The 57,131-nt window shown below is 73.5% G+C and carries 48 protein-coding genes and 2 tRNA genes (1 of these 50 running past the window's edge); 34 read left to right on the top strand and 16 right to left on the bottom strand.

Going from position 1 to position 57,131, the window contains the following annotated elements; all coding sequences use genetic code 11:
- The 5 genes from ACEPPI_RS16190 to moeZ form a co-directional block, all read left to right on the top strand.
- Positions 1-669, top strand: partial view of a DUF3492 domain-containing protein gene (locus tag ACEPPI_RS16190; RefSeq protein ID WP_373915919.1) — the final stretch only. 930 nt of this gene lie to the left of the window's left edge; 669 of the gene's 1,599 nt are visible here — the last part of the coding sequence; the start codon falls outside the window, past its left edge; its stop codon occupies positions 667-669.
- Complete coding sequence (locus ACEPPI_RS16185; RefSeq protein ID WP_373915925.1) at positions 666-1,646, top strand: hypothetical protein; 981 nt, start codon at positions 666-668, stop codon at positions 1,644-1,646. The genes ACEPPI_RS16190 and ACEPPI_RS16185 overlap by 4 nt, the downstream gene beginning before the upstream one ends.
- Before the next feature lie 88 nt (positions 1,647-1,734).
- Entirely contained in the window at positions 1,735-2,754 is a 1,020-nt protein-coding gene (locus ACEPPI_RS16180) for an NAD-dependent epimerase/dehydratase (protein ID WP_373915918.1), read from the top strand.
- A complete protein-coding gene (locus ACEPPI_RS16175; protein WP_373915917.1) occupies positions 2,742-3,497 on the top strand; it encodes a spherulation-specific family 4 protein in 756 nt (251 codons plus the stop codon). Before ACEPPI_RS16180 ends, ACEPPI_RS16175 begins: the two co-directional genes overlap by 13 nt.
- Positions 3,498-3,575: 78 nt before the next feature.
- Positions 3,576-4,754, top strand: a complete 1,179-nt coding sequence (gene moeZ / locus ACEPPI_RS16170) for an adenylyltransferase/sulfurtransferase MoeZ (RefSeq protein ID WP_280916413.1) — start codon at positions 3,576-3,578, stop codon at positions 4,752-4,754.
- 52 nt (positions 4,755-4,806) lie between these two features.
- On the opposite strand, the gene ACEPPI_RS16165 is transcribed toward moeZ, so the two are convergent.
- From ACEPPI_RS16165 to ACEPPI_RS16155, 3 genes are all read right to left on the bottom strand, one after another.
- Positions 4,807-6,396, bottom strand: coding sequence for an alpha/beta hydrolase (locus ACEPPI_RS16165; RefSeq protein WP_373915916.1), 1,590 nt, complete (start codon positions 6,394-6,396; stop codon positions 4,807-4,809).
- 84 nt (positions 6,397-6,480) lie between these two features.
- Positions 6,481-7,878 carry a protoporphyrinogen oxidase gene (hemG, locus tag ACEPPI_RS16160; protein WP_373915915.1) on the bottom strand — a complete coding sequence of 466 codons (1,398 nt, stop codon included), beginning with the start codon at positions 7,876-7,878 and terminating at the stop codon, positions 6,481-6,483.
- Positions 7,879-8,004: 126 nt separating this feature from the next.
- The gene (locus ACEPPI_RS16155) at positions 8,005-10,899 is read right to left on the bottom strand and encodes a flippase-like domain-containing protein (RefSeq protein WP_373915914.1); all 2,895 of its coding nucleotides are present in this window, start codon (positions 10,897-10,899) and stop codon (positions 8,005-8,007) included.
- A gap of 110 nt (positions 10,900-11,009) precedes the next feature.
- Here ACEPPI_RS16155 and ACEPPI_RS16150 point away from each other — a divergent pair, with 110 nt between their 5' ends.
- The 5 genes from ACEPPI_RS16150 to nudC all read left to right on the top strand — a co-directional run bounded on the left by ACEPPI_RS16150 (position 11,010) and on the right by nudC (position 21,988).
- Entirely contained in the window at positions 11,010-11,366 is a 357-nt protein-coding gene (locus tag ACEPPI_RS16150) for an MGMT family protein (protein ID WP_373915913.1), read from the top strand.
- A gap of 300 nt (positions 11,367-11,666) precedes the next feature.
- Positions 11,667-15,356, top strand: a complete 3,690-nt coding sequence (locus tag ACEPPI_RS16145) for a UvrD-helicase domain-containing protein (RefSeq protein WP_373915924.1) — start codon at positions 11,667-11,669, stop codon at positions 15,354-15,356.
- Positions 15,357-15,399: 43 nt separating this feature from the next.
- Positions 15,400-19,524, top strand: coding sequence for a UvrD-helicase domain-containing protein (locus tag ACEPPI_RS16140; RefSeq protein WP_373915912.1), 4,125 nt, complete (start codon positions 15,400-15,402; stop codon positions 19,522-19,524).
- A gap of 10 nt (positions 19,525-19,534) precedes the next feature.
- Positions 19,535-20,944 carry a dipeptidase gene (locus ACEPPI_RS16135; protein ID WP_373915911.1) on the top strand — a complete coding sequence of 470 codons (1,410 nt, stop codon included), beginning with the start codon at positions 19,535-19,537 and terminating at the stop codon, positions 20,942-20,944.
- Between the two features lie 90 nt (positions 20,945-21,034).
- Positions 21,035-21,988, top strand: a complete 954-nt coding sequence (nudC, locus tag ACEPPI_RS16130) for an NAD(+) diphosphatase (RefSeq protein ID WP_373915910.1) — start codon at positions 21,035-21,037, stop codon at positions 21,986-21,988.
- 64 nt (positions 21,989-22,052) lie between these two features.
- Here the strand turns inward: nudC and ACEPPI_RS16125 are convergent, their stop codons facing one another.
- Positions 22,053-22,313 (bottom strand): mycoredoxin, encoded by a 261-nt coding sequence (locus ACEPPI_RS16125; RefSeq protein WP_373915909.1) that lies wholly within the window; start codon positions 22,311-22,313, stop codon positions 22,053-22,055.
- 228 nt (positions 22,314-22,541) lie between these two features.
- Between ACEPPI_RS16125 and ACEPPI_RS16120 the strand changes: the two genes are divergently transcribed.
- The 5 genes from ACEPPI_RS16120 (at position 22,542) to ACEPPI_RS16100 (ending at position 26,408) form a co-directional block, all read left to right on the top strand.
- Positions 22,542-24,710 carry an ATP-dependent DNA helicase UvrD2 gene (locus ACEPPI_RS16120; protein ID WP_373915908.1) on the top strand — a complete coding sequence of 723 codons (2,169 nt, stop codon included), beginning with the start codon at positions 22,542-22,544 and terminating at the stop codon, positions 24,708-24,710.
- A 167-nt stretch (positions 24,711-24,877) separates the two neighbouring features.
- A complete protein-coding gene (locus tag ACEPPI_RS16115; RefSeq protein WP_373915907.1) occupies positions 24,878-25,195 on the top strand; it encodes a hypothetical protein in 318 nt (105 codons plus the stop codon).
- Positions 25,196-25,378: 183 nt separating this feature from the next.
- On the top strand, positions 25,379-25,750 hold the full coding sequence (locus tag ACEPPI_RS16110; protein WP_363053179.1) for a WhiB family transcriptional regulator: 372 nt from the start codon (positions 25,379-25,381) through the stop codon (positions 25,748-25,750).
- Positions 25,747-26,079, top strand: a complete 333-nt coding sequence (locus ACEPPI_RS16105; RefSeq protein WP_030225914.1) for a hypothetical protein — start codon at positions 25,747-25,749, stop codon at positions 26,077-26,079. Before ACEPPI_RS16110 ends, ACEPPI_RS16105 begins: the two co-directional genes overlap by 4 nt.
- Positions 26,080-26,201: 122 nt before the next feature.
- A complete protein-coding gene (locus tag ACEPPI_RS16100; protein ID WP_373915906.1) occupies positions 26,202-26,408 on the top strand; it encodes a hypothetical protein in 207 nt (68 codons plus the stop codon).
- A gap of 31 nt (positions 26,409-26,439) precedes the next feature.
- Here ACEPPI_RS16100 and ACEPPI_RS16095 read toward each other — a convergent pair whose 3' ends face one another.
- Complete coding sequence (locus ACEPPI_RS16095) at positions 26,440-27,768, bottom strand: ABC1 kinase family protein (RefSeq protein ID WP_373915905.1); 1,329 nt, start codon at positions 27,766-27,768, stop codon at positions 26,440-26,442.
- 138 nt (positions 27,769-27,906) lie between these two features.
- Positions 27,907-29,013, bottom strand: a complete 1,107-nt coding sequence (locus ACEPPI_RS16090; RefSeq protein ID WP_373915904.1) for a ThiF family adenylyltransferase — start codon at positions 29,011-29,013, stop codon at positions 27,907-27,909.
- A 145-nt stretch (positions 29,014-29,158) separates the two neighbouring features.
- Between ACEPPI_RS16090 and ACEPPI_RS16085 the strand changes: the two genes are divergently transcribed.
- From ACEPPI_RS16085 to ACEPPI_RS16070, 4 genes are all read left to right on the top strand, one after another.
- A complete protein-coding gene (locus ACEPPI_RS16085) occupies positions 29,159-29,821 on the top strand; it encodes a M48 family metallopeptidase (protein ID WP_373915903.1) in 663 nt (220 codons plus the stop codon).
- A gap of 131 nt (positions 29,822-29,952) precedes the next feature.
- Positions 29,953-31,653 carry a TerD family protein gene (locus ACEPPI_RS16080; RefSeq protein WP_373915902.1) on the top strand — a complete coding sequence of 567 codons (1,701 nt, stop codon included), beginning with the start codon at positions 29,953-29,955 and terminating at the stop codon, positions 31,651-31,653.
- A 29-nt stretch (positions 31,654-31,682) separates the two neighbouring features.
- On the top strand, positions 31,683-32,363 hold the full coding sequence (locus tag ACEPPI_RS16075; RefSeq protein WP_030225900.1) for an AIM24 family protein: 681 nt from the start codon (positions 31,683-31,685) through the stop codon (positions 32,361-32,363).
- 17 nt (positions 32,364-32,380) lie between these two features.
- Positions 32,381-33,136, top strand: coding sequence for an AIM24 family protein (locus ACEPPI_RS16070; RefSeq protein WP_266842151.1), 756 nt, complete (start codon positions 32,381-32,383; stop codon positions 33,134-33,136).
- A gap of 96 nt (positions 33,137-33,232) precedes the next feature.
- Here ACEPPI_RS16070 and ACEPPI_RS16065 read toward each other — a convergent pair whose 3' ends face one another.
- Both ACEPPI_RS16065 and ACEPPI_RS16060 read right to left on the bottom strand, forming a co-directional pair.
- Complete coding sequence (locus tag ACEPPI_RS16065) at positions 33,233-33,763, bottom strand: NUDIX hydrolase (protein WP_373915901.1); 531 nt, start codon at positions 33,761-33,763, stop codon at positions 33,233-33,235.
- Entirely contained in the window at positions 33,760-35,160 is a 1,401-nt protein-coding gene (locus tag ACEPPI_RS16060) for a zinc-dependent metalloprotease (protein ID WP_373915900.1), read from the bottom strand. The genes ACEPPI_RS16065 and ACEPPI_RS16060 overlap by 4 nt, the downstream gene beginning before the upstream one ends.
- 236 nt (positions 35,161-35,396) lie before the next feature.
- On the opposite strand from ACEPPI_RS16060, the gene ACEPPI_RS16055 reads away from it, so the two are divergent.
- From ACEPPI_RS16055 to ACEPPI_RS16040, 4 genes are all read left to right on the top strand, one after another.
- Complete coding sequence (locus tag ACEPPI_RS16055; RefSeq protein WP_373915923.1) at positions 35,397-36,518, top strand: SDR family oxidoreductase; 1,122 nt, start codon at positions 35,397-35,399, stop codon at positions 36,516-36,518.
- 119 nt (positions 36,519-36,637) lie between these two features.
- Positions 36,638-37,099 (top strand): molybdenum cofactor biosynthesis protein MoaE, encoded by a 462-nt coding sequence (locus tag ACEPPI_RS16050; protein WP_373915899.1) that lies wholly within the window; start codon positions 36,638-36,640, stop codon positions 37,097-37,099.
- 166 nt (positions 37,100-37,265) lie between these two features.
- A complete protein-coding gene (locus ACEPPI_RS16045; RefSeq protein ID WP_373915898.1) occupies positions 37,266-37,472 on the top strand; it encodes a hypothetical protein in 207 nt (68 codons plus the stop codon).
- A 187-nt stretch (positions 37,473-37,659) separates the two neighbouring features.
- Positions 37,660-38,748: a PDZ domain-containing protein gene (locus ACEPPI_RS16040; RefSeq protein WP_373915897.1), complete on the top strand. Its 1,089-nt coding sequence runs from the start codon at positions 37,660-37,662 to the stop codon at positions 38,746-38,748.
- 52 nt (positions 38,749-38,800) lie between these two features.
- Here ACEPPI_RS16040 and ACEPPI_RS16035 read toward each other — a convergent pair whose 3' ends face one another.
- Positions 38,801-39,373: a PPA1309 family protein gene (locus tag ACEPPI_RS16035; RefSeq protein WP_373915896.1), complete on the bottom strand. Its 573-nt coding sequence runs from the start codon at positions 39,371-39,373 to the stop codon at positions 38,801-38,803.
- 158 nt (positions 39,374-39,531) lie between these two features.
- Here ACEPPI_RS16035 and ACEPPI_RS16030 point away from each other — a divergent pair, with 158 nt between their 5' ends.
- From ACEPPI_RS16030 to ACEPPI_RS16015, 4 genes are all read left to right on the top strand, one after another.
- Positions 39,532-42,417 carry a UPF0182 family protein gene (locus ACEPPI_RS16030; RefSeq protein WP_373915922.1) on the top strand — a complete coding sequence of 962 codons (2,886 nt, stop codon included), beginning with the start codon at positions 39,532-39,534 and terminating at the stop codon, positions 42,415-42,417.
- Positions 42,418-42,470: 53 nt separating this feature from the next.
- Positions 42,471-42,544: transfer RNA gene (locus tag ACEPPI_RS16025), tRNA-Met, on the top strand.
- Positions 42,545-42,759: 215 nt separating this feature from the next.
- Positions 42,760-44,616, top strand: a complete 1,857-nt coding sequence (locus tag ACEPPI_RS16020) for a sel1 repeat family protein (protein ID WP_373915895.1) — start codon at positions 42,760-42,762, stop codon at positions 44,614-44,616.
- A gap of 59 nt (positions 44,617-44,675) precedes the next feature.
- Positions 44,676-44,749, top strand: a tRNA-Met gene (locus ACEPPI_RS16015).
- 156 nt (positions 44,750-44,905) lie between these two features.
- Here ACEPPI_RS16015 and ACEPPI_RS16010 read toward each other — a convergent pair.
- Positions 44,906-45,322, bottom strand: coding sequence for a Fur family transcriptional regulator (locus tag ACEPPI_RS16010; protein WP_373915893.1), 417 nt, complete (start codon positions 45,320-45,322; stop codon positions 44,906-44,908).
- Between the two features lie 128 nt (positions 45,323-45,450).
- On the opposite strand from ACEPPI_RS16010, the gene ACEPPI_RS16005 reads away from it, so the two are divergent.
- The gene (locus ACEPPI_RS16005; RefSeq protein ID WP_373915891.1) at positions 45,451-46,923 is read left to right on the top strand and encodes a catalase; all 1,473 of its coding nucleotides are present in this window, start codon (positions 45,451-45,453) and stop codon (positions 46,921-46,923) included.
- A 74-nt stretch (positions 46,924-46,997) separates the two neighbouring features.
- Here ACEPPI_RS16005 and ACEPPI_RS16000 read toward each other — a convergent pair whose 3' ends face one another.
- Positions 46,998-47,390, bottom strand: coding sequence for a cyclic nucleotide-binding/CBS domain-containing protein (locus tag ACEPPI_RS16000; protein WP_373915890.1), 393 nt, complete (start codon positions 47,388-47,390; stop codon positions 46,998-47,000).
- A 165-nt stretch (positions 47,391-47,555) separates the two neighbouring features.
- Entirely contained in the window at positions 47,556-48,359 is an 804-nt protein-coding gene (gene hisN / locus ACEPPI_RS15995) for a histidinol-phosphatase (RefSeq protein ID WP_373915889.1), read from the bottom strand.
- 151 nt (positions 48,360-48,510) lie between these two features.
- On the opposite strand from hisN, the gene ACEPPI_RS15990 reads away from it, so the two are divergent.
- Positions 48,511-49,173, top strand: coding sequence for a TetR/AcrR family transcriptional regulator (locus ACEPPI_RS15990; protein WP_373915888.1), 663 nt, complete (start codon positions 48,511-48,513; stop codon positions 49,171-49,173).
- On the opposite strand, the gene ACEPPI_RS15985 is transcribed toward ACEPPI_RS15990, so the two are convergent.
- The 4 genes from ACEPPI_RS15985 to ACEPPI_RS15970 all read right to left on the bottom strand — a co-directional run bounded on the left by ACEPPI_RS15985 (position 49,139) and on the right by ACEPPI_RS15970 (position 52,683).
- Entirely contained in the window at positions 49,139-49,462 is a 324-nt protein-coding gene (locus ACEPPI_RS15985) for a multidrug efflux SMR transporter (protein ID WP_030225858.1), read from the bottom strand. The two genes, ACEPPI_RS15990 and ACEPPI_RS15985, sit on opposite strands and share 35 nt — an antisense overlap.
- A 91-nt stretch (positions 49,463-49,553) precedes the next feature.
- Complete coding sequence (gene rsgA, locus ACEPPI_RS15980; protein ID WP_373915887.1) at positions 49,554-50,564, bottom strand: ribosome small subunit-dependent GTPase A; 1,011 nt, start codon at positions 50,562-50,564, stop codon at positions 49,554-49,556.
- Between the two features lie 8 nt (positions 50,565-50,572).
- Positions 50,573-51,916 (bottom strand): 3-phosphoshikimate 1-carboxyvinyltransferase, encoded by a 1,344-nt coding sequence (aroA, locus tag ACEPPI_RS15975; RefSeq protein ID WP_373915886.1) that lies wholly within the window; start codon positions 51,914-51,916, stop codon positions 50,573-50,575.
- Between the two features lie 53 nt (positions 51,917-51,969).
- On the bottom strand, positions 51,970-52,683 hold the full coding sequence (locus ACEPPI_RS15970; RefSeq protein ID WP_373915885.1) for a M50 family metallopeptidase: 714 nt from the start codon (positions 52,681-52,683) through the stop codon (positions 51,970-51,972).
- 53 nt (positions 52,684-52,736) lie between these two features.
- On the opposite strand from ACEPPI_RS15970, the gene ACEPPI_RS15965 reads away from it, so the two are divergent.
- The 5 genes from ACEPPI_RS15965 to ACEPPI_RS15945 all read left to right on the top strand — a co-directional run.
- Positions 52,737-53,552: an SOS response-associated peptidase gene (locus ACEPPI_RS15965; protein ID WP_373915884.1), complete on the top strand. Its 816-nt coding sequence runs from the start codon at positions 52,737-52,739 to the stop codon at positions 53,550-53,552.
- A gap of 24 nt (positions 53,553-53,576) precedes the next feature.
- Entirely contained in the window at positions 53,577-54,221 is a 645-nt protein-coding gene (locus ACEPPI_RS15960; RefSeq protein ID WP_373915883.1) for an alpha/beta family hydrolase, read from the top strand.
- A 335-nt stretch (positions 54,222-54,556) separates the two neighbouring features.
- Positions 54,557-55,201, top strand: coding sequence for a sigma-70 family RNA polymerase sigma factor (locus ACEPPI_RS15955; protein WP_007266438.1), 645 nt, complete (start codon positions 54,557-54,559; stop codon positions 55,199-55,201).
- Entirely contained in the window at positions 55,198-55,500 is a 303-nt protein-coding gene (gene rsrA, locus ACEPPI_RS15950; RefSeq protein ID WP_373915882.1) for a mycothiol system anti-sigma-R factor, read from the top strand. Before ACEPPI_RS15955 ends, rsrA begins: the two co-directional genes overlap by 4 nt.
- A 172-nt stretch (positions 55,501-55,672) precedes the next feature.
- A partial coding sequence (locus tag ACEPPI_RS15945; protein WP_373915881.1) for an HD-GYP domain-containing protein occupies positions 55,673-57,131 on the top strand: 1,459 nt, incomplete at its 3' end.

Genomic DNA, 57,131 nt, shown 5'->3' with positions numbered 1-57,131 from the left:
GACCTGATCGGCCTGCTGCACGCCTTCGCCGAGGTCCGCCGGGCCGCGCCCGACACCCGGCTGCGGATCTTCTCGACGGCCGCCGTGCCCGGCTACCTGGCCGACTGCCGGTCGCTGGCCGCGCAGCTCTTCCCCGACGAGGCCGCCGACGCGCGGACGGTGGGGGAGAACCCGGTCACCTTCGAGGAGATCGGCGGCCCCGAGACGCCCTCCCCGGCCGACGCGTACGGGACCGGCCGGATCGTGCTGCTGTCCTCGGTGATCGAGGGCTTCCCCCTCACCCTCGCCGAGGCCATGTTCTGCGGGCGCGCCACCGTGTCCACCGACGTGGGAGCCGTCCGCGAGGTCATCGGCGGGACCGGACTGGTCGTGCCGCCCCGCAACCCGCGGGCGCTCGCCGACGCCTGCCTCGCCCTGCTGCGGGACCCCGAGCGGGCCCAGCGGCTGGGGGCGGCGGCGCGGGCCAGGGCGCTGGAACTGTTCACCGTCGAGCAGAACGTGGCCGCCTTCCAGGACGGATACCAGCTGCTGCTGGCCCGCGGTTCCGCACGGCCCGACGGGGAGGTCCCCTTCGAGCGGCCGGCCGAGGCGCGGGTGCCGGGGCACTGGACCACGCCTACGTGGGCCCCGCCCGTCACCCCCGCGCCGGGTCCGGAGGCGGCGGCATGACGACCGTCGACCCGTACCCCGTCGCAGGCGGTTCCGTCGCCGACGGAGCCGGCACGGCACCGCCGGGAACCCCGTATCCGGCCCCCCGCGCCCCGATCGCGGCCGGACCGGCCACGCCGCAGACGGCCCGGCGCGGGGGCGGCGGGGATCCCGTCAAGGCCCTGCTGCACCGGCACCGGGAGCTGTGCGAGCGGGCCGTCGACGCGCTGGAGGTCGCCGCCGGACTGGAGGCGCACGGCATCACCGACCGCACCGCCGCGCGGTTCCGGCACCGGGACGTGTTCTCCCTCGCCGAGGAGCTGTACGCCCGCACCCCGCGCGGCGAGGCCCCGACCCCGGCGCCCGCGCGGACCCCGGCGGGGCCCCGGGCGGTGCGCCGGTTCGGCTACGCCCTGCTGCCCGGCGCCCTCACGTTCGGCGCGGCCGCCACCGGGACGCCGTGGACGGGCCCCCTCGCGGTGCTCCTCACCGCCGGCGCCCTGGTGTGGCCCGGCCGGTGGGCCCGGGGACGCTTCCCCTACGCCGTCCACCTGCTCGCGGCGGCCGTCGTGGGATGGGCGGTCCACCGGCACGGGGCGGCGCTCGGAGCCGCCCTCGCACTGGCCGTGGCCCCCGGACACCTCGCCGGGACGTACTACGCCGCCCGGGCGCGCCGCCGGCTCGCCGGGAGCCGGGTCCTGGAGGACTTCGCCGCCGGGTCCCGGCCCCTGCTCGCCGGGGTCCTGCTGCCCTTCGGCGCGGCCGCCGCGGGGGCGGCCGCGCTCGCCGGGGCCGACCCGGCCGCCGCCGTACCGCTCGCGGTGCTGCTGTTCCTGGTCCGGCTGCTGCTCCGGCACGGCGCGCACCGCGCCCCCCTGGCGGCGGCCCTGGCCCTCGCCCTGGTCCCGGCCCCGGCGGCAGTGGCCGCCGCGGCCGCGGGACTCCTCGTACACGCCGTGCTCGCGCTGTCCCGCGCCTCGGCCCACGCGCGTCCCTGAGCGCCGTACCCCCACCCACCGACCCCCACCCCACCCACCCAAGGAGAAACAGGATGACCGGCCAGCCAACCAACCGAGGGGCCGCGCGATGAGGGTGCTGCTGATCGGAGCCAACGGTTACCTCGGCCGCTACGTCGCGGACCGGCTGCTCGCCGACCCCGCGGTCCAGCTCACCGCGCTCGGCCGCGGCGACGACGCCGACGTCCGCTTCGACCTCGCCACCGGCAGTCCCGGAGCCCTCACCCGGTTCCTGGACGCCGTCCACCCCGGCGTCGTCATCAACTGCGCGGGTGCCACCCGCGGCGGGGCCCGGGAGCTGACCCGGCACAACACCGTCGCCGTCGCCACCATCTGCGAGTCGCTGCGCCGCAGCGGCTGCGGCGCCCGGCTGGTCCAGCTCGGCTGCTCCGCCGAGTACGGGCCCAGCCAGCCCGGCTCGTCCACGGCCGAGGACGCCGTGCCCAGACCCGGCGGACCGTACGGCGTCAGCAAGCTCGCCGCGACCGAGCTGGTGCTCGGGTCGGGGCTGGACGCCGTCGTGCTGCGGGTGTTCTCACCCGTCGGCCCAGGAACCCCCGCGGGCTCCCCGCTGGGCCGGCTCGCCGAGGCGATGCGGCGCGCCATGCAGTCCGGGGACGGCGAGCTCAAGCTGAGCGGCCTCGGCGTCCAGCGCGACTTCGTCGACGTACGGGACGTCGCGCGGGCCGTGCACGCCGCCTCCCTGTCCGCGGCCCAGGGGGTCGTCAACATCGGCACCGGCCGGGCGGTCCGGTTGCGCGACGCGGCGGCCGTCCTGGCCCGCGTCGCCGGATACGGCGGCGCCCTGCACGAACTGGACGTCCCGCACGGCGGCGACCGGCACGGCGGCCCCGCGCACGGGCACCCCGGCCGCCCGCAGGGCCTGGCCGCCATCGGTTCGCCGCGCTCCGAGGCCACCGCCGAGCAGATCGCCTCCGCGGCCCCCCAGCCGCACCCCTACCCCGACGGCTGCGGCGCCTGGCAACAGGCCGACGTGCGCACCGCCCGGGACCGGCTCGGCTGGCGGCCCCGGATCAACCTGGAGGAGTCCCTCGCGGACATCTGGATGGAGGCGGCGTGCCGTATCTGACCACTCCGCCGGGGGCCACGGCGGCGGCCGTGACCGAGGCCGGCCGGCTGGGTCTGGGCATCCCCGGTTACGCGCACCCGCTGCTCGCCCCGGTGGAGTGGGCCGAGCTGACCCGCCCGGGGACACCGCTGCACTGGGCGGTGCTCAACGTCAGCGACGGCCCCGGCGGACGCCCCGACCCGCACTGCTCCGAGGCCGCCGCGAAGCTCGGGCGGGCGGACGGCACGGTCCTCGGGCATCTCGCCATGCGGGACGGAACGCGGTCGTTCGGGGAGCTCGTCTCCGACGCCCACCGCTTCCGCGACTGGTACGGCGTCGGCGGCTTCTACCTCGCCGGAGCCCCCTCGGACCGGGACGGTCTCGCCGGGGTCCGCCGGGTCACCGACACCCTGCGCGGGCTCGGCGAGGGGCTGCGGATCGTCCTCGGACACGGCACGCACCCGTGCGAGGGCTACACGGAGGCCGCCGACCAGCTGGTCACCTTCTCCGGGGCCTGGGCCGACTACCGCTGGTCGCAGGTGGCCGAGTGGACGGCCGACCATCCGCCCGAGACGTTCTGCCACCTCGTCCACGGCGTGCCGCGGACCCACCTGGAGGAGGCGCTGCGGATCGCCCGCTGGCAGGGCGCCGGCACGATCTGGTTCACGGACCGGCGGGCGGCGGGCGACCGGGACCCGTGGGCCTCGATGCCCGGGTACTGGGACGAAATCGTCTCGCGGATCGGACCGGGTGTCTCGGAATGAAGAAGGGCGTGGCAGTGTTACGGGACAGAACAACCTTTAAATGCTCCCCGCGGACGCGGGGATGACCCAGGAGTCCCCGTGTCGCTGCCACCCTTGGTTGAGCCAGCCGCTGAGCTCACCGTTGACGAGGTCCGTCGGTACTCCCGGCACCTGATCATCCCGGATGTCGGGATGGACGGCCAGAAGCGCCTGAAGAACGCCAAGGTGCTGGCCGTGGGCGCCGGCGGCCTCGGCTCCCCCGCCCTCATGTACCTGGCCGCGGCAGGCGTGGGCACGCTGGGCATCGTGGAGTTCGACGAGGTCGACGAGTCGAACCTGCAGCGCCAGATCATCCACAGCCAGGCGGACATCGGCCGCTCCAAGGCCGAGTCGGCCCGTGACAGCGTGCTGGGCATCAACCCGTACGTCAACGTGGTCCTTCACGAAGAGCGGCTCGAAGCCGAGAACGTGATGGAGATCTTCAGCCAGTACGACCTCATCGTCGACGGCACGGACAACTTCGCCACGCGCTACCTGGTCAACGACGCCTGCGTGCTGCTGAACAAGCCGTACGTGTGGGGCTCGATCTACCGCTTCGACGGCCAGGCCTCCGTCTTCTGGTCCGAGCACGGCCCGTGCTACCGCTGCCTCTACCCGGAGCCCCCGCCGCCGGGCATGGTCCCGAGCTGCGCCGAGGGCGGCGTGCTGGGCGTGCTCTGCGCGTCCATCGGGTCCATCCAGGTCACCGAGGCCATCAAGGTCCTCACGGGCGTCGGCGAGCCGCTGGTCGGCCGCCTGATGATCTACGACGCCCTGGAGATGCAGTACCGCCAGGTCAAGGTCCGCAAGGACCCCGACTGCGCGGTCTGCGGTCCGAACGCGACCGTCACCGAGCTCATCGACTACGAGGCCTTCTGCGGCGTCGTGTCGGAGGAGGCCCAGGAGGCCGCCCTCGGTTCGACGATCACTCCCAAGCAGCTCAAGGAGTGGATCGACGCGGACGAGCCCATCGAGATCATCGACGTCCGCGAGAAGAACGAGTACGAGATCGTCTCGATCCCCGGCGCGAAGCTGATCCCCAAGGGCGAGTTCCTGATGGGTACCGCCCTCCAGGACCTGCCGCAGGACAAGCGCATCGTCCTGCACTGCAAGACGGGTGTCCGCAGTGCGGAAGTGCTCGCGGTCCTGAAGTCCGCGGGCTTCGCGGACGCGGTGCACGTCGGCGGCGGCGTCATCGGCTGGGTCCACCAGATCGAGCCCGAGAAGCCGGTCTACTAGCAGCAGCGTACGAAGGGGCCGTACCCGCGCCGGGTACGGCCCCTTCGGCGCGTCAGGCGGGCGTGGGGCTGGCAGCGGGGGTGGGGCTGGCGGCCGGGGTGCAGACGGTGCCCGCCGTCGGCGCCTTCCCGTCCAGCAGGTACGTGTTCACCGCCTGCTGCACGCACGCGTCGCCGCTGTTGTACGCGCCGTGCCCCTCGCCCTTGTACGTGAGCTCCACGCCCACGCCCTTGCCGAGCCGCTCGGCCATCTTCCGGGCACCCTCGTACGGGGTCGCGGGGTCGCCGGTGTTGCCGATCACCAGGATGGGGGCGGAGCCGGGGGCCGAGACGTCCGGGGTGGTCCAGGCGCCCGGGACCGGCCAGCCCGTGCAGCTCAGCATGGCCCAGCCGAGGAAGTCGCCGAAGACGGGCGAGGCCTTGCGGAACTCGGCGAGCTTGGCCTTGGTCTGCGCGAGGCTGTACCGGTCCTTGGAGTCGGCGCAGTTGATGGCGGCGTTGGCCGCGCCGAGGTTGCTGTACCGGCCCTGCTGGTCCCGTCCGTTGAGGGCGTCCGACAGGGCCATCAGCAGCTGGCCCTGGCCGCCCTCGGCCTCGTCCAGGCCCTGCTCCAGCAGCGGCCACAGCTCCTTGGAGTACAGGGCCTGGGCGATGCCGTTGGTCGCGGCGGACTCGCCGAGCACGCGGTCGCCGATGCCGGGGATGGGCTTGGCCGCGAGCGCCTTCTGGAGCTTGATGACGTTCGCCTCGATCTCCTTGGCGGTGCTGCCCTGGAGCCGGCAGGCATCGCCGCGGTCCACGCAGTCCTGGGCGAAGTTGCCGAGGGCGAGCTGGAAGCCCTTCGCCTGGCCGAGCGCGCCCTGTTCGGCGTTCTGGGTCGGATCGACGACGGCGTCGAACACCGCCCGGCCGACGTTCTTCGGGAAGAGGTGGGCGTAGACCCCGCCGAGCTCGGTGCCGTAGGAGATCCCGAAGTAGTTCAGCTTCTCGTCGCCCAGGGCCTGGCGGATGCGGTCCAGGTCGCGGGCTGCGTTCTCGGTGCCCACGTGGGGAAGCACGGTGCCGGAGTTCTTCTCGCACGCCTCCTGGTACTTCTTGATGCCGTCGAGGAAGGCCTTCTCCTGCTCCGGGGTGGCGGGGGAGGAGTCCTGCGCGTAGTACGCGTCCAGTTGTTTGTCGTCCTCGCAGTGCACGGGCGCGCTGCGGCCGACCCCGCGCGGGTCGAAGCTCACCAGGTCGTAGCGGTCGCGCAGGGCCGCGTACTCCTGGGCGGCGCCGGGGAGCGTGCTGATGCCGGAGCCGCCGGGGCCGCCGAAGTTGAAGACGAGGGAGCCGAGGCGGTGCTTCTGGTCCCGGGCCTTGGCGCGGATCAGGGCGATCGGGATGGTCTTGCCCTCGGGGTTCGCGTAGTCGAGCGGTACGTCGAGGGTGGCGCACTGCCAGTCCTTGCCGGGCGTCTGCCCACCGCCTTCGGCGGCGGTGGGAGCGGAGCACTCGCCCCACTTGAGGGGCTTGGGCTCCTGGGTGCTGCCGCCCCGGGGTCTTCCCGCCGTACCGGAGCCGCCGGCGGAGCAGGCGCCGGTGGTGAGCAGCGCGGCGGTGAGGGTGGCGGCAGCGGCTGTCCGAACGACGTTTCTGGGCATGTCTCCATCCTCTGCCCCCACCCCCCACCCCGCCCCCGCGCTGACCCGTCCGGGGGATCCCGCCGGGTGCCCGGCGGGGCGGTGTCAGGCCGCGGCCGGGGCCGGGGTCAGCACCCGGCGGGCCGCGGCCCGGCCCGTGGCCACGCAGGCGGCCACGTCCACGCCCTCGTACGCCGCTCCGCACAGCGCCAGCGACGGCAGCTCCGCGGTCGCCTCGCGGATGCGGGCCACCCGTGCGCGGTGCCCGACGCCGTACTGCGGCAGGGCCCGGTCCCAGCGGGTCACGCGGGCGGCGAGGGGCTCGCCCATCGGGCCCACCGCCCGGCGGAGTTCGGTGACGGCCGCCCGGATCAGGTGCCGGTCGGGGCGGCCCAGCAGTTCCTCCTCCCCGATCCGCCCGATCGAGGCGCGCAGCACGAACGCGGCGGGCGCCGCCTCGTCCATCCAGGACCACTTGTTGGAGAGGAAGGACGCCGCCTTGAGGACGTGCCCGTCCACGGCCGGGACCAGGAAGCCGTTGCCCTCCGGGAGCCGGTGGGCCCGGCCGCGCGAGAAGGCCAGGGTGACGACCGCGGTGGAGGCGTGCGGGATCGCCGACAGTTCGGCCTCCGCCCGGGGGGAGTGCGGTCGCAGCAGTTCCGCCGCCGCGAAGGCCGGCAGGGCCAGGACCACCGCGTCCGCGTCCATGGTCAGCGGGCCGTCGGCCGTCACGGCCCGCACCCGCCACCGGTCGCCGGGAAGCCGCAGCAGGGAGCGGGCCGTGGTTCCGGTGAGGATCCGTGCCCCGCCGGCGCGGGCGACCGCCTGCGGGAGGCGGCCGGTGCCGCCGGCCAGGCCCCGGACGGCGCCCGCGGCCGGGCGCGTCCCGCCCGCCGCCTTCATCCGGCGCAGCGCGGGCAGCAACGGGCCGCCCTGTTCGGCCAGGGCGGCGATCCGGGGCAGGACCGCGTGCAGCGAGAGCCGGTCGGCGCTGCCCGCGTGGACCCCGGCCAGTATCGGTTCGACCAGCCGGTCCACGGCCTCCCGGCCGAGGCGGGCGCCGAGGTACTCGCTCACCGAGCAGTCCCCGGTGAGCGGTGCGGCGGGCAGGCTCTCCTCGGCCGCGACCCGTGCGAGGCCCTCCGCCGAGAGCAGGCCCGTCCCGGCCAGCGCGGCCGGGTCGGCCGGGATGCCCATGACGTGGCCGGGCGGGAGCGTGCGCAGCCCGCCGTGGGTCCAGACGGCGGTGGCGGACGGGGCCGGGTCGCGCAGGGCGTCGCCGAGTCCGACGGCGGTCGCCAGCTCCACGGCCTCCGGGCGCAGCGCCGTCAGGGATTCCGCACCCTCGTCGACGGCCGTACCGGCGATGGTGCCGGTGCGCAGCGTGCCGCCGACCTTGGCCCGGCTCTCCAGCAGGGTGACGTCCGCCCGGCCGCGCAGCTGCCAGGCAGCCGAGAGGCCGCTGATGCCGCCGCCCACGACGATCACTGAACGCATGGTCATCTCCCGTAAAGGTATGTCCCCTTTACGAACGTATGGGAGGGTCCCGGGCCGGCGCATCGTGCTTTCGGTCAGAGCCCGTGGCTCCGCCCGGCGGCGGGGCGGGGTGCGGGGCCGGGGCCGGCGGAGCTAGATCGATTCCTTGCGGGTCAGGAAGTTGAACGAGATCCAGCCCGGGAGGACCGGCAGCCAGAAGGTCATCAGGCGGAAGAGCAGGACCGCCGAGATGGCGACCTCCTTCTCCAGGCCCGCCGCGATCAGACCCAGCGTCAGGGTCGTCTCCACCGCTCCGATGCCGCCCGGGGTCGGGGCCGCCGAGCCCAGGGCGTTGCCCGCCAGGAAGACCACCGCGATGCTCGCGTAGCTGATGGCCTGCCCGCCGCCGAAGGCGCGGATCGAGGCGTCCAGGCACATCACGAAGCAGCCGGTCAGAAGCAGCATGCCGCCGATGCCCGTCATCAGCTTCTGCGGGCGCTGGAGCACGTCCAGCATGCGCGGGACGACACCCGCGAACAGGGCCCGTACCCGGGTGACGACGAACTTCCGCAGGAAGGGGACCGCCGTGACGACGAGGACCAGCACGGCGACCGTGAGCAGGCCCGCGATGACCGTCCGCGAGGGGGTCATCTCCGGCGTCTTCTCGGTGCCCGTCAGGTAGCCGAAGGACAGCAGCAGCAGGATGTGGCTGGCCAGGCCGAAGAGCTGGGAGGCGCCGACGCTGGCCACGGCCAGGCCGGGGCGGATGCCGGCCCGCTGCAGGAAGCGGGTGTTCAGCGCGACACCGCCGACCGCCGCCGGGGCGACCAGCTTCACGAAGGACCCCGCCACCTGCGCGAGCACCGTCCGCAGGAAGGGCACCCGTTCCGGTACGAAGCCCAGCAGGCTCATCGCCGCCGCGAAGTAGCTGAGCGCCGAGAAGGCGAGCGCCGCCCCGACCCAGCTCCACTGCGCCTGCTCGACGATGGTCGCGAAGTCCACGTGGGCCAGCTGCGTGAGCAGGAAGTACGCACCGAACGCGCCCGCGATGAAGGACACCACGGTGCGCGGGCGGATCCGTTCCAGCCGGGCCGGCTCCACCGGGGCCTGCGGGCGGATCAGCAGGACCTGCCGGCGGATCTGGCTGAGCAGGTCCTCCTCGCGCGCCCCTTCGAGGGCGTCGTCCAGCGCCCGCTTCTCCGCCTTGCGGTCGGCGGCCGCGCTGGCGGCGGCGTCTCCCGCGCCCGCCGCGGCCTGCGCCTCGCGGGCCGCCTTCGCCACCCGCGAGGACTCCAGTACGGCCTCGCGCTGCCGGTCGGCCCGCTCGCGGGCCAGCCGGCGCAGGGTGGCCCGGGTGGAGCGGCTCAGGGCGATCGGCTGGAGCAGCGGCAGACAGTCCGCCACCGCGTCCGGGCCCAGCACCGACACCGCCGAGGCCACCGAGCGCTCGGCTCCCACCCGCAGGCCCAGGGTGGTCAGCAACTGGGCGATGTCCATGCGGAGCACCACATCGCCGGCCGCGATCTCGCCGCCCCGCAGGTCGGTGAGGATGACGTTGCCGGAACGATCCACCACCAGCGCGTCCCCGGTGAGCCGGCGGTGCGCGATCCGGCGCGACTGGAGGGCCCGTACCTGCTCCCACGCGTTGCGGCTCAGGTCGTCGGTGATCTCCTCGTCCGGCAGCGCGTCGAGGGTCCGGCCGCCCAGGTGCTCGTAGACCAGCATCACGGCGTCGGGGCCGAGCTCGGAGGTGGCGATCAGCCGGGGTGCGTTGGCCCCGGCCGCGATGGCCGCGTAGGCGAGCAGGGCCTCCTGCTCCAAGGCCTGGCGCAGGGACTGCAGGCTGCGCCGGGTGGTGATCCCGCGCAGGGTCATCCGGCGCCAGACCCGGTAGAAGAAGCCGTGCGCCTGCTGCTCGCGGTCCACGACGGTGACGTCCAGCGGCGGCCCGTCCTCCAGCGTGACGTGGTAGCGGCGGCCCCGGTCGTTGGCCTCCGCGCCCTCCCCCTCGGGAGCCTCGGCGCGCATCGCGCTGACCGGCTGGAAGCCGACGCGGCGCAGGCCCGCGAGGAGGTTCTGCCCGGTCGGGCGGACGTTCGGGGAGCCGACCGCGTACAGGGTGCCGTACGCGACGCTCCAGCCGATCAGTACCGTCAGGATGATCGAGAACGGTGTCGTGTACCCGCCGACCAGCATGGCGAAGGCGTCCAGGAGCAGGACCACCCACAGCGCCACCCGCCAGCGGGGCCGGCGCGTCATCCCGACGGCGGTCATGTACGCGATCACGGGCGCGAGGTAGCCGTGCACCGGGTCGGTGAGGGTGCCGGTGGTGCCGGTGGTGCGGGTCAGCGCCTCCTGGATGGTCCCGGGGGCGGCCTGGGAGACCCACAGATCGGTGGCGAGGGTGACGCCGTGCGCGAGGACCGCGGCGAGTACGCCGTCCGCGATGCGCAGCCCGTCGCGTTTGATCAGCCGCTCGATGGCGAAGGCGACGGGCACCAGGAGGACCGCGATGGAGGACACCAGCCCGGCGACCTTGATCAGCAGATCGGGTGCCTGGCCCGTGCCGGCGCTGATGTCCTGTTCCAGGCCCGCGGTGGTGCCGTGGGCGAAGGCGGCGATGCACAGGACGACGGCGATGCCGAGGACGCCGACGAGGAGACGTACGAGGTCGGAGGGCCGGTGCACGCGCGCGGCGAGCAGCGGCTCGTCGACCTCGACCCGGTCGGCCGCCGTCGGGGTGTGACCGGGCGGGTCGTCGGGGTGCGGATCGCAGACGGGCACCTCGGGCACCTCGGGCGCTTCGGGAGCCTCGGGCACGGGGCCGGAGCGCGGCTGCCCGGGGCGCACGGGTTCCGGGCGCACGGGTTCCGGGAGCGCCGCGTCCGTGAGGGCCGCGTCAGCGCGCGCGTCGCCTTCGGCAGGCGTGCCGGAGTCCGCGGGCGCGCCGTTTTCCGGCCGCGTGCCCTCGTCTCTCGTCGCACCGTCCGGAGGGCTCACACCCTGCTCCTTAGCCGTCACATCCGTCTCTTCTTGATCACGTATCACCAGTCACCGCCCGGAAGATGGTGGCACGGACCGGCGGTCGAAGGGGGCACCAGGGTGCGCGCCGGTTCGGAAGGAGGGCTTCCGTCGAGGTGTCCGTGCCGTCCGGCACCATGTCCCGAATGAGCGAAGAGCTTCCCGCGTACGCGGAGCGGGTGCTGGAGGTGGCCGAGCGGATTCCGCCCGGCCGGGTGATGACCTACGGGGACGTCGCGGAGTGGCTCGGCGAGGGCGGACCCCGCCAAGTCGGCCGCGTCATGGCCCTGTACGGAGGAGCCGTGCCCTGGTGGCGCGTGGTGCGGGCGGACGGCGTACCCCTGCCCGGCAGCGAGCGGCGGGCCCTGGAGCGCTACCGGACCGAGGGTACTCCGCTGCGCGAGACCCCCTCCGGCGAGCCGCGGCTCGCGATGCGACGGGCCCGCTGGGACGGGCGTGACGAGACGGACGGAGGCGACGAGGCTCACACCTGACAGCTTCGGCCATGCCGGGCACCGGCACAGGCTCGAAGGCGCGTACGGGGGACGACCCGGAAGGCCTCCGGGGCGACGTTCCGCCCCACCGGGACGGACTGCGGCGGCCCGCGCGGTTGGCGTAGCGTTGCCCCTTCGGCGCACGCGACGGCCACCACGGCCACCGCCCGCACCGACCCCGACACCGCCAGCGCGGCAACCGCGGCGACCGCAGACCCACCAGGACCGGCACCCCACGTGATCACCTCTCCTTCCGACCGCTCAGAGCGGCGTACGCGGACCCCTGACGCGTACCGGCTGGTGCGCACCGGGCCGGGACGGGTGGTTCCCCCTGTCCTGGACGCAGCGCAGCGCGCGGTGGTTGATCACACCCGCGGCCCCCTGCTGGTCCTCGCCGGACCGGGCACCGGCAAAACCACCACCCTGATCGAGGCGGCCGCCGCCCGGGTCGAGGCGGGGGTCGACCCCGCCCGCGTCCTCATCCTCACCTTCAGCCGCAAGGCCGCCGTGGAACTGCGCGACCGCGCGGCGCTGCGGCTCGGCGGCGCCCGCGCCCCGCAGGCCACCACCTTCCACTCCTTCTGCTACGGACTGGTCCGCGCCCACCAGGACCACGAACTGTTCGCGGACCCGCTGCGGCTGCTCTCCGGCCCGGAGCAGGACGTGATGGTCCGCACCCTGCTGGAGGGCCAGCGCCGGCTCCGCTCCATCCGCTGGCCGGACGACCTGCGGGCCGCGCTGACCACGCGCGGGTTCGCCGACGAGGTGCGCGCCGTCCTGGCCCGCGCCCGCGAGCTGGGCCTCGGCCCCCGCGCCCTGGCCGCCTTCGCCGAGCGGATCGGGCGCCCCGACTGGAAGGCGGCCGCGGCCTTCCTCTCCGAGTACCTCGACGTCCTCGACCTCCAAGGGGCGCTGGACTACGCGGAGCTCCTCCACCGGGCCGTCCTGCTGGCCGAGACCACCCCGGCGCTGTCCCGCGCCTACGACGTGATCCTCGTGGACGAGTACCAGGACACCGACGCCTCCCAGCTGCGGCTGCTGCGCGCCCTGAACGGTCCGGGCGGGACCCTGGTCGCCTTCGGCGACCCCGACCAGTCGATCTACGCCTTCCGGGGCGCCGACCTCAACAACATCCTCGGCTTCGAGACCTCCTTCCCCGGCGCGGCCGTGCGCGCGCTGACCGTCGGCCGCCGCTCCGGCTCCGCCCTGCTGGCCGCCACCCGGCTGCTCACCACCCGCATGGCCGTCCCGCGCCTGCCCGCCGCCGCCGTACGGGCCCACCGGGCGCTGGAGCCGGTACGCGAGGGCGGCCGGGTGGAGGTGTACACGTACCCGACGGCCGGCTCCGAGCTCGACAACATCGCCGACATCCTGCGCCGGGCCCACCTGGAGGACGGCGTGCCCTGGCGGGACATGGCCGTCCTGGTCCGCTCCGGCGGCCGCACCCTTCCGGCGATGCGCCGTGCCCTGATCGCGGCGGGCGTCCCCGCGGAGACGGACGCCTCGGCGACCCCCCTCCGCCACGAACCGGCCGTCGCCCCGCTCCTGACGGCCCTGCGCATCACGGCAACGGCGTCCCAGACCCCACCCCCGCACCCGACCGCCCCACAGGGGCCCGCCGTGGTGTCCGATTCCGCCGTGGGGTCCGATCCCGCCGTGCCGGCGGGTCCCGCCGAGCCGGCCGGGCCGGCCGAGCCGGCCAACCCTGCCGGGGTGGCCGATTCCGCCGTGCTGTCGGGCACCGCCGGGTCGTCCAGCCCCGCCGAGCCGGCCAACCCTGCCGGGGTGGCCGATCCCGCCGCCCTGGCGGGCGCCCCCGTTCCGGGCGCGGCGGTGCGGCCGGGTTCCGGCCCGGACGGTGTGGTCCTGATCGAGGGGGATCCCGGAGCGGGAGGGCCGGACGCCGCTCCCGCCGGGGCCCCGGCTCCCCGCGCCCGGGCCGGTGCCCGCACGGGCGCGGCACCGCTCCCGGCAGCCCCCGTACCCGGAACGGACGCCCCCACCGGCGTGCCGGCCGGAGCCGCCCCCGACCCGCAGTCGGCGCCCGGCTCCCCGACCGGCCCCGGCGAGGCACCGGACGCCGCCGACCCCGCCGGAGGCGACGGGTGGGTCGGGGTCGAGGCCGCCATCGAGCTGCTCTCCTCCCCGCTCGGCGGGATGGACGCCGCCGACCTGCGCCGCCTCGGCCGGGCCCTGCGCGACGAGGAGCGGGCCGCCGGGGTCACCGTCCCCGCACCCTCCGACGTCCTGCTGGCCCGCGCCCTCGCCGAGCCCGAACGGCTCACCGCGCACGACCCCGCGTACGCCCGCGGAGCGCAGCGCCTCGGCCTGCTCCTGCGCAAGGCCCGCGAGCTCCTCCAGGGCGGCGGCACCGCCGAAGAGGCCCTGTGGACCCTGTGGGACGGCACCCCCTGGCCGCAGCGCCTGGAGCGCCGGTCCCGCCGCGGCGGCGCCTCCGGCCGCAACGCCGACCGCGACCTCGACGCCGTCTGCGCCCTCTTCGACAACGCCGCCCGTGCCGAGGAACGCACCGGCGGCCGCGGCGCCCTGAACTTCCTCGAACAGCTCGAAGCCGAGGACATCGCCGCCGACACCCTCACCACCCGCGCCGTCCGCACCGACGCCGTACGCCTGATGACCGCCCACCGCTCCAAGGGCCTGGAGTGGGGCCTCGTCGTGGTCGCCGGCGTCCAGGAGGGCCTCTGGCCGGACCTGCGCCGCCGCGGCTCTCTCCTGGAAGCCGACCGCATCGGAGCCGACGGCCTCGCCGAACCCCTCACCCCCGGCGCCCTCCTCGCCGAGGAGCGCCGGCTGTTCTACGTCGCCGCCACCCGCGCCCGCCACCGCCTCGTCGTCACCGCCGTCAAGGCCCCGGCCGAGGACGGCGACCAGCCCTCCCGCTTCCTCACCGAACTCGGCGTCACCCCCAAGGACGTCACCGGCCGCCCCCGCCGCCCCCTCGCCGTCCCGGCCCTCGTCGCGGAACTGCGCGCCACCACCGTCGACCCCGACGCCTCGCCCGCCCTGCGCGACGCCGCCGCCCGACGCCTCGCCCGCCTCGCCGCGCTCACCGACGACGAGGACCGCCCCCTGGTGCCCGCCGCGCACCCCCAGCGCTGGTGGGGCCTGTACGAGCCCACCGCCTCCGCCGTGCCCCTGCGCGACCGCGACCGTCCCGTGGCCCTGTCCGGCAGCGCCCTGGACCAGCTCGCCAACACCTGCTCCCTCCAGTGGTTCCTGGGCCGCGAGGTCAAGGCCGACGCCCCCTCCACCGCCGCCCAGGGCTTCGGCAACGTCGTCCACGTCCTCGCCGACGAGGTCGCCTCAGGCCGAACCCCCGCCGACCTCGCCGTCCTGATGGAACGCCTCGACTCCGTCTGGGACGCCCTCGCCTTCGACGCCCCCTGGAAGTCCCGCCAGGAGAAGGACAACGCCCGCGCCGCCCTGGAACGCTTCCTGCGCTGGCACACCACCGACCGCGCCGGCCGCGCCCCCGTGGCCACCGAGCACGACTTCGACGTCACCCTCGACGCCGGCGAGTACGCCGTCCGCATCCGCGGCTCCATGGACCGCGTCGAGGCCGACCCGCAGGGCCGCGCCTACGTCGTCGACTTCAAGACCGGCAAGGGCGCGCCCACCAAGGACGAGGTCGCCCGCCACCCCCAGCTCGCGGTCTACCAGCTCGCCGTCCGCGAGGGCGCCGTCGACGAGGTCTTCGACGGCCTGCGCCCCGGGACCGGCGGAGCCGAACTCGTACAGCTGCGCCAGGGCGCCGCGAAGAAGGAGGGCGGCGACGAGGTCCCGAAGGTCCAGGCACAGCAGCCCCTCGACGACGGCCCGTCCGGCGCCTGGGTCGGCGACCTCCTCGCCACCGCCGCCGGCCGGGTCCTGGACGAACGCTTCGCCCCGGCCGCCGGCGAACACTGCAAACGCTGCTCCTTCCGCAGCGCGTGCAGTGCCCGTCCCGAGGGCCGGCAGACCGTCGAATGAGACGCCGGACCGCGATGTCGGTGGCGGCGGCTAGCCTTTCGAGGTGACCGCCGTGACCGCGTACGAGTCCGGGCGCGCGCCCGCACTCACCGATCCCGAGCAGCTCAAGGAGCTCCTCGGGATCCCCTTCACGCCCGAACAGCTGGCCTGCGTCACCGCCCCGCCCGCCCCCCAGGTGATCGTCGCCGGAGCCGGCTCCGGCAAGACCACCGTCATGGCGGCCCGCGTGGTCTGGCTCGTCGGCACCGGAGCGGTCGCCCCCGAGCAGGTCCTCGGCCTCACCTTCACCAACAAGGCCGCCGGCGAGCTCGCCGAACGCGTGCGCAAGGCCCTCGCCCGGGCCGGCGTCACCGACCCCGACCCCTCGCCGGCCGAGGCCGATGCGGCCGGCGGCGAGCCGCGGATCTCCACGTACCACGCCTTCGCCGGCCAGCTCCTGAAGGACCACGGCCTGCGCATCGGACTGGAGCCCAGCGCCCGCCTCCTCGCCGACGCCACCCGCTTCCAGCTGGCCGCGAAGGTGATCCGCGAAGCCCCCGGCCCCTACCCCTCCCTCACCAAATCCGTCCCCGACCTGGTCAGCGACCTCCTCGCGCTCGACGGGGAACTCTCCGAGCACCTCGTCGAGCCGGACGGGCTGCGCGCGTACGACACGGAACTGCTCGACTCCCTCGCCGACGTCCGACTGACCAACGAGGACCTGCGCAAGGTCCCCGAGGCCGTCCGCGGCCGCCTGGAGCTGCTCGAACTGGTCGCCCGCTACCGCGCGGCCAAACGCTCCCGCGACCTCTTCGACTTCGGCGACCAGATAGCCCTCTCCGCCCGGCTCGCCACCACCCGCCCCGAGGTCGGCACCCTGCTGCGCGAGGAGTTCCGCGTGGTCCTCCTCGACGAGTACCAGGACACCTCCGTCGCCCAGCGACTGCTGCTCTCCGGGCTCTTCGGCGGGGGCACCGGGCACGCGGTGACCGCCGTGGGCGACCCCTGCCAGGCCATCTACGGCTGGCGCGGCGCTTCCGTCGCCAACCTCGACGACTTCCCCGCCCACTTCCCGCACGCCGACGGGCGCCCCGCCACCCGGCTCTCCCTCAGCGAGAACCGGCGCAGCGGCGGCCGCCTCCTCGACCTGGCCAACGGCCTCGCCGCACCGCTGCGCGCCCTGCACGAAGGGGTCGAGGCGTTGCGTCCCGCCCCCGGCGCCGAACGCGACGGCGTGGTCCGCTGCGCCCTGCTGGAGACGCACGCCGAGGAGCTGGAGTGGCTCGCGGACTCCGTCGCCCACCTGGTGCGGACGGGGACCGAACCGGGCGAGATCGCGGTGCTGTGCCGTTCCGCCGCCGACTTCGCGCAGATCCAGGCCGTGCTGGTGGCCCGTGACGTGCCGGTGGAGGTCGTGGGCCTGTCCGGACTCCTCCACCTCCCCGAGGTCGCCGACCTGGTCTCGGTGTGCGAGGTGCTCCAGGACCCGGGGGCCAACGCCGCCCTCGTCCGGCTCCTCATCGGCCCGCGCTGGCGCATCGGCGCCCGCGACCTGGCCCTGCTCGGCCGCCGGGCCCGGCAGCTGGTGGCGCGCGCCGCCGCGGACGACGGCCCCGACGGGAGGCTCGCGGCGGCGGTCGAGGGCGTGGACCCGGCGGAGATCGTCTCCCTGGCCGACGCGCTGGAGACCTTCCTCGACGGAGCGGGCCATGCCGCCCCCGACGACCTGCCCTTCTCCGCCGCCGCCCGGGTGCGCTTCGCGCACCTCGCGCAGGAGCTGCGCGACCTGCGGCGTTCGCTCGCGGATCCGCTGATGGACGTACTGCACCGGGTACTGGCCACCACCGGCCTGGAGGTCGAGCTCTCCGCGTCCCCGCACGCGCTGGCCGCCCGCCGCCGCGAGACCCTGTCGAACTTCATGGACGTCGCGGCCGGCTTCGCCGCGCTCGACGGAGAGGCGACCCTCCTCGCCTTCCTGGGCTTCCTGCGCACGGCCGCCCAGTACGAGAAGGGCCTGGACCACGCCCTGCCGGGCGGGGAGAACACCGTCAAGGTCCTGACCGCCCACAAGTCCAAGGGGCTGGAGTGGGACGTGGTCGTCGTCCCCGACCTGTGCGCCGGCGCCTTCCCGAAGGAGAAGCCGCCGGAGGCCTGGACCTCGTACGCGAAGGTCCTCCCGTACGGCCTGCGCGGCGACGCCCCCACCCTTCCCGCCGACCCGGAGTGGACCTCGGCGGGCCTGAAGTCCTTCAAGGCCGCCCTCAAGACCCACAAGCAGACCGAGGAACTCCGCCTCGGGTACGTCACCTTCACCCGGCCGCGCTCCCTGCTGCTGGCCTCCGGCCACTGGTGGGGCCCGACGCAGAAGCGCCGCCGCGGCCCCTCGGCGTTCCTGGACGACCTGCGCGCGCACTGCGAGGCCGGATTCGGGGAGATCGAGACCTGGGCGGACGAGCCCGCCGAGGACGCGGAGAACCCGGCCCTGGCCTCCGCCTCCGCCCCCGACCAGTCCTGGCCCCTGCCCCTGGACCCCGCTTCCCTGACGCTGCGCCGCCGCGCGGCGGCCCTGGTCGAAGCCCACCTCCTGACCGCCCTCACCCCGGCCCCCGAACCCGACCCGTACCTCTGGCCCCCGCACTGCGAGGACCCGTCCTACGACGACGATGCAGCGTGGGCGCCGCCGCCCGATGGCGAAGGGCCGTGGCCGGAATCGCCCGAGGGCGACGAGCTGTGGCCGGCCCCGTCCGAGAGCGGCGCCGCCGCCCGTCCTGCACGGTCCGATGGCGACGGGCCGCGGTCCGGTATGCCCGGGGACGGGGCCTTTCGGCCGGACCCCTCACGGGACGAGGCAGGGGCCGGGCAGGGGCGGCCGGGCGGAGCCCTGCCCCCGGACGCCGGCGGCGCCGCCGGTTCCGTGCCCGCCGACGGCTGGTACGACGAACCCTGGCCGGGCGAGGTCTCGCCGGCCGGCTCCGCCGTGCCCGCACGGGCCGACGGCCCCGGCGGGATCCGGGGCGGAGCCCCGGTTCCGGGACGGGACGGGGTGGGGGACGTCCACCTTCCGCCCGGCCCTGGCCCCGCCGACGCCGACGACCCCTGGGCCGACGACCCCTGGGCGGCCGAGCGGGTCGAGGCCGGGTCCGACGGCCCCTGGGCGGCCGGGCCGACCCCGGCCGGGTCCGATGGCCCCTCGGTGGGCGAGCCGACCGCGGCCGGGCCTGACGGCCACTGGGCCACCGGGCCGACTCCGGCCGGGCCCGATGATCCCTGGGTGGGCGAGCCGACCGTAGCCGGGCCCGATGTTTCCCGGGCGGGCGGGCGGCCCCCGGCCTGGGCCGACGACCTCTGGGCCGGGGAGCCCGCGCACCCCGCCGGCACCCCCCGCGGCGGGGATCCCGCCAGGCTGCCCGGGCCCCGCCGCCCCGCAGGGCCCGGCGCCCCGCACCACCCGGAGGGAACCGCGCCCCCGACCCCCGAAGAGGCCCGCGCCATCGCCTCCTGGGACCGCGATCTCGACGCCCTCGAAGGCGAGCTCCGCCGCGCACGGGCGGCCGTCCGTGACGTCGAGTTGCCCTCCGCCCTCTCCGCGAGCCAGCTCATGCGCCTGGCCGCCGACGAGCAGGGCTTCGTACGCGATCTCGCCCGCCCCATGCCCAGGCCCCCGCAGCCGGCCGCCCGCCAGGGCACCCGTTTCCACGCCTGGGTGGAGTCCCGCTTCGAGGAGCTGCCCCTGCCGCTCCTCGACCTCCTCGACCCCGCCACCGAGCTGCCCGGCTCCGACCAGGAGGTCGCCGACGAGGCCGACCTCGACGCCCTCAAGGCCGCCTTCGAGCGCAGCGAGTACGCCGAGCGGACGCCGTACCGGATGGAGGCCCCGGTCCAGCTCACGCTCGCCGGCCGGGTGATCCGCGGCCGGATCGACGCCGTGTACGAGAACCCCGACGGCTCGTACGAGGTGGTCGACTGGAAGACCGGCCGCACCACCCAGGCCGACCCCCTCCAGCTCGCCGTGTACCGCCTCGCCTGGGCGGAAGCCACCGGGACCCCCCTCGACCGGGTCTCCGCCGCCTTCCTCCACGTCCGCAGCGGTCGCGTCATCCGCCCCCGTGACCTGCCCGGACGGGCCCGCCTTGAGCGGATCCTCCAAGGCGAAACGGGCACGGACAGTGACGCTCAGGCGGACGGATAGGCTCGGGGCCATGAGCGAAACCCTGCCGGACAGCGTCGTCCGCACGTACATCGACACCCACCGCACGGCCTTCCTCGACGACCTCGCCGAGTGGCTGCGCATCCCGTCCGTCTCGGCCCAGCCCGAGCACGCGGGCGACGTGCGCCGCAGCGCGGAATGGCTCGCGGCGAAGCTCAAGGAGACCGGCTTCCCGGTCACCGAGGTCTGGCCGACCCCCGGCGCGCCCGCGGTCTTCGCGGAGTGGCCCAGCGAGGACCCGGCGGCCCCGACCGTCCTCGTCTACGGCCACCACGACGTCCAGCCCGCCGCCCTCGCGGACGGCTGGCACACCGAGCCCTTCGAACCGGTGGTCCGCGACGGCCGCATGTACGGCCGCGGCGCGGCCGACGACAAGGGCCAGGTCTTCTTCCACACCCTCGGCGTGCGCGCCCACCTCGCGGCCACCGGCGCCGCGGCCCCCGCGGTGCACCTCAAGCTGCTGATCGAGGGCGAGGAGGAGTCCGGCTCCCCGAACTTCCGCGCCCTCGTCGAGGAGCGCGCCGAGCGCCTCGCCGCGGACGTCGTGATCGTCTCCGACACCGGCATGTGGTCCGAGACCACCCCCACTGTCTGCACCGGCATGCGCGGCGTGGCCGACTGCGAGATCGACTTCCACGGCCCCGACCAGGACATCCACTCGGGCGCCTTCGGCGGGGCCGTGCCCAACCCGGCCACCGCCGCCGCCCGCCTCGTCGCGGCCCTGCACGACGAGGACGGCCGGGTCACGATCCCGGGCTTCTACGACGGCATCGCCGAGCTCGGCGACATCGAGCGCGCGCTGATCGCCGAGCTGCCCTTCGACGAGGCCGAGTGGCTCCGTACGGCCAAGTCCCACGCGGCCGCCGGCGAGGCCGGGTACTCCACCCTGGAGCGCGTCTGGGCCCGCCCGACCGCCGAGGTCAACGGCATCGGCGGCGGCTACCAGGGCCCCGGGGGCAAGACCATCGTGCCCGCCTCGGCACACCTGAAGCTGTCGTTCCGCCTCGTCTCGGGGCAGGACCCGTACGAGGTCGAGGCGGCCGTCCGCGACTGGGTCGCGGCCCGCGTGCCCGCCGGGATCCGGCACTCCATCGTCTTCGGCGCCCCCACGCGGCCCTGCCTGACCCCGCTGGACCACCCCGCGCTGCAGTCGGTCGTCCGCGCCATGGGCCGGGCCTTCGGGCAGCGGGTCCGCTTCACCCGCGAGGGCGGTTCGGGCCCGGCGGCCGACCTCCAGGACGTGCTGGACGCCCCCGTCCTCTTCCTCGGGATCTCCGTGCCGTCCGACGGCTGGCACTCCCCGAACGAGAAGGTCGAGCTCGACCTCCTCCTCAAGGGAGTGGAGACCACCGCCTACCTGTGGGGCGACCTCGCCGAGCACTGGAAGCCCGCAACCACCTGACACACCCGCCACACGCAGCACACGCAGCACACGCACCACACGCGCCGCACCGCACCCGAGCAGCCTGCCTTGTCCCACACACCGGGGGAGTTGGAAGTACCTGTGAGCACCCATACCGAGCCCGAGCGCCCGATCTCGCTCGCCGCGCCCAGCGGAATCGACCGCGCCGCGCACCACCGCCTCGACGAGGCGTGGCTCGCCGCGGCCTGGAGCCACCCGACGACCCGCGTCTTCGTCGTCTCCGGCGGCCAGGTCCTGATCGACGACACCCCCGACGGCGGCACCGCCATCGTGATGACCCCGGCCTTCGAGGCCCCGGTCACCGAGACCCACCGCTACTTCCTGGGGACGGACGAGGACGGCGTACGGTACTTCGCGCTCCAGAAGGACTCCCTGCCGGGCCGCATGGACCAGTCCGCCCGCCCGGCCGGACTGCGCGAGGCCGGGCTGCTGCTCTGCCCGCGCGACGCCGGGCTGATGGTCCACGCGGTGGCGCTGGAGAACTGGCAGCGCATGCACCGCTTCTGCTCCCGCTGCGGCGAGCGCACGGTGGTCGCGGCCGCCGGGCACATCCGCCGCTGCCCGGGCTGCGGCGCCGAGCACTACCCGCGCACCGACCCGGCCGTGATCATGCTGGTCACGGACGAGCAGGACCGCGCGCTGCTGGGCCGCCAGGTGCACTGGCCCGAGGGCCGCTTCTCGACGCTGGCCGGGTTCGTGGAGCCGGGCGAGTCCATCGAGCAGTCGGTGATCCGCGAGGTGTGGGAGGAGGCGGGCGTCAAGGTCGGTACGGTCGAGTACGTCGCCAGCCAGCCCTGGCCGTTCCCGTACAGCCTGATGCTGGGCTTCACCGCCCGGGCCGTCAGCTCGGAGATCACGGTCGACGGCGAGGAGATCCAGGAGGCCCGCTGGTTCTCCCGGGACGACCTGCGCGCCGCCATCGAGGCCGGCGAGGTCCTGCCGCCCTCGGGCATCTCCATCGCGGCCCGGCTGGTCGAGCTCTGGTACGGCCAGCCCCTGCCGAAGCCGGCCACGACCGTCTGACGGCCCGCCCCGGCACGCAGAAGGCCCCCGCCGCGGCGGGGGCCACTCTGGGGGCCGGGGCCGGTCAGACGGCCAGCGCCTGCTTGACCTGTGCAAGCGACGGGTTCGTCATGACGGACTCGCTGCCGCCGGAGGACTTCACGAGCACGGTGGGGACGGTCTGGTTGCCGCCGTTCGCCTGCTCCACGAACTTCGCGGACTCCGGGTCGAGCTCGATGTTGATCTCGTTGTACGCGATGCCCTCGCGGTCCAGCTGCTTCTTCAGCCGGTTGCAGTAGCCGCACCAGGTGGTGCTGTACATCGTGACGGTGCCCGTGTCCTGCATGCTCGCTCCTCTGGGAGGTCTCGGTGGACCGGGTCTCGGTGATCGGTCCGAGTACTCGAACGTCCCCCGCCCCCGCACCATTCCCGGTACGGGGCCGGGACGGCCGGTGTGACGGATCCGACTGCCGCGCACGCTCCGGCTGGTGGGGCCGGTGCGACGGTATGACGGACGCCCCTCGCCTGTGGACGGTTTTCCCGCCCGCCCCTCGGGACCTGGCAGCATGGCGGGGTGACAGCAGCAACGCACTCCTCAGTCTCCCCGGCCGACGCAGACGCCGCGGACGCCGTGCTCCTGGGCCTGGACCCGGAGCAGCGCGAGGTCGCCACGACCCTGCGCGGCCCGGTGTGCGTGCTGGCCGGAGCCGGCACCGGCAAGACCCGCGCGATCACCCACCGCATCGCGTACGGGGTCCGCTCGGGGCAGCTGATGCCGGCCAGCGTGCTCGCCGTCACCTTCACCAACCGTGCCGCCGGGGAGATGCGGGGCCGCCTGCGCACCCTCGGCGCGGGCGGGGTCCAGGCCCGCACGTTCCACTCCGCGGCCCTGCGCCAGCTCCAGTACTTCTGGCCCCGCGCCATCGGGGGCGAGCTGCCCCGGCTCCTGGAGCGCAAGATCCAGTTCGTGGCCGAGGCCGGAGCCCGCTGCCGCATCCGCCTCGACCGCAACGAGCTGCGCGACGTCACCGGCGAGATCGAATGGGCCAAGGTCACCCAGACCGTCCCCGCCGACTACCCGGCCGTCGCCCTCAAGGCCGGCCGCGAGGCCCCCCGGGACCTCGCCGAGATCGCCCAGATCTACAGCACGTACGAGCAACTCAAGCGCGACCGCGGCATGATCGACTTCGAGGACGTGCTGCTCCTCACCGTCGGCGTCCTCCAGGATCGCCACGACATCGCCGAGCAGATCCGCGCCCAGTACCAGCACTTCGTGGTGGACGAGTACCAGGACGTCAGCCCGCTCCAGCAGCGCCTGCTGGAGCTGTGGCTCGGCGACCGCGACAGCCTCTGCGTCGTCGGCGACGCCAGCCAGACCATCTACTCCTTCACCGGGGCCACCCCCGACCACCTGCTCGACTTCCGCACCCGCTACCCGCAGGCCACCGTGGTCAAGCTGGTCCGCGACTACCGTTCCACCCCCCAGGTGGTCCACCTGGCCAACGGCCTGCTGGGCCAGGCCAGGGGGCGGGCCGCCGAGCACCGCCTGGAGCTGGTCTCCCAGCGCGAGCCCGGCCCCGACCCGGCCTACGCCGAGTACCCCGACGAGCCCGCCGAGGCCGAGGGCGTGGCCGGCCGGGTCCGGGACCTGATCGCGGCCGGCGTCCCGGCGGGCGAGATCGCCGTCCTCTACCGGATCAACGCCCAGTCCGAGGTGTACGAGCAGGCCCTGGCCGACGTCGGGGTCCCCTACCAGCTGCGCGGGGCCGAGCGGTTCTTCGAGCGGGCCGAGGTCCAGAAGGCCGTCCTCGCCCTGCGCGGTGCCGCCCGCTCCGGCGGCAGCGAGGACCCGCTCCTGCAGGACGTGGTGGAACTGGGCTCCCAGGTCAGGGCCGTGCTCAGCTCCACCGGCTGGACCACCGAGCCGCCCGCCGGCTCCGGAGCCGTGCGCGACCAGTGGGAGTCCCTGGCCGCGCTGGTCCGCCTCGCCGAGGACTTCGCCCGCAGCCGGCCGGGCGTGACCCTGGCCGACCTCGCCGTCGAACTCGACGAGCGCAAGGCCGCCCAGCACGCCCCGACCGTCCAGGGCGTCACCCTCGCCTCGCTGCACGCCGCGAAGGGCCTGGAGTGGGACGCCGTGTTCCTGGTCGGCCTCACCGACGGCATGATGCCGATCACCTACGCCAAGACCGACGAGCAGGTGGAGGAGGAGCGCCGGCTCCTGTACGTCGGGGTCACCCGCGCGCGGCACCACCTGACCCTCTCCTGGGCGCTCTCCCGGGCTCCGGGGGGCCGGGCCTCCCGTCGCCCCAGCCGCTTCTTGAACGGCCTGCGGCCGGGCTCCGCGGCCCCCGGCGGCCGGCCGGGCGGGCCCGAGGCGGGAGCGGCCCGCAAGCGCGGCCGCCGCGGACCGGCGCTGTGCCGGGTCTGCGGCAGGACCCTCACCGAGGCCGGCGACATCAAGCTGATGCGCTGCGCGGACTGCCCGTCGGACATGGACGAGGGCCTCTACGAGCGGCTGCGCGACTGGCGCGCCGGCCAGTCGAAGCTCCAGGGGATGCCCGCGTACTGCGTGTTCACGGACAAGACCCTGATGGCCATCGCGGAGACCGCGCCCGCCGAGCCGGGGGAGCTCTCGATGATCTCCGGCGTGGGTGGCCGCAAGCTTGAGCGGTACGGAGCCGATGTCCTGGCCATCTGCGCAGGCCAGGAGCTTGCGGGCGCGGATTCTGACGACGCGTAGAAACTCGTCGGAAAAATAGTTTGCACATGCCCGGCGGATCCCCATAGGTTCTTAGCAACGGAAACGGTGGCTTCTCCGAAGCCCCGGATCCGTGCTGTACTTATCCGAATACGCATGGGACAGGCCTCCGGGCCGAGTCCCCGAGACGCCGAGAGGAGGCGAGACCAGTGACCAGCTTCATGACCTTCACCAAAATGACCGATCGCTCGGTCGACGCTTCCTGCCTGCTCGGTTCCGTCTCCCTCCTGGGTACCGGTCTGTCCGCGATTTCCGCTGACCGGCCCGCCCTGCTGGCGACCCTTGCGGTCAGTGAGCGCAATGAGCGACCGACCCAGGCACCGGTGGCAGTACTGGAAGCCCAGGCGCATGGCGCCTATGGCTTCGCGGCCGCAGCCGGTGCCGGATCCCAGACGCAGACGAAGAAGCAGCAGCACCACCTGATGTGGGCCTTCCGCGGGCTCGAACCCTGGAGTGATCCAGCCTGATCGCATGATCAGGCCGGCGCCTTCAGGGCCGCGGAACCCCACCCGGGATCCGCGGCCCTTCTGTTTGTCCCCGAACGGGGACGACGGAGCGAAGGGGCCTCGGGACTGGCAAGACCAGGTACCAAGCCGCGACCGGCCAACCGGCCGGAACGACTAGTCGAACAAGACGAGGAAGAAAACACCGTGCAACTCGAAGCGCACGCCCCGTCCGTACCGCAGAACCGAACGATCTCCCCGCCCGCAGTCCCGGAGGCCTCCACCTTGACCCCCCTCACCGCGCTCACCGCGCTCGACGACGCCATCGAGAACCTCGGCGTACCCGTCCCCTGCCGCACCTTCGACCCCGAGGTCTTCTTCGCCGAGTCCCCGGCCGACGTCGAGTACGCCAAGTCCCTCTGCGGCACCTGCCCGCTGGTCGAGGCCTGCCTCGCCGGCGCCCAGGAGCGCCGCGAGCCCTGGGGCGTCTGGGGCGGAGAGCTCTTCGTCCAGGGCGTCGTGGTGGCGCGCAAGCGTCCCCGTGGCCGTCCGCGCAAGAACCCGGTTGCAGCGGCATGACCGCCATCGGAACGATCGACCGCCCCCTGACGCGCGACCCCCTGAAGCAGGCCCCCATGTCCCCCTACGCCACCACGAGCGAGCAGCCGCACGGCTCCGCCACCGCAGACTTCATCACCGCCGGCGCGATCACCTCGCGTCAGAACAGGACCCGCGAAATGCAACTCATCCCAGAAGCCCTGGCCCGTGCCCATATGGACGACCGCATGCGTGAGGCGGACGCCGAGCGTCACGCCCTGCGCCTGGTCGCCGCGCGGCGCATGCAGCGCAGGGCCGAGCGCGTCTCCATGCGCGCCCGGCGCGCGCTCGCCATGGCCGTCATGCACTGAGGCTCACCGAGCCACCGGGTCACCGAGCGGTGACCCTGCCCCCGGGGGGACCGGTCCGAACGGACCGGTCCCCCCGGTGCGTTGCGGGGCCCGGACGCCCTCCGCGGGGATATCGTCTGGAGGTGGACCAGCAGACCCCCCACCCCGACCCTCCGGGATCCGGGGCCCAGCCCGTCGTCTGCGCGCGCTGCGGCGCCCGCTCCCCGGACGGAGCCCCGCCCACCTGGACCTGTTCGGTGGAGAACGGCATCAGACAGTACTTCTGCGTCGACTGCGCGCGGGCCAACCTCCGGGCCATCGAGGGCCGCCTCGACTCCTCCTGGTGGTGACCCCGGCCGCCCCCGGGCCGGACCCCGGGACTCAGTCCTCGGGCAGGAACCCCGGCAGCCAGGACTCCAGTTCGTCACGCAGCCGCACCGTCGAACCCAGCTGACACAGCACCCCGATGGTGCTCAGCGTCACCCGGTGGATCAGCAGGTACGAGGGCGGCAGGTTGATCTGCCGCCCCAACTGGTGCGCGGGGGAGCGGGGATCGGCGATCCGCGCCGCCTGGCCGCGCAGCCACGGCCGGGTGAAGGTGAACTCGTCCGCCTCGGCGGGCTCGATGATCGGCTTGAGGTAGTCGAGCACCGCGTCCGGGTCGAGTTCGATGGACTCCTTCACGAACCCCTCGGCACACAGGTGGCCGTAGACACCTTCGGCGTCCCCGTCCAGGGTCAACCGCAGGGACCGGCCTATGGGCTTGGGCCAGCCGCCCGGCAGCCGGTCGACCGTGCCGAAGTCGAGGACGCCCAGCCGCATCCGGCCGTCCGCCCCCTCGATCAGCCGGAAGTTGCCCGGATGCGGATCGGCGTGCAGCAGCCCCGTGCGCGCGGGCCCCGAGAAGAGGAACCGGGCCAGCAACTGTCCGGCCCGGTCCCGCTCCTCCCGCGTGCCATCGGCGATCACCTCCGACAGCGGGGTGCCCTCCATCCACTCCGTCACCAGCACCTGGTCGCCCTGGTGCACCACGTCCGGGACCACCACGTCCGGGTCGGCGTCGAAGGCGTCCGCGTGCGCGCGCTGCGCCTCGGCCTCCAGCTCGTAGTCCAGCTCCTCCGCGACCCGGTCGCGCAGCTCGGTGATCAGCGGCTTCACGTCCATGCCCGGGATCAGCGGCCCGAGCAGTCCGGCGAAGCGGCTCAGCTGCTTGAGGTCCGACAGCAGCGCCTCTCCGGCCCCCGGGTACTGCACTTTGACCGCCACCTGCCGGCCGTCGTGCCACACCGCCCGGTGCACCTGCCCGATGGAGGCGGCAGCGGCCGGCTTGTCCTCGAACTCCTCGAACAGCTCCCGCCAGTCCTCGCCGAGCCGCTCCGCCAGCACCTGGTGCACCCGCGCCGTCGGCAGCGGCGGAGCCGCCTCCTGAAGCTTGGTCAGCGCCGCCCGGTACGGGCCCGCGACCTCCTCGGGAAGCGCCGACTCGAACACCGACAGGGCCTGCCCGAACTTCATGGCACCGCCCTTCAGCTCGCCGAGCGTGCGGAACAACTGCTCGGCGGTGCGCTGCTGGAGCTCCCGGGCGACGATCTCGGCCGACTTCCCGCCGATCCGCTTGCCCAGCCCCCAGGTCGCCCGGCCGGCGATGCCGAGCGGCAGTGCGGCCAGCTTGACGGTACGGGTGACCGCCTTCCGGGGAAGATCAGACATATGCCCCTCCTGTTCCCAGACGGCTGCGCCGCGAGCGGCGGATCCGGGACGGCCCCTCGGCCCCCGACGCATCCTGTCACGAGCCCCCTCGCCCGCGGACCCGGGCACCCGCCCCCGGTCCGCCGCGGCTCCGGCCGTTCACGACCGCACCGCCGGGGCGGCCACGGCGGGCGCCGCCGCGCAGGGACAGTCCGGATGCGGATGCAGCGGGGACCGCTCCCAGTGCGCCCCCGGAAGTGCGGCCTCCCAGCGGGCGGCGGCCGAGGCGGGCAGCTCTCCGTCGAGGAAGGCCAGGGCGTGCGCCGCGGCCAGCCCCGCCACCGCCGTGGACAGCCCCACGTCGCAGGCCCCCGAATCCCGGCGGCGGTGCGCCGACCGCCACTGGACCAGCATCCTCGGCCAGGCCGGATCCCGGTCGACGCGGTCGCGCTCCATGCATCCGGCGCAGGCCGTGGCGCCCGGCAGCACCAGCGGGCCGACCAGCCCCGTCCCCTCCAGCACCCCCGCGTACAGGTGCGGGGTGCCCGCGGCGACCCAGTCGGCCGCGGCGGCCGGATCGGGGGCCCAGGCCTGCAGCCCGTCCCGGGGCGCGACCACCACCAGCGCCGGGCCGGGCTCCGGCCCTTCGGGATCCCCGGTGCGCGGAGGCCTCCCCGGCGCGGCCCCCCGTACCAGGGCCCTCGCGGCCTCGGCCCGCAGCCGGCCCACATCGGCCGGACCGAGCCCGCCCGGCGCCACGTCGGCCACGGTCACCCGGCCCCCGTCGAGCACGTCGACCGCACCGACCCCGGCCGATGCCAGGACGGCGGCGACCACCGCGCCCACCCGGCCGCTCCCGCGCACCTGGACCCGTATCGCCCGGCGGGCCGCGAGGCCCCGTAAGTCACCGCCCGGTTCACGGTGCACCAGTGAGAGCGATCCCAGATCGGGCCCGAGCCGCTCCAGGGCCTCGGGGCGGCGCCGCACCGCCTGGGCCCGCGGCCCTCCCGCGGTGACGTCGTCGAGCAGCCCGGCGCGCGCGAGCCGCCGCACCAGCTCGTCCACCTGCCCCTCCGGGAGCCCCATCCCCCGGGCCTCGGTCCGCAGCAGGTCCATGCCCCGCGTGCCGTCGATCCGGTCGATCAGGGAGCCCGTGGCCGTGTCGACCGGCCCGAGCACCACCGCGTGCGCGGGCGTCACACCGAACTGGACCGTCTGCAGATCCCTCCAGGCCCGTGCCAGGGCCGGCTTCACCTTCGGATACACGGCTTCCCCCTCGTGCTGGTGCGTTCCGGCGCGCGGCCGGGGACTCCGGTCCCTCCGCCGCGCCTTCTCTTCTTCCGTCACCATGCCCGTCTTCCGCCGCACGTGCGGGAGTTTGTCCACAGGCGAGGTGTATTAGGCATATGAGATGGAGAAAGAGGTGCCCCCGGGGCCCCGTTCGGGATCCCCATCCGGCGCCGCCCGCGCCTCGATCATGTTCGAACAGCGGACGCGCGGGACTTCCGCCACGACGACCGGGTACCTTCGAGGCGTGTCCGACGACCCACCCCAGCGCGCCGTGGAAGTCCGCCGGAGCGCGCGCCGCCGCAGGACCGTGTCCGCCTACCGCGAGGGTGACCGGACGGTCGTGCTGATCCCTGCCCGGATGTCCGAGGCGGAGGAGCGGCGCTGGGTGGGCGTCATGCTGGACAAGCTCGCCGCCCAGGAGAGCAAGCGCACCCTGGGCGACACGGAACTCACCGAACGCGCCGAGCACCTGTCGGAGCAGTACTTCGCCGGCCGCGCCCGCCCCCGCTCGGTCCGCTGGGTCACCAACCAGAACACCCGCTGGGGCTCCTGCACCCCGGCCGAGGGCAGCATCCGCCTTTCGCACCGCCTGCAGGGCATGCCGGAGTACGTCGTGGACTACGTGCTCCTCCACGAGCTGGCGCACCTCCTGGTGCCCGGCCACGGCCCCCGCTTCTGGGAGCTGCTGGACGCCTACCCGAAGACGGAACGGGCCCGCGGATTCCTCGAAGGCGTGGTCGCCGCGGAGCGCCTCCCCCGGATTCCGGGCGCCCGCGAGGAATGACCTTCTGTCACGGAACGCGATTGTGTACCGGGTCGGTACCGGCTTGGCCGGATGTCCGCAGGAGCCGTTAGCCTGAGCGGCACGCATTCAGCGGTACGCATTCACAGTCGGGATGGGGGACGGTCGGACGTATGGCCAGGGAATTCCAACGCGGCCACAAGGCCAAGATCAGTGATCTGACAGCGGGCACCGATCTGTACGTGGGCGTCCAGATCGCCGGGCCCGGGCTCACCTTCGACATCAGCTGCTTCGGCCTCGACGCCAACGAGCAGCTCTCGGACGACCGTTACTTCGTCTTCTACAACCAGCCGAAGTCGCCCGAGGAGTCCATCCAGCAGCTCGGCCCGCAGGCCGGTGACACCGAATCCTTCCGGGTGACCCTCGACCGCGTGCCGGCGGCCGTCCGGAAGCTGTCCTTCAGCGCCACCCTCGACGGTGCCGGCCAGATGTCGCAGATCGGCCCCGGCTACATCCGGATCGTGGCGGGCGGCGAGGAAGTCGTCCGGTACTCCTTCACCGGCTCCGAGTTCAGCACCGAACGCGCGCTGATGATCGGCGACCTCTACTTCAAGGACGTGTGGCGCTTCGCCGCCGTCGGCCAGGGCTTCGACGGAGGACTCGCCGCGCTGCTGAAGAACTTCGGCGGCGAGGTCGCCGAGGAGGAGGAGCAGCCGGCGCAGCAGCAGGTGCCGGCCCAGGCCCCGCCGCAGCCCGCCGCCCCCGGCTTCGCCCCGCCCCCGCAGGCGGCCGCCCCGGCCCCGGTCTTCGCCGCCCCCGCCCAGCAGCAGCCGCCTCAGCAGCCCCAGCCGCCGCAGCCCGCGCCCTACGCGGCGCCGCCTCAGCAGCCCCCGGCCGCCGCACCGGTGCACTCGCAGCCGACCATGATCGCCCCGCTGGTCCCGCCCGCCCCCGCGGCCCCGTACGGCCAGCCGCCCCACCCGCCGCAGCAGCCCGGCCCGCCCTCGTACGGCGGCCAGCAGCAGCCGCACCCCCCGTACGGCGCCCAGGTCCCGCCGCCCGCCCCGGCCCCCGCGCCCTACGGCCAGCAGCAGCCCTCGTACGGCCAGGTCCCGGGCCAGCAGTACGGCCAGCAGCCCGGCTACGGCCAGCAGCAGCCGGCCTACGGCCAGCAGCCCCCGCCCGCCTACGGCCAGGCCCCGCAGGCCGCCGGCCACGGCCTCGCCGCCGCCCTCCAGCCGTACAAGGAAGCCCCCACGGGCGCCCGCTGGACCCCGCAGAACCAGCAGCTCATGCGCGTCGACCTGTCGATGGGCGGCCAGCCCGTCCTCGCCCGCCAGGGCAGCATGGTCCTCTACCAGGGCAAGGTCGACTTCAGCTACAAGGGCGCGGGCTTCGCCGGCCGCATCGTCGGCAACGCCACCGGCCAGGAGATGCAGCTCATGCGCTGCTCGGGCCGCGGCCAGGTCTTCCTCGCCGAGAACGGCGCGCACCTGCACGCCATCGAGCTCCAGGGCGACGGGATCTGCGTCTCCGCCGAGAGCGTCCTCGCCTTCGACGAGTCCCTCCAGCACGAGGTCCGCCGGATCGAGGGCCACGGAATCCCCGGCGGCGCCCTGTTCACCATGCTCTTCCAGGGCTCCGGCACGGTGATCGTCAAGACGCACGGCGCCCCCGTCGTCCTCCCCGTCACCCCGACCACCTTCGCGGACAGCAACGCCATCGTCGCGTGGTCGGCCGCCTCCCAGGTGATCATTTCCAGCCAGGTGCGCCTGCGGCGCAACGCCTACCCCGGCCACAGCGGGGAGACCGTGAACCTCCAGTTCCGCGGCGCTCCCGGCAACTTCATCGTCGTCCAGCCGTACGAGGTCTGAGGGAGCCCCACATGAACGCCATGAACGCAATGAACCAGCAGCTCGCGGGCTACGCCCCCACCCCCGTCACGGCCCGCATGGAGAACCACGGCCGCGCCATGCTCAAGGTCGCCATGCAGAGCGGCCAGGACCTCTTCGCCCGCACCGGCTCGATGGTCGCCTACGAGGGCTTCGTCCAGTACGAGCCCAACCCCCCGGCCGTGCGCCAGATGGCCTCGCAGTGGCTGACCGGCGAGGGCGCCCCGCTGATGAAGTGCACTGGCGACGGCCTGCTCTACCTCGCCGACTACGGCGCCGACGTCGTCTGCGTCAACCTCAACAACGACGCCCTCTCCGTCAACGGCACCAACCTCCTCGCCTTCGACGCCCACCTCCAGTGGGGCGTCGAGCGGGTCAAGGGCATGGCGAAGTTCGCGGGACAGGGCCTGTTCAACGTCCAGGTGTCCGGAACCGGATGGGTCGCCATCACCTCCCGCGGCACCCCGATCGTCGTCGACTGCGGCCGCGGCGAGGACGAGACCTACGTGGACCCGGACGCGCTCGTCGCCTGGTCCCCGAACCTCAAGGTCAAGGGGAAGCGCAGCTTCAAGGCCTCGTCGATGATCGGCCGGGGCAGCGGGGAGGCCTACCAGATGGCCTTCTCCGGCCAGGGCATCGTCGTCGTACAGCCCAGCGAGGACAGCACCGACCGGCTCCGGACCCGGGGCTGAGGGGGAGCGGACACATCATGCAGAGCTCACTTTTCGGCTACGCGGAAGCGCAGTCCCAGGACCGGTACACCGTCCAGAACCCGCAGCTCCTGCGGGTCTCGCTGACCGGTTCCGACGATGTCCTCGCCCGCAAGGGCGCGATGGTCGCCTACCAGGGCATCGTCGACTTCGACGGCGAGTACCAGAGCACCACCCAGCGCACCGCCCGCGCCCGCACCGGCGAGGGCCTGGACCTGATGCGCTGCTCCGGGCAGGGCACCGTCTACCTGGCCAACCTCGCCCAGCACGTCCACGTCGTCGACGTCGACCAGGACGGCCTCACCGTCGACAGCAGCTACGTGCTCGCCCTGGACTCCACCCTGCACACCGAGGCCATCGCCGTCGACAGCCAGTACGGCATCTCCGGCTCCGGCAAGTACCAGCTCAACATCAGCGGTCGCGGCAAGGTCGCGCTCATGACCTCCGGTCAGCCGCTGATGATGCAGGTCACCCCCGACAAGTACGTCAACGCCGACGCCGACGCCATCGTCGCCTGGTCCACCTCCCTGCGCGTGCAGATGCAGGCCCAGACGCACTCCACCGGCGTGTGGCGGCGCCGCGGCAACACCGGAGAGGGCTGGGAGCTCAGTTTCCTCGGCACCGGCTTCGCCCTGGTCCAGCCCAGCGAGCTGCTCCCGCCGCAGAACGCCCAGCTCGGACAGGGCATGGCCGCCCAGTACGGCATGGGCCAGCACGGCGCCCACGCCCAGAACCAGAACAACGCCTGGAACTGAGCCACCGCACCCCGCGTGACGGCGGAGGGGGCCGCGGGGGGGGGGGGGCGGGGCGGCCCCCCCCCCCCCCCCCCCCCCCCCCCCCTACCGGCGGCCCTACGCGCCCAGGCGCGCCAGGCTCGCCTCCAGCAGCAGCACCACCGAGGTGTCGGCCACCGCCGCCACCTCCTCGTACGGGAACCAGCGCAGGTCCAGCGACTCCTCGCTGATCTCCGCCACGGCACCGGCCGGAGCCAGAGCCGCGTACTGCACGTCCAGGTGCCAGTTGCAGGGCGCCGGGATCGGATGCCGGTCCAGGCGCACCGGCCCGCCCGGCACCAGGGTCAGCCCGGAGGCGATCCCCGACTCCTCGACGGCCTCGCGCAGCGCCACCCCGGCGAGCGTGGCGTCGCCCGGTTCGCAGTGCCCGCCCATCTGGAGCCACAGGCCGAGCTTCTTGTGCAGGGTCAGCAGGACGCGCCCGCGCTGCGGGTCGACGACCAGCGCGCTGCCGGTGACGTGACCGGCCGCGCAGGGTTTGTAGACCCCGTCCGGGTGGGCGGCCAGGTGCTCCAGGTACAGGTCGCGGAGCTCGGGCTGGTCCTCGTACCGCTTCAGGACGAGGACCGCGTCTTCGTGCAGGCTCACTTCTTCTCGTCGCCGTCCTGGTCGCCGCCGCGGCCTTCCTCGTCGCGCTTGCGGGCGGCCTCGCCGAGCATCTTGTCGATCTCGGAGAAGTCCAGCTGCTCGCGGTGCACGAACCCGTCCGGGTCGTCCAGGTCGGAGGCGGTCGGCAGCATGTCCGGGTGCTCCCACAGCCCGTCGCGGCCGTCCACACCGCGCGCGTCGGTGAGCGAGGCCCACAGCCGCGAGGCGTCGCGCAGCCGCCGCGGACGCAGCTCCAGCCCGATCAGCGTCGCGAAGGTCTGCTCCGCCGGGCCGCCCGAGGCGCGGCGCCGGCGCATGGTCTCGCGCATCGCGTCGGCCGAGGTCAGACGGGGCTTGGCCGCCTCGTGCACCACCGCGTCCACCCAGCCCTCGACCAGCGCGAGCGCCGTCTCCAGGCGGGCCAGTGCGGCCTTCTGCTCCGGGGTGTCCTGCGGCTGGAACATTCCGCCCTGGAGCGCCTCCTGCAGCTGCTCCGGGTTCGACGGGTCGAGCTGGCCGACCACGTCCTCCAGCTTCGAGGTGTCCACCTTGATGCCGCGGGCGTACCCCTCGACCGCGCCGAACAGGTGCGAACGCAGCCACGGCACGTGCGCGAACAGACGGGCATGGGCCGCCTCGCGCAGGGCCAGGTACAGCCGCACCTCGTCCGAGGGGACGCCGAGGTCCTTGCCGAAGCCCTCGATGTTCAGCGGCAGCAGCGCCGCCCGCCCGGCCGGACCGAGCGGCAGGCCGACGTCGGTGGATCCGACGACCTCGCCGGCGAGCGTGCCCACGGCCTGGCCGATCTGCTGGCCGAACATGGCCCCGCCCATGGAGCGCATCATCCCGAGCAGCGGGCCCGCCATGGCCTGCATCTCCTCGGGCAGCACGCTGCCCATGGCCGCCCCGACGCGCTCGGCGACCGGGTCGACGAGCTCCTTCCACACCGGCAGGGTCGCCTCGACCCACTCGGCGCGGCTCCACGCCACGGCCGCGTTGGCGCCGGACGGGAGGGAGGTCACCCCGTCCAGCCACAGGTCGGCGAGGCGCACGGCCTCCTCGACGGCCGACTTCTCGGCGGCGCCGACGCTCACGTCCTTCACGCCGTCCGCAGTGCCCTGGGCGACGGTCTGGCGGGCGATGTCCTTGGCCATGTCCCAGTTGACCGGACCGCCCTCGTAGCTCAGCATCTGGCCGAGCTGCTGGAAGGCGGCGCCGAGGTCGTTCGGGTTCATCGAGCCGAACATCGCGGCGAAGGGATTGTCCGCACCGCCGGGGAGGCCGCCAGGGCCGAACCCGAACGGATTCGCGGGGCCGCCCTGCCCGCCCTTCTTGCCCTCGTCGCCGTTCTCCGGCTCCTCCGGCGGAAGGCCGAATCCGAATGGGGTGTCGCTCACGGGTTTCCTCGGCTCGTAGGGCCGTCGGCGGGAGCCGACGGGCAATGGTCCGACAACACACCCAGCGTAGACACCACTCCCGCTTCCGGGCTCGGTGCTCCGCCGACTCCTGGGCTGCGGCAGGATGGACATCACCTGGTGGGTACGCGTCACGACACGTCCCCACTGAAGACAACCGCTGGAGACGCCCGGTGAGTTCCCCAGATCCGCAGGCTCGCGCGCCACACGACGCCGAAATCCGCCCCGAGCAAGGCGACAGCGCCCCCGGCGTTCGCCAGTCGCGAAACCAGGCCGAACCGCGACGGCGCAGCCCCGTGATCGCGGTGACCGGCGCCGCGTCCGGGGTCGGCGCGGCCCTGGTCGCCCGGCTCGCCGAGTCCGACGAGGTCAAGCAGGTCGTCGCCATCGACGAGCGGCGCGGGGACTGCGCGTCCGCGCAGTGGCACGTCCTCGACGTACGGGACCCCGCGATCGCGGAGAAGCTGCGCGGCGCCGACGTCGTGGTCCACCTCGCGCTGGACCTCGACCTGGAGACCGACCCCGCGGCCCGTACCGCGTACAACGTACGCGGAACCCAGACCGTCCTGACCGCCGCCGCGGCGGCCGGCGTGCACCGGGTCGTGCTGTGCACCTCCGCCATGGTCTACGGGGCCCTCCCGGACAACGACATCCCGCTCTCGGAGGACTCCGAGCTGCGCGCCACCGCCGAGGCGACCGGTGTCGGTGACCTGCTGGAGATCGAGCGCCTGGGCCGCCGGGCCCCGCGGGCCCACCCCGGGCTGAACGTGACGGTGGTCCGTCCGGCGGTCCTGGTCGGCGGCACCGACACCGCCCTGACCCGGTACTTCGAGTCCCCGCGCCTGCTCGTCGTCGCCGGATCCCGGCCCACCTGGCAGTTCTGCCACGTGGAGGACCTGGTCAGCGCCCTGGAGTACGCGGCGCTGGAGAAGGCCGAGGGCGAGCTGGCCGTCGGCTGCGAGGGCTGGCTGGAGCAGGAGGAGGTCGAGGAGCTGAGCGGCATCCGCCGCATGGAGCTGCCCTCGGCGGTCGCCCTCGGCGCGGCCGCCCGGCTGCACCGGATCGGCCTGACCCCGTCCCCGGCCGGGGACCTCGCGTACACGATGCACCCGTGGGTGGTCAGTGTCAGCGGGCTGCACGCGGCGGGCTGGCGGCCCCGCTGGACCAACGAGGAGGTCCTCGCCGAGCTGCTCCAGGAGGTGGCGGGCCGGCACACTGTCGCGGGCCGCAGGCTGGGGCGCAAGGACGCCGCCACCGCCGCCGGCGCCGCCGGTGCGACGGTGGCCCTACTCGGCGCCGCCGCCGCGGTCCGCCGGGCCCGGCGGCGCCGGGGCATCTGAACCGGACCGGCGCCCCGCCCGGCCGGGCGGGGCTCCTGTAGGAGGCTCCCAACCGGGCGGGGCGGGCCCGGGCGAATCGGCTATTCCGCCGTCACGGCCTCTAGGGCACGATGGAAGACATGGCACCGCACTTCGACCACCCCGGCGAGCAGGCCGCTCCGGACCCGATCCGGCTGCTTGAGATCCGTGACGCCCCGCTCTCCATCGACGAGGTCTTCCGGGCCGTCGGCGACGACGCGACGGGCGGTACGACCCTCTTCGTCGGCACGGTGCGCAACCACGACGGCGGCGCCGACGTGGACTCGCTCGGCTACTCCTGCCATCCCACGGCGGAGGCCGAGATGCGGCGCGTCGCCGACCGGGTCGTCGAGAAGTACCCGGTCCGCGCGCTGGCCGCGGTCCACCGCGTCGGCGACCTGGCCGTGGGCGACCTCGCCGTGATCGTCGCCGTCTCCTGCCCGCACCGGGGCGAGGCCTTCGAGGCTTGCCGGATGCTGATCGACGACCTCAAGCACGAGGTCCCGATCTGGAAGCACCAGACGTTCTCGAACGGCACCGAGGAGTGGGTCGGCGCCTGCTGACGCGGGCGGCCGGGTGCGCAGACCCCGGGCGCGGGGGCGTCCCCGCCGGGGAGTAGCCTCACACCCGTTCGGCCGCGCAACACGCCCTCGATTTGCGTAACCCCCTCCCGGGCACGAGCGTTGAAGCCACAGACGACACGTACTTTCGGGGCAGGGAGGCACGTCCATGGCGTCACTGGCGTGGTTGCTGATTCCGCTGTTCGCCGCGATCGGGGCGGCGATATGGGGCAGCTGGGCGGCACGCGACCGCACGCAAGGCGACATATCCGAGCTCGCCGGCTACGCGAGGTTCCGCGAGGTCATGGACGAGGCTGACCGGGCCCATCAGGCCCGTATGAAAGAAAAGGCGCACACCGGTTCCGACGCCGTCTGACGCGTCCCGGGAGTGCCGCCGGGAAGCACCGCCGGACGGTTCCGCGGGAAGGCACCGCGGGGAGTACCGCGAGCCCCTCCGCCGGAAGATTCGGCTCCGCTGAGAATCCCCTGAGAGTTCCGCCCGAGGGCCCCGTACGGACCGGCCCCGGGGGCCGCCCGCAGAGGCCGTCACGTACTGTCGAGCCATGCCACGCCGCACCGCGACGATGCTCGCCTCCTTCCTCGTGCTGTTCGCGCTGCTCTGCGTGGGAGTGTTCCTCAGGGTCCCGTACTCGGAGATGAGCCCCGGCCCCACCGTGAACACCCTCGGCGACTCGCGCGGCGAGCCGGTCCTGAACATCTCGGGGCGCAAGACGTACCCCACCAGCGGTCACCTCAACATGACCACGGTCCGTGTCACCGGCGCCGACTACGACATGAACCTGCTGGAAGCGGTCTACGGCTGGGTGGCCGGCGACAACATCGTCGTGCCGCACGAGAACCTCTATCCGAACGGCAAGACGGACAAGGAATCGACGCAGGAGAACGCCGAGGAGTTCAGCCAGTCGCAGGAGAGCGCCAAGGTGGCGGCCCTCAAGCAGCTCGGCATCCCGGTCACCGCCCGCGTCATCGTCTCCACCGTCGTCAAGGGCAGCCCCTCCGAGGGGAAGCTGCACGCCGGGGACGTGATCAAGGACGTGGACGGCGCCCCGGTCAACGAGCCGGGCGACGTGGCGAAGCTCGTCACCAAGCACAAGCCCGGGGAGCCGGTGGAATTCACCATCGTCCCGGCCGCCGACGCCGCCGCGGCCGAGAAGGAGAACCGCGAGCCCACCGGCAGCACCAAGGTCACCATCACCGCGGGCAAGGCGCCCGACGACGGCCACGCCATCGTCGGCATCCGGGCCGGGACCGACCACGCCTTCCCGTTCCCGATCGACATCAAGCTCGCCGACGTGGGCGGCCCCAGCGCCGGCCTGATGTTCGCGCTGGGCATCGTCGACAAGCTCACCCCGCAGAGCCTGACCGGCGGGAAGTTCATCGCGGGCACCGGCACCATCGACGACACCGGCAAGGTCGGCCCCATCGGCGGCATCCAGATGAAGACCATCGGCGCCCGCCAGGCCGGCGCCGAGTACTTCCTCACCCCGGCCGAGAACTGCGCCTCCGCCGCGGCGCACACCCCCGACGGCCTGACCCTGGTGAAGGTCTCCACCATCGACGACGCCACCAAGGCCCTGGAGAAGATCGGCAAGGGGGACACGGCGGGGCTGCCGCGGTGCACGAAGTCCTGACCGCCGGACCCCGCCGCACCCGGACCCGCCGGGTCCCGCCCGGCCGCTGCGACTAGTCCAGGAAGGTCGCGGCCAGGGCCTCGGCCAGGCCCGGCACCAGGGTCGCCCCGGTCAGCACCTCGCTGGAGGAGTCCTTCTCCCGCAGCCGCACGGCCGACTCCCGCGACCCGTCGCGCAGCACGCCCACCGTCAGGCGGACCTCCTGCCGGTCGGGGTGCCCGGCGACCCACTTGGCCAGCTGCTTGTCGCTGAGCCCCTCCGGTACGGAGGCCTCCGCGGACGGCGGCAGCATCAGCCGCTCCACGGTCAGGGCGCAGCCGACGATCGCGTCGGGCCAGGCGATGGTCCCCAGGAACTTGTCCAGCGGCATCCCGGCCGGGACCTGGTCCTGCTCGATCGGGGTCAGCTGGCTCTTGCCGGCGTCGTCCCGGTCGAGGCCCAGCTGGTTCGCGAGGCCCGGCTCCGAGCGGCGCAGGCGGGCCGTGTCGACCAGGGCGAAGAGCCGGGCGGGCTTGTCCCAGCCGAGGGTGGAGGCGTACTCGTCGATTTCGAGGACGGCGCGGGTCAGCGGACCGGCCGCCATCGGGGTGCCGGGGGAGGGAGAAAGGTTGGACATGGACAACATCCTGCCTCCTTTCTCCCCGATAGCGGGAACTGACTAAAGCCTCAGTAAGTTGCATGAGTGGGCCCTACGATCGGGGGCCCAGCTTTGGACACTTTTCCAGTACGCCAGAGACCGACCAGACCACAGCGACTTTCGAGGTGCGCACCTTGGCTTTCCAGATGCCGGACCGCGGCGGAGGCCCCTCCGGGCCACGGATGAGAGTCGGCCGCCCCTCCCGGCGCGCCCGGACTCTTCTGATGACCCTGGGCGTCCTGGCCGTCCTGGCCATGGCGTTCATCATGTTCGCCGGGTTCTGGACGGACTGGCTCTGGTTCCGCTCCGTCAAGTACTCCACGGTCTTCACCACCACCCTGTGGACCAAGATCGGCCTCTTCGCCGTCTTCGGTCTGCTGATGGCCGGTGCCGTCGGGTTCAACATCTGGCTGGCGCACCGGCTGCGGCCGCCGCTCAGCGCGATGTCGATGGAGCAGCAGAGCCTCGACCGCTACCGGATGAGCGTCGCCCCGTACAAGAAGTGGCTGCTCCTGACCATCGCAGCGGTCGTCGGACTGATCGCGGGCGCCTCGGCGGCCGGCCAGTGGAAGACCTGGCTGATGTACGTGAACGGGGTGCCCTTCGGGCGCAAGGACCCCCAGTTCGGCCTGGACGTGTCGTTCTACACCTTCGACCTGCCCTGGTACCGCTTCCTGCTCGGCTTCGGCTTCGCCGCCGTCGTGCTCTCGGTGATCGCCGCAGTCGTCGTGCACTACCTGTACGGCGGCCTGCGCGTGACCAGCCCGGGGGCCCGGGCCACCGCCGCGGCGACCGGGCACCTGTCGGTGCTGCTCGGCCTCTTCGTGACCTTCAAGGCCGTTGCCTACTGGCTCGACCGGTACGGCCTCGCCGTGAAGTCCAGCGACTTCAAGGCCGCCGACAACTGGACCGGCCTGCGGTACGTCGACGCCAACGCCTACCTGCCCGCGAAGACGATCCTCGTCGCCATCGCGGCCATCTGCGCGCTGCTCTTCTTCGCCACCCTGTGGCGCCGCACCTGGCAGCTGCCGGTCATCGGCTTCGGCCTGATGGTCCTGTCGGCGATCCTGATCGGCGGGCTCTACCCGGCGATCGTCCAGAAGTTCCAGGTCCAGCCGAACGAGCAGGCCAAGGAATCCCCGTACGTCGAGAAGAACATCAAGGCCACGCGCGACGCCTACGGGATCGCAGGCAGCGACGTCAAGGACTACCCGGGCGTGCCCACCGCCGGCACGAACAAGGACCAGCTGCGCAAGGCGGCGGACACCACCGCCAGCGTCCGGCTCCTCGACCCGAACATCGTCTCCCCGGCCTTCCAGCAGCTCCAGCAGGTCAAGGGCTACTACGCCTTCCCGTCCACGCTCGCCGTGGACCGCTACAGCGGCCAGGACACGGTCATCGGGCTCCGCGAGCTGAACATCGGCGGCATCCCGAAGAACAACTGGATCAACGACCACTTCCGCTACACGCACGGCTTCGGCGTGGTCGCCGCCAAGGGCAACACCGCCACCGACAAGGGCGCCCCCGACTTCACCCAGTCCGACCTGCCCTCCAAGGGCATGTTCGGCACGGACTTCGAGCAGCGGATCTACTACGGCGAGCAGACGAAGCAGTACTCGATCGTCGGCGGTCCGCAGAAGGAGCTCGACTACTCGGACGACAAGGGCGAGAAGGAGACGAGCTACAAGGGCGACTCCGGCGTCAACCTCGACAACCCGGTCAACCGGGCCGCGTACGCGCTCGCCTTCAGCGAGCCGCAGATCCTGTACTCGGGCGCCATCGGCGAGGGCTCGCGGATCCTCTACAACCGCACCCCCAAGGAGCGCGTCGAGGCCGTCGCGCCCTGGCTGACCATCGACGGGGCCCCGTACCCGGCGGTCGTCGACGGCCGGATCAAGTGGATCGTCGACGCCTACACGACGACGAACGGCTACCCGTACGCCTCGCGCACCACGCTGGGCGACAGCACCGCCGACTCGCTGACCAACAGCCAGCGCGCGGTGGTGGCCCAGGAGAGCCAGGTCAACTACATCCGCAACTCGGTGAAGGCCACCGTCGACGCGTACGACGGCACGGTCAGCCTGTACCAGTGGGACACCGAGGACCCGGTCCTGAAGACCTGGATGAAGGCCTTCCCGGGCACGGTGCAGCCCAAGAGCGCGATCGACAAGGCGCTCATGGACCACCTGCGCTACCCGCAGGACCTCTTCAAGGTCCAGCGCGAGCTGCTCACCCGGTACCACGTCACCGACCCGCAGACCTTCCTCAGCGGCAGCGAGGCCTGGCAGGTCCCGGACGACCCGACCACCAAGGCCGGTACGGCGGTTCCGCCGTACTACCTGTCGATGAAGATGCCGGCGCAGAAGGAGAAGGACCAGGTCTTCTCCCTCACGACGACCTTCACGCCGAACGGCCGGGACAACCTGAGCGCCTTCATGGCGGTCAACGCCGATCCGGGCACCCCGGACTACGGCAAGATCAGACTCCTGAAGCTGCCGACCAGCAGCCCGGTCGACGGCCCCAAGCAGGTCCAGAGCAAGTTCAACTCCGAGCCGAAGATCGCCGAGTCGATCCGGCTGCTGCGCGGCGGCGACTCCGAGGTGGAGTACGGGAACCTGCTCACGGTCCCGCTGGACGGCGGCATGCTCTACGTGGAGCCGGTGTACGTCCGCAGCTCCGGGCTCAAGTACCCGCTGCTGCGCAAGGTGCTCGTGACCTACGGCGGCCAGACGGCCTTCGAGGACACCCTGGAGAAGGCGCTGAACGTGGTCTTCGGTGCCGAGGCCCCCACCACGCCGACGCCCCCGACGACGACCCCGCCGGGTGAGGGCACGGTCACTCCGCCCACCGCCCAGGACCCGACGGTCAAGGCGGCCCTGGAGGACGCCCAGAAGGCCATCGACGCGGCGGAGAAGGCCCGGCAGGCCGGCGACTGGACGGCCTACGGCAAGGCCCAGGACGACATCAAGGCCGCGCTGAAGCGGGCGATCGACGCCGAGGCGAAGCTGACGGCGCCCAAGACGGGCGGCTAGGCACCCACGTGGTCAAGGCCCCTCCCCGCGTCGTGATACTGTGGTTTCACCGACGCGGGGTGGAGCAGCTCGGTAGCTCGCTGGGCTCATAACCCAGAGGTCGCAGGTTCAAATCCTGTCCCCGCTACTGAAGACGAAGGCCCGGATCCAATGGGATCCGGGCCTTCGTCATGTCCGGGCGGGGGCCGGAAGAAGAAGCCGGAAGACACGGGGTCACTGGGGCGGGTGAGTTGGGGTGTGAGCGTGTTTGACTTGTCTCTCTGTGGGCATGTCGACAAAACGCTGTAGTGACCTCACTGGCTGCGACATACCAGGTGTACGCGGGTAGCAGGTGATGCGACGATGGGATTTATGGGGGACAGGTCAACTCTGCTGGAGACAGGGCGGTTTGTGAGGGCGGAGGCCGAGTCGGGTACGGAGTCCGGTGAGGCGGCTCAGGCTGTCAACGCGCAGACCGCACTGACCGATGCGGTGTTCGCGGAAGAAGCCTTTGGCGAGGCCGAAGGCGCCACCGAGGCCGAGCTGGAGGCCCGCCACCGGCTCGCCGCCGACAAGGGCGACTCGGGTGCCATGAGCGTGCTCGGGGCCCTCCTGTTGCGCCGCGGCGACCTGGCCGGTGCCGAACCGTACCTGCGCGGAGCCACCGCGGCGGGCGACCGCGCCGCCGCGAACAACCTCGGCGTCCTCCTGCACCAGCGCGGCTACCCCGACGACGCCGCCGGCTGGTGGCGGGTCGCGGCCGTCGCCGGATCGGCCCCGGCCGCACACGCCCTGGGCCGCCACTACCGCGAGCGCGGGGACGAGCCCGCTGCCGAGTACTGGCTGCGCCAGGCGGCCGAATCCGGCCACGCCCTGGGCGCCTACGGCCTGGCCGACCTGCTGGAGCACCGCGGGGACAAGGGCGTCGAGCGCTGGTTCCGCGCCGCCGCCGAGCAGGGGCACCGCGAGGCGGCCTACCGCCTGGCACGGCACCTGCGCAAGGGCGACCCCGCCGAGGCCGAGCAGTGGTACCGCCAGGCCGCCGCGCGCGGGCACAGGCGTGCCGGGCTGCACCTGGGCGCCCTGCTGGAGGCGCGCGGCGAGCTCAAGGAGGCCGGACGCTGGTACCTCAGCTCGGCGAAGCAGGGCGAGGCCCGGGCGGCGTGCGCCCTCGGCTTCCTGCTGCGCGACGCGGGGGACGAGGAGAGCGCGGCCTCGTGGTGGCTGCGGGCCGCCCAGGACGGCGACGGCAACGCGGCGAACGCCCTGGGCGCGCTGCACGCCGCCCGGGGCGAGACCCAGACGGCCGAGAAGTGGTACCGGGCCGCGATGGACGCGGGCGACCAGAACGGCGCGTACAACCTCGCCCTGCTCTGCGCCGCGCAGGAACGTACGGCGCAGGCCGAGCAGTGGTACCGCCGAGCCGCCTACGCGGGCCACCGCGAGGCCGCCAACGCGCTCGCCATCCTGCTCCTCCAGGGCGGTGACGCGGCCGGGGCCGAGCCGTGGTTCTCCAAGGCGGCGGAGGCCGGCAGCGTGGACGCCGCCTTCAACCTGGGCATCCTCTTCGCCAGCCGCGACGAGGACCGCACGGCGCTGAAGTGGTACGAGCGGGCCGCCGCGGCCGGGCACACCGACGCGGCGCTCCAGGTCGGGATCGCCCTGGTGCGCGACGGGGCCGAGCGGGCCGCGGAGCGGCACCTGCGCTGCGCGGCGGGCGGCGGCAGCGCCGAGGCGGCGTTCCGGCTGGCCTCCCTGCTGGAGTCGCTCGCCCCGCCGCCGGAGCCGGTGGCGCTGGGCGAGCCGGTCGGCGGGGCCGCGCGGACCGAGAGCGAGGAGTGGTACGAGCGTGCCGCCGAGCAGGGTCACCGGCGGGCCCAGGTCCGGGTCGGGATGCTGGCCGCCGCCCGGGGCGACCTGACGGTGGCCGCGCGCTGGTACCGGGAGGCGGCGGAGGCCGGATCCCGCAACGGCGCGTTCAACCTCGGGCTGCTGCTGGCCCGCGAGGGCAACGAGCCCGAGGCGGCCCTGTGGTGGACCCGCGCCGCGGTGGCGGGGCACGGCAGGGCGGCGCTGCGGCTGGGCCTGCTCGCGGCCCGCCACGGAGACCTGTCCGAGGGGCAGAAGTGGTGCGTCCGGGCCATGGAGCTGGGCCCGGCGGAGGTCTCCGAGCGCGCGGCCCGGCTGCGCGACGCGCTGGCGGAGGAGCTGTCGGCCTGAGGTGCCGGTTAACTGATTTGCATCTGCCGGGTGGCCTCACGTAGAGTCGGGTTTACCGACGCGGGGTGGAGCAGCTCGGTAGCTCGCTGGGCTCATAACCCAGAGGTCGCAGGTTCAAATCCTGTCCCCGCTACTGAAGGCCCGAGGCCCGGATCCCATGGATCCGGGCCTTGAGTCGTTTCTGATCGTGAACGGCCGCCCCGTGGCGGCGGCCCGTGGCGGCGGCCGGAAGGCAGCGAAAAGGCCGGGGGCATGGCCCCCGGCCTTCTTCCGTTCGCCCGTGACCCGGCTACGCGCCCGCGCAGTTCGGGCAGACGCCGCGGTAGGTCACCTCGACCGCCGAGACCACGAAGCCGAAGCGCTCGGCGGCGGGCAGGTCGGCCAGTGGGTCCCCCGCCGGGTGGACGTCGCGGATGGCCCCGCACCGGGCGCAGACCAGGTGCTGGTGGGGGCGGTGGGCGTTCGGGTCGTACCGCTTGGCCCGCCGGTCCGTGGAGACCTCCAGGATTTCGCCGAGAGTGACCAGCTCGCCCAAGGTGTTGTAGACCGTCGCTCGAGAGATCTCGGGCAGTTTGGTCACGGCTCGCGCGTGGACCTCGTCGGCCGTCAAATGGACATGGTCGCCGTCGAGCACTTCGGCCACGACGCGCCGCTGGGCCGTCATGCGCCAGCCGCGTCCGCGAAGTCGTTCCAGCAGGTCACTCATACACGCCAGCCTAACAGTGGGGATTCGGTGCAGATCCCGAACCGGTGTGGACTTGGATGCTTACTTGACTTAGACAAAGTCCATCGTAGGATCGGGAACGGCAAAGGCCAAGGACAGGACACGCAGGAATGACGCAGGAGGCGCACGTGACGCAGCAGGGACCGCTCACCACGGAGGCCGGGGCTCCGGTCGCCGACAACCAGAACAGCGAGACCGCTGGCGTCGGCGGGCCCGTTCTCGTCCAGGACCAGCTGCTCCTGGAGAAGCTCGCCCACTTCAACCGCGAGCGCATCCCGGAGCGCGTGGTGCACGCCCGCGGCGCCGGCGCCTACGGCACCTTCACCGTCACCCGTGACGTGACGCAGTGGACCCGGGCGAAGTTCCTCTCCGAGGTCGGCAAGGAGACGGAAACGTTTCTGCGCTTCTCCACCGTCGCGGACAGCCTCGGCGGCGCCGACGCCCGCCGTGACCCCCGCGGCTGGGCGCTGAAGTTCTACACCGAAGAGGGCAACTACGACCTCGTCGGCAACAACACCCCGGTCTTCTTCATCCGGGACGCGATCAAGTTCCCCGATTTCATCCACACCCAGAAGCGCGACCCGTACACGGGCTCGCAGGAGGCGGACAACGTCTGGGACTTCTGGGGTCTGTCGCCCGAGTCCACCCACCAGGTGACCTGGCTGTTCGGTGACCGCGGCATACCGGCGTCCTACCGCCACATGAACGGCTACGGCTCGCACACGTTCCAGTGGAACAACGAGGCCGGCGAGGTCTTCTGGGTCAAGTACCACTTCAAGACCGACCAGGGCATCGAGAACCTCACCCAGGCCGAGGCCAACGCGCTGGCCGGCGAGGACCCCGACTCCCACCAGCGCGACCTGCGCACGTCCATCGAGCGCGGCGAGTTCCCGACCTGGACCGTGCAGGTCCAGATCATGCCGGCGGCCGACGCGGACGGCTACCGCTTCAACCCGTTCGACCTCACCAAGGTGTGGCCGCACGAGGACTACCCGCCGATCGAGATCGGCAAGCTGGAGCTCAACCGCAACCCGGAGAACGTCTTCGCCGAGGTCGAGCAGTCCATCTTCTCCCCGGCGCACTTCGTCCCCGGCATCGGTCCGTCCCCCGACAAGATGCTCCAGGGCCGTCTCTTCGCGTACGGCGACGCCCACCGCTACCGCGTCGGCATCAACGCCGACCACCTGCCGGTGAACCGTCCGCACGCCACCGAGGCGCGCACCAACTCCCGTGACGGCTTCCTGTACGACGGCCGCCACAAGGGCGCGAAGAACTACGAGCCGAACAGCTTCGGCGGCCCCTTCCAGACGGACCGCCCGCTGTGGCAGTCCTCCGCGGTGACCGGCGGCACGGGCAACCACGCCACCCCGTCGCACTCCGAGGACAACGACTTCGTCCAGGCGGGCGACCTCTACCGCCTGATGTCGGAGGACGAGAAGTCCCGTCTGATCGAGAACCTGTCCGGCTTCATCGCCAAGGTCTCCCGTGACGACATCGCCGAGCGGGCGATCAACAACTTCCGCCAGGCGGACGGCGACTTCGGCAAGCGGCTGGAGGCCGCGGTCCAGGCCCTCCGCGGCTGACACCGGACCGCTTGCCGCGGCAGGACGACGGGCCGTCGCCCCCTCGAGGGGTGCCGGCCCGTCGTCGTCGCGGTCTACGCGGCGATGCTGGGCCGCGCCCGCACCCAGCAGCGGATGACGTCGCGGACGGAGACGATGCCCACCGGGCCGCCGTCCTCCAGGACGATCAGGTGCCGGAAGCCGCCGAGCGCCATGGCCTCGGCGGCCTCCTGCACGGTGGCTTCCGGGGTGCAGAAGACGACGTTGTTCGTGGTGTGCGCGCCCACCGACTCCCGGTCGGGATCGTGGCCCGCGCCGATCGAGTTGAGGATGTCGCGCTCGGTGAGAATGCCGATGCCGCTGTGGTCGGGGTCGAGGACCACGGCCGCGCCGACGCGCCGGCCGGACATCAGACAGGCTGCCTGTCGAAGGGTGTGTGCGGGTCCGAGGGTGAGGATCACGGTGCTCATGGCGTCACGGACGAGCATGAAGAGAGCCACCTCCTGGGTGAGTCCCCCGCTTGGGTGGGTGCACCCGTGGGCGCCCCTTTCGAGAATCGCTTCACAAGTGCACAAGCGGGGGAGTCTCAGATTCCCACGCGTACGGAGAGTCATCAAGAGGGCGCGCTGAGCGCACTCACCCGCGCAGCGGGGTCAGGCGCGGGGGCGCAGGTGCGCGAGCATCTCGTCGTGCAGCAGGCCGTTGGACGCCGCCGCGTTCCCGCCGTGGACGCCCTCGACGCCGTCGAGGCCGGTGAACCGGCCGCCCGCCTCCTGGACCACGACCGCGATCGCCGCCATGTCCCACAGGTTCAGCTCGGGCTCGGCGCACAGGTCCAGCGAACCCTCCGCGACCATCATGTACGGCCAGAAGTCCCCGTAACCCCGAGTGCGCCAGCAGGCGCGCGTCAGGTCCAGGAACCCGGGGAGGCGGCCCTGCTCCTCCCAGCCGCTCAGGGAGGAGTACGCGAAGGAGGCGTCACCCAGGCCCGCGACCTTCGAGACCCCCAGGGGCGTCGGTTCGCCCAGCGCCCCGCCGGAGAAGGCCCCGGAGCCCTGCGCGGCCCACCAGCGGCGGCCCAGCGCCGGGGCCGAGACCACGCCGACGACCGGGCGGAACACCCCGTCGTCGCCCTCCGCCATGAGGGAGATCAGCGTCGCCCAGACGGGGACCCCGCGGACGTAGTTCTTCGTTCCGTCGATCGGGTCCACGACCCAGCGGCGCGGGCCGTCGCCCCGGAGCCCGTACTCCTCGCCCAGGATGGCGTCGGCGGGCCGGGCCGCGAGGATCCCCGCCCGGACGACCTCCTCGGCGGCCTTGTCGGCCTCGCTGACCGGGGTCATGTCCGGCTTGGTCTCGACCTGGAGGTCGAGGGCGCGGAACCGCCGCATCGTGACGGCGTCCGCCGCGTCGGCGAGTTCGAGGGCAAGGCGCAGATCATCGGCATACGTGGACATGCCCGAACAGTATCGACACCGGGGCGGCCCGGCGAACGAGGTCCACAGTGCGGCCGGGAGGCGCCCTTGACAGGATCTGTCGACCCGTCAACTCTGACGGGGGAGCCCAGCGGGAGACCGACAGCGGGAGACCGACAGCGGGGAGGCGACGATGCCGGCGGGCCGGGAGTCCTTGCTGCGAGCGGCCGGAGCGGCCCTGTCCGCGCGCCCCTGGCCGGCCGTGCGGATGGTGGAGGTCGCCGCCGCCGCCGGCGTCTCGCGGCAGACCCTCTACAACGAGTTCGGCGGCAAGGACGGCCTGGGCCGCGCCCTGGTGCGCCGGGCGGCCGAGGAGTATCTCGACGGGGTCGACCGGGCGCTGGCCCCCGGACCCTCCTCCGTACCGGACACGGACACGTACGCCGACACGTACGCGGACGCCGACACCGCCGCCCGGCTCGCCGCCGTCGCGGAGTGGACCGTGCGCGCCGCCCGCACCCGGCCCCTCGTACGGGCCCTGCTCACCGGCGGCTGGGAGCCGGCCCTGCCCGCGCCGCCCCCGCCGGGAACCCGGCAGGCCCTCGCGCCGGGGGAACTGGCCCGGACGGTACGGGACCGGGCCGCGGCCGCGCTGAGCCCGGGAGAACCTGCCTGGCGCTGCGAGCTCGCCGTCCGGCTCGCGCTGTCCTATGTCATAGCCCCCGGGGAGGACGCCATCGGGGACCGGGCCGCCGCCGAGCTGCTGAGACTGCTCGGACTGCCGGCCGTGCCGCCTCCGGCGGCGACCCCCGGTGTGCCGCTCAGTGCGCCGAACCGGACAGCTGGAGCCCGATGACGCCCAGGATCACCAGCGAGATCGAGACGAGTTTGAGGGTGGAGACCAGGTCGCCGAGGAAGACCATGCCGTAGATCGCGGTCCCGGCGGCCCCGATGCCCGTCCAGACCGCGTAGGCGGGGCCCACGTCCAGCTTCTTCAGCGCCAGCGTCAGCAGGCCGAAGCTGCCCAGGGCGAAGCAGGCGAAGGCGATCGTGGGCCACAGCCGGGTGAAACCGTGGGACAGCTTGAGGCAGACCGCGAAGCCGGTCTCCAGGATTCCCGCGACCACCACCAGCAGCCACGCCATGTCGATTGCCTCCCCGCCTCGCGTGACGTCGCGTCACTTGGTGCGATGATGCATTTACCAGACAGGACGGCCTGCAAACCCCGCCGCCCGGTCAGTCGCCCTCGCGACGCTCCCGCGTCTGCAGCAGCCGGCGCAGGGAGTACAGCCGGGCCGGGTCGGCGTGGCCGTCCTCCACCCACTGGTCGAGCGCGCAGTCCGGCTCGTCGTGGCTGCACGCGCGCGGGCACCCCTCCGTCCCCGGCACCAGCTCCGGGAAGGCCAGGATCACCCGGGACGGGTCCACGTGGTGCAGGCCGAAGGAGCGCACGCCCGGGGTGTCGATGACCCAGCCGTCCCCGGCGGGCAGCGGCAGGGCGAGCGCCGAGGTGGTGGTGTGGCGGCCGCGGCCGGTCACCGCGTTGACGTGGCCGGTGGCCCGCTGGCGGCCCTCGGAGACCAGCGAGTTGACCAGGGTGGTCTTGCCGACGCCGGAATGGCCGACGAAGGCGGTGATCCGGCCGTTCAGCCGCTCGCGCACCCGGTCGGCGGCGCCGCCCGTCGCCAGCTCCTCGCGGTTGGTCACCACGTAGTTCAGGCCGAAGGTGGAGTAGATCTCCAGGATTTTGTCGGCCGAGGTCAGGTCGGACTTGGTGAGCACCAGCAGGGGCTCCAGCCCCGCGTCGTACGCGGCCACCAGACAGCGGTCGATCATGCGCGGCCGGGGCTCCGGATCGGCCAGCGCCGTGACGATGGCCAGCTGGTCGGCGTTGGCGACGACCACCCGCTCGTACGGGTCGTCGTCGTCCGCGGTGCGCCGCAGGACGGACTTGCGCTCCTCGATGCGCACGATCCGCGCGAGGGTGTCCTTCCTGCCGGACAGGTCACCGACGATCCAGACCCGGTCGCCGACCACCGCCGCCTTGCGGCCCAGTTCGCGGGCCTTCATCGCGGTGATCGTGCGGTCCCCGACCAGGCAGGTCAGCCGGCCGCGGTCCACGGTCAGCACGAAGCCCTCGGAGGCGTCCTCGTGCTTGGGCCGGATGTTGGTGCGCGCCCGGTTGCCCTTGGGGTTCGGGCGCTGGCGGATGTCGTCCTCGTCGGTGTGCTTGCCGTACCTGCGCATGACGGGCCCTACGCTCCCGCTCCCGTGCCCGCGAGCATGTCTGTCCACATCTTCGGGAAGTCCGGCAGGGTCTTCGCCGTCGTCGCCACGTTCTCGATCTCCACGCCCTTGACGGCCAGGCCGATCACCGCGCCGGCCGTGGCCATCCGGTGGTCGTCGTAGGTGTGGAAGACGCCGCCGTGCAGCGGGCGCGGGCGGATGTGCAGGCCGTCGGCGGTCTCGGTGACGTCGCCGCCGAGCCCGTTGATCTCGGCGGTGAGGGCGGCCAGCCGGTCCGTCTCGTGCAGGCGCAGGTGCTGGACACCGCGCAGCACCGACTCCGAGTCGGCCAGCGCCGCGACCGCCGCGATGCCCGGGGTCAGCTCGCCGACCTCGCTCAGGTCCACGTCGATGCCGTGGATCTTGCCGGTGCCGGTGAAGACCAGGCCCGCGTCGGTCAGCTCGCAGGAGCCGCCCATCTCGGTGAAGATCCGGCGCAGCGCGTCACCGGGCTGGGTGGTGCGGTGCGGCCAGTCCGGCACGGTCACCGTGCCGCCGGTGATCAGGGCCGCGGCCATGAACGGCTGGGCGTTGGAGAGGTCCGGCTCCACGACCATGTCGCGGCCGAGCAGCGCGCCCGGCGCGACCCGCCACACGTTCTTCTCGCCGCCGGCCTCGGGGGTGTCGACCTGGGCGCCCGCCGCGCGCAGCATCTCCACCGTCATCCGGATGTGCGGCATCGACGGCAGCGTCGCGCCGGTGTGGCGGACCTCGACGCCCTGGTTGAAGCGCGGGGCGGAGAGCAGCAGCGCCGAGACGAACTGCGAGGAGTTGGAGGCGTCGATCTCGACCGTGCCGCCCTCCAGGGCCCCGCCGCCCTGGACGGTCATCGGCAGCGCGCCGCGGCCGTCGTCGTCGATCCGGGCGCCGAGGGCGCGCAGGGCGTTGATGACCTCGCCGAGGGGGCGCTCGTAGGAGCGCGGGTCGCCGTCGAAGCGGATGTCGCCGGCGGCCAGGGTTGCGACGGGCGGCAGGAAGCGCATGACCGTGCCCGCGTTGCCGACGTCGACGGTGGCCGGGCCGTGCAGGGCCGCCGGGATGATCCGCCAGGCCTCGCCGCCCGCGCCGTCACCGGAGCTGGAGGAGACGGTCTCCTCGATGCCGACGCCCAGCGCGCGCAGCGCGTCCGACATCAGCTGGGAGTCGCGCGAACGCAGCGGGCGGCGCACCCAGCCCGGCTCGGAGGCGAGGGCGGCCAGGACGAGGGCGCGGTTGGTGACCGATTTGGACCCCGGCACGGTGACGGTGGCGTGGACGGCCCCGTCGGCGAGGGGGGCGGGCCAGAGGGCGTGGAGCGCGGGGGTCTCGGTCATGGCCACCACTTTAGTGGCTTCCCCCGGGCCCAGATCTTGATCGCGGGCCCGTCTCAGAGGCCGAGAAGCCAGCGACCGCCGCCGATCAGCGAGCAGAGCGCGACGGCGTGGAAGAACAGCAGCCAGGCGAGCGCGGGCACATGGGTGAGCCGCCCCAGCTGGTCGGCGTCCGAATCGGGCGCCCCGCCGTGCCGGCGCTTGGCCTGGAGCTCGAACACCGGCCGCACCCCGCCCAGCAGCAGGAACCACACCACCGCGTACGCGAACACCGCCTGCACCCCGGACGGCGCCAGCCAGGACACCAGGACGAACGCGGCGCCGGTCAGCACCACCGTCAGCAGCCCGTACGCGTTGCGGATCATCACCAGCATCGCCAGCAGCAGCGCGGTCGCCGCCCACAGCAGCAGCGTGATCCGGTGCGCCGACAGCAGGGCGGCCCCGCCCAGGCCCAGCAGCGACGGCGCCGTGTACCCGGCGGCGGCCGTCAGGATCATCCCGAGGCCGGTGGGCTTGCCCCTGCTGACGGTGACCCCGCTGGTGTCCGAGTGCAGCCGGATGCCGTCGAGCCGCCGTCCGGTCAGCAGGGCCAGCAGCCCGTGCCCGCCCTCGTGGGCGATGGTGATCGCGTTGCGCGAGAGCAGCCACACCGGCCGCGGCCCCACCGCGGCCAGGGCGGCCAGGCCCGTCAGGACCACCAGCCACCAGGCGGGCTCGGGCTGTATGCCGGTCAGCCGGTCCCAGAGACCGGCCGTCGTGGTGCTGTCCATGGAGTGGCGGACTCCTTGCGGTGGAGGGCGGGTGCCATGGCAGTGTGTCAGCCATGTGCGGAAGGTTTGCGGCGAGTCGGACGCCCGGGGAGCTGGCGGCGATATTCGGTGTCGAGCGGTGGGAGCCGCAGGAGACCCTGGCCCCCGACTGGAACGTGGCGCCGACGAAGGAGGTCCACGTCGTCCTCGACCGTCCCCTCAAAGACGCGGGGGGCCCGCGTCCGGTTCGCCAGCTGCGGGTGCTGAAGTGGGGTCTGGTCCCCTCCTGGGCCAAGAACCCCGAGGGCGCCGCCCGGATGATCAACGCGCGGTCCGAGACCCTGCACGAGAAGCCGTCCTTCCGCCGCCCCTTCGCCCAGCGGCGCTGCATCGTCCCCGCCGACGGCTACTACGAGTGGGTCACCGCGCACGACGAGCGGCAGCTGGAGGTCGAGGGGAAGAAGAAGCGGTCCCGCAAGCAGCCGTACTTCGTCCTGCCCACCGACGGCTCCGTCTTCGCGATGGCCGGGATCTACGAGTTCTGGCGCGACGGGACCCTGCCGCCCGAGCACCCGCGGGCCTGGTGGGCCACCTGCTCGGTGATCACCGCCGAGGCCGAGACCGGGCCGCTGGGCTCGGCTCCCGCCGAGGGTCCGCGCTCGCTGTCCGACATCCACCCCCGGATGCCGCTCATGCTGACCCCGGACCGCTGGGACGCCTGGCTGGACCCCGCCCGCACCGACGAGGACGAGCTGCGCGGCCTCCTCGCCCCGCCGCCCGGCGGGCTGATGCGCGCCTACCCGGTGTCCACCGCCGTCAGCAACGTCCGCAACAACGGGCCGGAGCTGCTCGGCGAGCTGGCCGCGCCGGAGGAGGGCACCCTCTTCTGAACCGGTGACCGGCATGATCGGGGGATGACCACCGAGAGCGTCGACACCCCGGCGGGCGAGGCCCGCGTCACCTGGCACCCCGCCCGCGCCGCGCGGCTCGTCCTGGCCCTCGGCCACGGCGCCGGCGGCGGCATCGAGGCCCGGGACCTCGTGGCCCTGGCCGCCGCCCTGCCCGCGCGGGGGGTCACCGTCGCCCTGGTGGAGCAGCCCTGGCGGGTCGCGGGCAAGAAGGTCGCCGCCGCCCCCGGGACGCTGGACGCGGGCTGGCGGGCCGTGTGGCCCGTGCTGCGCCGGCCGGGCCTGCCCGTGGTGGCCGGCGGACGCAGCGCGGGGGCCCGGGTGGCCTGCCGGACCGCCGCCGGGCTGGACGCGGCCGGGGTGCTCGCGCTGGCGTTCCCGCTGCACCCGCCGGGCCGGCCCGAGAAGTCCCGGGAGGCGGAGCTGCTGGGCGCCGACAGGCCGGTGCTGGTGGTGCAGGGCGGCCGGGACCCCTTCGGGCGGCCCGGGGAGTTCCCGGCGCCGGCCGGAGCGGACCCGTACGAGCTGGTGGAAGTGGCCCACGCCGATCACGGCTTCGCCGTGCCGAAGAAGGCGGGCCCGACCCAGGAGGAAACCCTCGACGTGATCACCGGTGCGGTGGGCCCGTGGCTCGACCGGCTCATCGCATGAGCGCGGCTGCACGACCGACCTGACGGATTCCGGAGTGATCCCGGTCACCCGCCCCCGGCCGGACCGGAATATCGCCCAAGGCCCTTGGCGGGCCCGGGAATGCCCTGCATCACCCGCCTGTTGTGTGGAGTGTCGGAACGTAGGGGAATTCGTCGGAGGAGAGGGAGCGCATGACCCAGGTCATCAGCCAGAACCGTCCGCAGGCCGCTGACCTGGACTGGACGGTGCTGCCTGCCCCCAAGCGCGCCCCGCTTCGGGCGGCGGAAGGCCGGGATGGTCGACTATTCTCCGATTCGAGCGGATCCGCTTTCGGAGCCGCCACGCTGTCGGAGGAGGTGGGTCCTGTCGCTGGGACCGACGAAGGCCAGGCGCAGGAGACAACGGCGGAGCGCAACGCGCGTTTCGAGCGGGACGCCCTCGGCTACCTCGACCAGATGTACTCCGCCGCGCTGCGCATGACGCGCAACCCGGCCGACGCCGAGGACCTGGTCCAGGAGACGTACGCGAAGGCGTACGCGTCCTTCCACCAGTTCCGCGAGGGCACCAATCTCAAGGCGTGGCTGTACCGCATTCTGACCAACACGTTCATCAACTCCTACCGCAAGAAGCAGCGCGAGCCGCAGCGCAGCGCGGCGGAGGAGATCGAGGACTGGCAGCTGGCGCGCGCCGAGTCGCACATGTCGACCGGTTTGCGTTCCGCGGAATCGCAGGCGCTCGACCACCTGCCCGATTCCGACGTGAAGGAAGCCCTGCAGGCCATTCCGGAAGAGTTCCGCATCGCGGTCTATCTTGCCGACGTAGAGGGCTTTGCGTACAAGGAGATCGCGGACATCATGGGTACACCCATCGGTACGGTCATGTCGCGACTGCACCGTGGCCGCCGTCAACTCCGCGGAATGCTGGAGGACTATGCCCGTGAGCGCGGGCTGGTCCCCGCGGGCGCGGGAGAGTCGAACGACCTGAAAGGCTCGGGCTCATGAGCTGCGGAGAGCCGCACGAGACGGAGTGCGCCGAGGTTCTGGACCATCTCTATGAGTTCCTGGACCACGAGATGCCCGACAGTGACTGCACGAAGTTCGAGACCCACTTCGGCGAGTGCAATCCCTGTCTTGAGAAGTACGGCCTGGAGCAGGCCGTCAAGAAGCTGGTGAAGCGCTGCTGCGGTTCGGACGACGTGCCGAGCGATCTGCGTTCCAAGGTCATGGGACGGATCGAGCTGATCCGCTCGGGTCAGGCCGTGCCCGACCACGACGTGACCGCCGGTCCCGCGATCGGCTGAACAACCGCCCCCGGAAGGCCCCTTCGTTCACTCGAAGGTGCTAATCCGGGGGCGCCCGTACGGCGCAATGCGAAAATGGGCCCTGCTTTTCCGGAGGGCCCGCCTATTCTCCCCTTTCGGTGCCGGTTCCCTTCGGCACCCGGTGCGCACGGCACAGGGGGAGGCGAGCGCCATGCGGGCACTTCCGCCGACGGCGCGCGCGTACGTGCTGGCCGCCGTGCTCGCCGCCACCGCGTGTGCCGCCCCCGCCCTGACGGACCCCGCGACGCCCTGGACGGCCGTCGTCCTGCTCGCCGCGCTCTACCTGGGCTGCGAACTGGTCCGGGTGCTCGCGCCGATGGGCCGCCGGGCGCCCGACGGCCCCGGCTCCTTCTTCCCCGTCGTGATGGCCGCCGTCTTCCTGCTGCCGCCCGCGGCCGCCGCGCTCGCGGCCGTGCCGGGCGCGCTCGCCCAGACCGTCGTCCGGCGGCCCGCCGGGGTCCGCCGGGTGTGGCACGGGGCCCAGCAGGCGATAGCCGCCCATCTGGCCGGGCGGGTCTACGGGCTCCTCGGCGGCCGGGAGCCGACGGCCGGAGCCGGGGGATCCGCCGGCGGCACGGGTCCCCCGGGCGGGACCGGCCACGGCGCGGACCCGTCCCTCTGGGTGGCCGACTGCCCCTCCGTGATGCTCCCCGCCGCGGCCGCCGCCGTCGCCTTCTGCCTGGTGCTCACCGCCCTCGACGGCGGGATCCTGGCCGCCGCCGAACGCCGGCCGGCCGCCGACGCCTGGCACGGACTCCTCACCAGGTCCCTCGCCCCGCACTGCGTGCACGGCCTCGCCGGACTGATGATGGCCGTGATGTGGCGCAGCCCCTACGGGATCCCGGCCGCCCTGCTCGTCCTCCTGCCGATGTCCCTCTCCTGCTGGGTCTTCGCCCAGTACCACCGCGAGCGCGCCGCCCACCGGGCCACCATCCGCGCCCTGGTGCGGGCCGTCGACATCAAGGACCGCTACACGCGCGGCCACAGCGAACGCGTCGGCCAGGCCTCCGCGATGATCGCCCGCGAGCTGGGCATGGCCGACGACCGCCTGGAGGTCGTCCGCATCGCCGGGATCCTGCACGACGTCGGCAAGCTCGGCGTACCGACCCGGCTGCTGCGCAAGGACGGTCCGCTGACCCCCGAGGAACGCCGCGTCATCGAGCTGCACCCCGAGTACGGGCACGAGATGGTCCGGGGCATCGGCTTCCTGGGGGAGGCCCGGTCCGCGATCCTGCACCACCACGAGCGGGTGGACGGCTCCGGGTACCCCTACGGGCTGAGCGGGGAGCAGATCCCGGTGCTGGCCCGGGTGGTGGCGGTGGCCGACTCCTTCGACGCGATGACCTCGACCCGCTCCTACAGCCGGGCCCGGCCGGTGGCGGTCGCCCTGACGGAACTGGAGCGCTGCGCCGGGGCCCAGTTCGACCCGGCCATGGTGCGGGCGCTGGTCACCGCCATCGGGCGGCACGGCTGGCACCCCGTGGTCACCTCCGACGACGACCTCCAGGTGATCGGCGCCGCCGCGGGTACGGCCGCCGGCGCCGGTACGGCCGCCACCGCGGTGCCGGCGCTGCCCGCGGTGCTTGCGCTGCCCGCCGTGCCCGCCCAGC

Source organism: Streptomyces sp. AB3(2024), assembly GCF_041862025.1.
Taxonomy (GTDB): domain Bacteria; phylum Actinomycetota; class Actinomycetes; order Streptomycetales; family Streptomycetaceae; genus Streptomyces.
Note: the sequence above shows the minus strand (reverse complement) of the source record. Positions and strands in the feature narration are given on the sequence as shown.

Coding starts and splice junctions, on each gene's coding strand:
- ACEPPI_RS16185 (WP_373915925.1), top strand. CDS start 666: ATGACGACCGTCGACCCGTACCCCGTCGCAGGCGGTTCCGTCGCCGAC.
- ACEPPI_RS16180 (WP_373915918.1), top strand. CDS start 1,735: ATGAGGGTGCTGCTGATCGGAGCCAACGGTTACCTCGGCCGCTACGTC.
- ACEPPI_RS16165 (WP_373915916.1), bottom strand. CDS start 6,396: ATGCCCAGAAACGTCGTTCGGACAGCCGCTGCCGCCACCCTCACCGCC.
- hemG (WP_373915915.1), bottom strand. CDS start 7,878: ATGACCATGCGTTCAGTGATCGTCGTGGGCGGCGGCATCAGCGGCCTC.
- ACEPPI_RS16150 (WP_373915913.1), top strand. CDS start 11,010: ATGTCCCGAATGAGCGAAGAGCTTCCCGCGTACGCGGAGCGGGTGCTG.
- ACEPPI_RS16135 (WP_373915911.1), top strand. CDS start 19,535: ATGAGCGAAACCCTGCCGGACAGCGTCGTCCGCACGTACATCGACACC.
- ACEPPI_RS16125 (WP_373915909.1), bottom strand. CDS start 22,313: ATGCAGGACACGGGCACCGTCACGATGTACAGCACCACCTGGTGCGGC.
- ACEPPI_RS16105 (WP_030225914.1), top strand. CDS start 25,747: ATGACCGCCATCGGAACGATCGACCGCCCCCTGACGCGCGACCCCCTG.
- ACEPPI_RS16095 (WP_373915905.1), bottom strand. CDS start 27,768: ATGTCTGATCTTCCCCGGAAGGCGGTCACCCGTACCGTCAAGCTGGCC.
- ACEPPI_RS16085 (WP_373915903.1), top strand. CDS start 29,159: ATGGAGAAAGAGGTGCCCCCGGGGCCCCGTTCGGGATCCCCATCCGGC.
- ACEPPI_RS16080 (WP_373915902.1), top strand. CDS start 29,953: ATGGCCAGGGAATTCCAACGCGGCCACAAGGCCAAGATCAGTGATCTG.
- ACEPPI_RS16075 (WP_030225900.1), top strand. CDS start 31,683: ATGAACCAGCAGCTCGCGGGCTACGCCCCCACCCCCGTCACGGCCCGC.
- ACEPPI_RS16070 (WP_266842151.1), top strand. CDS start 32,381: ATGCAGAGCTCACTTTTCGGCTACGCGGAAGCGCAGTCCCAGGACCGG.
- ACEPPI_RS16050 (WP_373915899.1), top strand. CDS start 36,638: ATGGCACCGCACTTCGACCACCCCGGCGAGCAGGCCGCTCCGGACCCG.
- ACEPPI_RS16045 (WP_373915898.1), top strand. CDS start 37,266: ATGGCGTCACTGGCGTGGTTGCTGATTCCGCTGTTCGCCGCGATCGGG.
- ACEPPI_RS16040 (WP_373915897.1), top strand. CDS start 37,660: ATGCCACGCCGCACCGCGACGATGCTCGCCTCCTTCCTCGTGCTGTTC.
- ACEPPI_RS16035 (WP_373915896.1), bottom strand. CDS start 39,373: ATGTTGTCCATGTCCAACCTTTCTCCCTCCCCCGGCACCCCGATGGCG.
- ACEPPI_RS16030 (WP_373915922.1), top strand. CDS start 39,532: ATGCCGGACCGCGGCGGAGGCCCCTCCGGGCCACGGATGAGAGTCGGC.
- ACEPPI_RS16020 (WP_373915895.1), top strand. CDS start 42,760: ATGGGATTTATGGGGGACAGGTCAACTCTGCTGGAGACAGGGCGGTTT.
- ACEPPI_RS16010 (WP_373915893.1), bottom strand. CDS start 45,322: ATGAGTGACCTGCTGGAACGACTTCGCGGACGCGGCTGGCGCATGACG.
- ACEPPI_RS16005 (WP_373915891.1), top strand. CDS start 45,451: ATGACGCAGGAGGCGCACGTGACGCAGCAGGGACCGCTCACCACGGAG.
- ACEPPI_RS16000 (WP_373915890.1), bottom strand. CDS start 47,390: ATGCTCGTCCGTGACGCCATGAGCACCGTGATCCTCACCCTCGGACCC.
- hisN (WP_373915889.1), bottom strand. CDS start 48,359: ATGTCCACGTATGCCGATGATCTGCGCCTTGCCCTCGAACTCGCCGAC.
- ACEPPI_RS15990 (WP_373915888.1), top strand. CDS start 48,511: ATGCCGGCGGGCCGGGAGTCCTTGCTGCGAGCGGCCGGAGCGGCCCTG.
- ACEPPI_RS15985 (WP_030225858.1), bottom strand. CDS start 49,462: ATGGCGTGGCTGCTGGTGGTGGTCGCGGGAATCCTGGAGACCGGCTTC.
- rsgA (WP_373915887.1), bottom strand. CDS start 50,564: ATGCGCAGGTACGGCAAGCACACCGACGAGGACGACATCCGCCAGCGC.
- aroA (WP_373915886.1), bottom strand. CDS start 51,916: ATGACCGAGACCCCCGCGCTCCACGCCCTCTGGCCCGCCCCCCTCGCC.
- ACEPPI_RS15970 (WP_373915885.1), bottom strand. CDS start 52,683: ATGGACAGCACCACGACGGCCGGTCTCTGGGACCGGCTGACCGGCATA.
- ACEPPI_RS15965 (WP_373915884.1), top strand. CDS start 52,737: ATGTGCGGAAGGTTTGCGGCGAGTCGGACGCCCGGGGAGCTGGCGGCG.
- ACEPPI_RS15960 (WP_373915883.1), top strand. CDS start 53,577: ATGACCACCGAGAGCGTCGACACCCCGGCGGGCGAGGCCCGCGTCACC.
- rsrA (WP_373915882.1), top strand. CDS start 55,198: ATGAGCTGCGGAGAGCCGCACGAGACGGAGTGCGCCGAGGTTCTGGAC.